This is a genomic window from Cupriavidus yeoncheonensis (assembly GCF_905397275.1).
Taxonomy (GTDB): domain Bacteria; phylum Pseudomonadota; class Gammaproteobacteria; order Burkholderiales; family Burkholderiaceae; genus Cupriavidus; species Cupriavidus yeoncheonensis.
In genome coordinates, this window is sequence record NZ_CAJPUY010000002.1 from 284,010 (window position 1) to 339,972 (window position 55,963).

Sequence of the window (55,963 nt, forward strand, 5' to 3'; positions counted from 1 at the left end):
AGTTCTCCTGCAGCATCAGCGGCATCTGCGGCACGGCCCCGATCATCTGCTTGACCAGCGACGGCAGCAGGTAGGGCCCGATGGTGTAGATCACGCCCACGCGCAGCGGGCCGGCCAGCGGGTCCTTGCCCTGCTTGGCGATCTCGCGGATGGCCATGGTCTGTTCGAGCACGCGCTGGGCCTGGGCCACGATCTGCTCGCCTACGGAAGTCACGGAGACCTCCGAGGTGCCGCGCTCGAAGATCTGCACGTTGAGTTCGTCTTCCAGCTTCTTGATCGCCACCGACAGGGTGGGCTGCGACACGAAGCAAGCCTCGGCAGCACGGCCGAAATGGCGCTCCCGCGCTACGGCGACGATGTACTTCAGTTCGGTGAGCGTCATGACTAATCAATTTTCGATAGGCGATAGATTTTACCTTCGATTGCGGAATCTGTCAGAACACTGCACGAATGCGGCGCATAGGACACCGAAACGCGAAGATCAGCCGCCGATCAGGCTTTCAGGTAGTGTTCGCGGCCGCCCAGCCAGCGCGACAGATGGGCCTCCACGGCTTCCGGAAACTGCGTCAGCATGAGCTGCGCGGCTTCCTGCGCGTACTCGACCAGCCAGGCATCGGTGTTCAGGTCGGCAAAGCGCAGCATGGCTTCGCCGGACTGGCGCGCACCGAGGAATTCGCCTGGCCCGCGGATATCGAGGTCGCGCCGCGCGATCTCGAAGCCGTCGGTGGTCTCGCGCATGGTCGCCAGCCGCTCGCGCGCGGTGGGCGACAGCGGCGCCTGGTACATGAGCAGGCAGACCGACTCGGCGGTGCCGCGCCCCACGCGGCCGCGCAACTGGTGGAGCTGCGCCAGGCCGAAGCGCTCGGCATGCTCGATCACCATCAGCGAGGCGTTGGGCACGTCCACGCCCACTTCGATCACCGTGGTGGCCACCAGCACCTGCAGGCGGTTGGCGCTGAAGTCGTCCATCACGGACGCCTTCTCGGCCGGCGGCAGGCGGCCGTGGACCAGCCCGACGCGCAGGTCCGGCAAGGCGGCAACCAGCGTTTCGTAGGTTTCCACGGCGGTCTGCAGCTGCAGCGCCTCGCTTTCCTCGATCAGCGGGCAGACCCAGTAGACCTGCCGGCCCTCGGCCGCCGCATGGTGGATGCGCTCGATGACTTCGTCGCGGCGCTCGTCGTTGACCAGGCGCGTGACGATCGGCGTGCGGCCCGGCGGCAGTTCGTCGATCACCGACACATCCAGGTCCGCGTAGTAGGTCATGGCCAGCGTGCGCGGGATCGGCGTGGCCGACATCATGAGCTGGTGCGGTACGGTTTCCGGCGCGACCGCAGCCGTAGCCGGCGCCGGCTCGGTGCCGGCGGCCTTGCCCCGCAGCGCCAGCCGCTGCGCCACGCCGAAGCGGTGCTGCTCGTCCACCACCGACAGGCCGAGCCGGGCAAAGCGCACGGTGTCCTGGATCAGCGCGTGCGTGCCGATCGCCAGCCGGGCCTCGCCCGATTCCACGCGCGCCACGGCCGCGCGCTTTTCGCGCGCCTTGAGGCTGCCGGCCAGCCACACCACCGGCACGCCAAGCGGCTCCAGCCACGCCGACAGCTTGCGGTAGTGCTGCTCGGCCAGGATTTCGGTCGGCGCCATGATCGCGGCCTGGTAGCCGGCGTCGATGGCCTGGCACGCCGCCAGCGCCGCCACGATGGTCTTGCCGCTGCCCACGTCGCCCTGCAGCAGCCGGTGCATCGGGTGCTGCGCGGTCATGTCGGCCGCGATCTCCCCGACCACCCGCTGTTGCGCGCCGGTCAGGCGAAATGGCAGGGCTGCCAGGAACCGCGTCAGCAGGCCGCCTTCGTGCCGGGGCATGGAGGGCGCGTTCTTCTCGCGCCGCGCCTCATGGGCGCGCCGCAGCGAGATCTGCTGCGCCAGCAGTTCGTCGAACTTGATGCGCAGCCAGGCCGGATGCGAACGGTCGGCCAGCGCCGCCTCGCTCTCCTGCGGCGGCGGCGTGTGCAGCAGGCGCAGGCATTCGCCGAGCGGGCGCAGCTTCAGCTTCGCGAGCGGGCCCTGCAACACGGCCGCGGGCAGTGTTTCGGGCATGGGCGTGCGCGACAGCGCGCCGGAGATCGCCTTGCGCAGATAGGCCTGCGAAATGCCTGCGGTGGCCGGGTAGACCGGCGTGAGCCGGTCCGGCAGGGGCTCGTCCGGCACCACCGGGCGCACCGTGGGGTGCACCATCTCGGCGCCGAAGAAGCCGCCGCGGACTTCGCCGCGCACGCGCAGGCGCACACCTTCCTCCATCTGCTTGGTCTGGCTGCCGTAGAAATTCAGGAACCGCAGCGTCAGCTCGCCGCTGTCATCGGCGATCTTCACCACGAGCTGGCGGCGCGGGCGAAAGGTGACCTCGTTCGAGATGACCTCGCCCTCGACCTGCGCGGGCTGGCCGAGCCCGGCGCGGCGGATCGCTTCGGAGATGGGCATCAGCGTGGTCTCGTCCTCGTAGCGCATCGGCAGGTGCAGCACCAGGTCGACGCTGCGCCGCAGGCCCATCTTGGCCAGCCGCGCGACCGCGGACGATGGCTTGCCGTCCTTGCCTGCGGCCTTGCCCTTCGCAGACGGCGCTGAAGACGGTGCTGACGACGGCGCCGAGTCTGGGGCTTCGGCTTTGTCCTGGGTCGGTTCGGTGGCGGTTCCGGGCATCGGCAGTCGGGCAGGCGGAGAAATAAGGGGTATCACACCGGGCCGGGCGGCGCCTGGCGCCCAAGCCTTACAATATCGGATTCGCCGATTGTACCTATCCCGGTTGCCGCTCCGTACCGCTCCATACGGCGCCTGACCGGGCCTTGCCGTTTCCTCATGCTGACGCTGTCCGATTTCGATTTCCCGCTGCCGCCCGAACTGATTGCACAGAGCGCCCTGCCCGACCGCAGCGCCAGCCGGCTGCTGGTGGTCGAGCGCCTGGCGCCCGGCGAGCAGCCCGACGCAATCCGGCTGGCCGACCGTGCCTTCAGCGACATCACCGAATACCTCCGGCCCGACGACCTGCTGGTCTTCAATGACACGCGCGTGATCAAGGCGCGCTTCTTCGGCCACAAGGCCAGCGGCGGCAAGGTCGAGGTGCTGGTCGAACGCGTGCTGGATACCCACACCGTGCTGGCCCAGGTGCGTGCGTCCAAGACCCCCGCCGAGGGCAGCCAGCTGCACCTGGCGGAGGATGCCTTTGCCGTTACCGTCGGCCCGCGTGTCGACCAGTTCTTCACGCTGCGCTTCCCGGAACCCGCGCTGGACCTGATCGAGCAGTACGGCCGCCTGCCGCTGCCGCCCTACATCACGCACGACCCTGACGCCTACGACGAAACGCGCTACCAGACCGTCTACGCGCGCAACCCCGGCGCCGTGGCCGCGCCGACCGCCGGGCTGCATTTCGACGATGCGCTGTTTGCCCGGCTCGACGCCGCCGGCGTGCGCCGCGCTTTCCTGACGCTGCACGTCGGTGCCGGCACCTTCCAGCCCGTGCGCACCGAGAATATCGCCGAACACAAGATGCACTCGGAGTGGTACGCGATCTCGCCGGAACTGGCATCGGCCGTGCGCGAAACGCGTGCGCGCGGCGGGCGCGTCATCGCCGTGGGCACGACCTCGCTGCGCGCGCTGGAATCGGCCGCGAAGGCCGACGGCACGCTGGACGCCGGCAGCGGCGACACCGACATCTTCATCACGCCGGGCTACCAGTTCCGCCTGGTCGATGCCCTGATCACCAACTTCCACCTGCCCAAGTCGACGCTGCTGATGCTGGTGTCGGCGCTGGCCGGCGTGCAAGCCATCCGCGCCGCCTACCGACACGCGGTCGAGGCGCGCTACCGTTTCTTCAGCTACGGCGACGCGATGTTCCTGACCCGCCAGTGAAATCTGCAGACAAGCGCCAGCCCTGAAGCCAGAACCGAATCCCGCCATGCTCAACTTCGAACTCCTCACCACCAACGGCAACGCGCGCCGCGGCCGCGTCACCCTGAACCACGGCGTGGTCGAAACGCCCATTTTCATGCCGGTCGGCACCTATGGCTCGGTCAAGGCCATGTCTCCGCTCGAATTGAACGAGATCGGCGCGGAGATCATCCTGGGCAACACCTTCCACCTGTGGCTGCGCCCGGGGCTGGACGTCGTGAATGCACATGAAGGCCTGCACCGCTTCATCGGCTGGGACAAGCCGATCCTGACCGACTCCGGCGGCTTCCAGGTATTCTCGCTCGGTGATCTGCGCAAGATCACCGAAGATGGCGTCACGTTTGCATCGCCCGTGAATGGCGACAAGCTGTTCCTGTCGCCCGAAATCTCGATGCAGATCCAGCGCACGCTGAACTCGGACATCGTCATGCAGTTCGACGAATGCACGCCATACGAGATCGAAGGCCGTCCCGCCACGCACGAAGAGGCCGCCAAGTCGATGCGCATGAGCCTGCGCTGGGCCAAGCGCTCGCGCGACGAATTCGAGCGCCTGGCCAACCCGAATGCGCTGTTCGGCATCGTCCAGGGCGGCATGTTCGAAGACCTGCGCGACGAATCGCTGGCCGGCCTGTCGGAACTGGATTTCCACGGCTTCGCCATCGGCGGCCTGTCGGTGGGCGAGCCCAAGGAAGACATGATGCGCGTGCTGGAGCACGTGGCGCCGCGCCTGCCGGCCGACAAGCCGCATTACCTGATGGGCGTGGGCACGCCCGAAGACCTGGTGGCCGGCGTGGCCGCCGGCGTCGACATGTTCGACTGCGTGATGCCGACCCGCAACGCGCGCAACGGCTGGCTCTTCACGCGCTTCGGCGACGTCAAGATCAAGAACGCCGCGCACCGCAACGACCCGCGCCCGCTCGACGAAAGCTGCGCCTGCTACACCTGCCGCAATTTCTCGCGTGCCTACCTGCACCACCTGCACCGCGTCGGCGAGATCCTCGGCGCGCGCCTGAACACCATCCACAACCTGCACTACTACCTGCAGCTGATGCGCGAAGTGCGCGAGTCGATCGAACAACACCGCTTCGGCGACTTCCGCCGCCAGTTTGCCAGCGACCGCGCGCGCGGCACGCGCTGAGCCGCGAACTTTCCGTCCCGGCGCGGTCGAATACCGGGGTTGTGGCGGGCCTTGCCGGCATTGGCGGCAAGTCGCCCGCAACGCACCCCGAACAAACCCGAATTCCGCCCTAGAATGCCGGGGCGGGCCCGACACGGGTGATAGAATGATCGATTACTTGAATACTTTTGTGACGGAGAATCAACGTGCTGATTTCTAATGCATTCGCCCAGACCGCCGGTGCCGGCGGCGCAGCGGGTGGCCTGATGAGCTTCCTGCCCATCATTCTGATGTTCGGCGTGCTGTGGTTCATCATGATCCGCCCGCAGATGAAGCGCCAGAAGGAAAGCAAGGCCATGCTGGAAGCCCTCGCCAAGAACGACGAAGTCGTCACGGCCGGCGGCATCCTGGGCAGGGTGACCAAGGTAACCGACCAGTACGTCAGCCTGGAAATCGCCCCGGGCACCGAAATCACCGTGCAGAAGAACGCCGTGACCACAGTGTTGCCGAAGGGCTCGCTGAAGTCGCTCTGATTCCCGTTCGCGACACTGCCCTTTATCTTTTCCGGCGTGCCCGCGTGCGCATGCCCTGGCAGCCGCCTGATCAGCCCGTGGGCCCGTGAAGGGTCTTCCCGTGGCGGCCAGGCGGCTGTTTGCCAACCGGTCCGGCGCTGCCGGCGTGCCCCTCGGGCCCCCGGCGAATCCGCCAACCGCAGAATGACTGGCCAGAGATGAATCGTTATCCGCTTTGGAAATATGTCGTGATCCTGGTGGCCCTGGCCATCGGCATCATCTATACCCTGCCGAATTTCTTCGGCGAGGCGCCTGCCGTGCAGGTCTCCTCGGGCAAGGCCACGGTCAAGGTGGACCTTTCCATGCAGAAGCATGTGGAAGAGATCCTGGCCCAGAACCAGCTCCAGCCTGACGGCGTGTTCTTCGATGTTTCCGGCCAGTCCGGCTCGGTCAAGGCGCGCTTCCGCACCACCGACGACCAGCTCAAGGCCAAGGACGTCCTGACGCGCACGCTCAACCCCGACGCGGCCGATCCGACCTACGTGATCGCGCTGAACCTGCTGTCGGGCTCGCCGCGCTGGCTGACCGCGATGCACGCGCTGCCGATGTACCTGGGCCTGGACCTGCGCGGTGGCGTGCACTTCCTGCTGCAGGTCGACATGAAGGGCGCCGTCGACAAGAAACTCGACAGCCTCTCGGGCGACGCCCGTACCCTGCTGCGCGACAAGAACGTGCGCCACGGCGGCATCGACCGCGAAGGCGACAAGCTGACCGTGCGCTTCAGCAATGCCGACGACGGCAGCCGCGCCCGCGCCATCCTGGCCGACAACCTGCGCGAGCTGGCCTTCGCCATGGACGGCAACAACGTGGTCGGCACCTTTACGGAAGCCGCCCGCAAGGCCGTGCAGGACGCCGCCGTCAAGCAGAACATCACCACCCTGCACAACCGCGTGAACGAGCTCGGCGTGGCCGAGCCCGTGATCCAGCAGCAAGGCTCCGACCGTATCGTGGTGCAGCTGCCAGGCGTGCAGGACACCGCCAAGGCCAAGGACATCATCGGCCGTACCGCCACGCTGGAAGCCCGCCTGGCCGACCCCGACGCACCGCGCAACCCGCGCGCGGGCGACCCGGTCCCGTTTGGCAGCGAGCTGTTCACGCAGGGCAACGGCGCCCCGGTGGTGCTGAAGAAGCAGGTCATCTTCACCGGCGACCGCATCGAAAGCGCCTCGGCCGGCTTCGACCAGAACCAGCGCCCGTCGGTCAACATCAAGCTCGACGCCCAGGGCGGCCGCGTGCTGCGCGACGTCTCGCGCGAGAACATCGGCAAGCCGATGGGCATCGTGCTGTTCGAAAAGGGCAAGGGCGAGGTCCTGACCGTGGCGACGATCCAGTCCGAACTCGGTTCGAGCTTCCAGATCACCGGCTCCTACTCGACCGAAGCCGCCAACGACCTGGCCCTGCTGCTGCGCGCCGGCTCGCTGGCCGCGCCGATGGAGATCATCGAGGAACGCACGATCGGCCCGTCGCTGGGCGCGGACAACATCCAGAAGGGTTTTGATTCGGTCGCCTATGGCTTCGGCGCCATTGCCGTGTTCATGGTCCTGTACTACATGCTGTTCGGCGTGTTCTCGGTGGCGGCGCTGGGCATCAACCTGCTGCTGCTGATCGCGGTGCTGTCGATGCTGCAGGCCACGCTGACGCTGCCGGGCATCGCCGCTATCGCGCTGGTGCTCGGTATGGCCATCGACGCCAACGTGCTGATCAACGAGCGTATCCGCGAGGAACTGCGCGCCGGCGCCTCGCCGCAGATGGCGATCGCCGTCGGCTTCGACCGCGCGTGGGCCACCATCCTGGACTCCAACGTCACCACGCTGATCGCGGGCCTGGCACTGCTGGCCTTTGGCTCCGGCCCGGTGCGCGGCTTTGCCGTGGTGCACTGCCTGGGCATCCTGACCTCGATGTTCTCGGCGGTGTTCTTCAACCGCGGCCTGGTCAACCTCTGGTACGGCCGCAAGAAGAAGCTGCAGAGCGTGGCCATCGGCCAGATCTGGAAACCGGGTGCGGACACCCCGGTCGCCAAGTAAGCACGGATTCATCAGGACAACATCATGGAATTCTTCCGCATCCGGCGCGACATTCCGTTCATGAAGCACGCGTTGGTCTTCAACGTGGTCTCCTTCCTGACGTTTGCCGCGGCCGTATTCTTCCTGTGGCACAAGGGCCTGCACCTGTCGATCGAGTTCACCGGCGGCACGGTCATGGAGGTCAACTACCAGCAGGCGGCCGACCTCGAAAAGATCCGAGGCCAGGTCGGCCAGTTGGGCTACCACGACATCCAGGTGCAGAACTTCGGCACCTCGCGCGACGTCATGATCCGCCTGCCGCTGCAGAAGGGCCCCGACGGCAAGCCCGTCACCTCGGCCCAGCAGAGCGAGCAGGTCATCGGCGCGCTGCAGGCCGCCACGCCTGACGTCAAGCTGCAACGCGTGGAGTTCGTCGGGCCGCAGGTCGGCAAGGAACTGGCGACCGACGGCCTGCTGGCATTGCTGTGCGTGGTGATCGGTATCGTGCTCTACCTGTCGTTCCGCTTCGAGTGGAAGTTCGCGGTGGCGGGCATCATCGCCAACCTGCACGACGTGGTGATCATCCTGGGCTTCTTCGCGTTCTTCCAGTGGGAATTCTCGCTGTCGGTGCTGGCGGCCATCCTGGCGGTGCTCGGCTACTCGGTGAACGAGTCGGTCGTGATCTTCGACCGGATCCGCGAGGCCTTCCGCAAGTACCGCAAGATGACCACGCACGAAGTCATCGACCACGCGATCACCAGCACGATGTCGCGGACCATCATCACCCACGGCTCGACCGAAATGATGGTGCTGTCGATGTTCTTCTTCGGCGGCCCCACCCTGCACTACTTCGCACTGGCGCTGACGGTCGGCATCCTGTTCGGCATCTACTCGTCGGTATTCGTTGCCGCGGCGCTGGCCATGTGGTTTGGCGTCAAGCGCGAAGACCTGGTCAAGGGCGAGAAGAAGGCCGGCGGCCCGGATCGCGACGACCCGAACTACGGCGCGCAGGCCTGAGCCTGACGCTGGACAAAGAAAAGCGCACCTTTGGGTGCGCTTTTTTGTTGCCCGGGGTTACCCGGCCAGGGCGGCCGCTCAGGCCGATTCCGAGAACCGCTCGATCCAGATTGCCAGGCGGTCCGTCGAAAAGCTGGCCGCGCGTGCGCCGGCGCGGCAGGCAATGGTGCCGCCTTCGCGCGTGAACTGCAGCGCGCCGCCGGCTTCTTCGAGCCACAGCAGGCTGGCCAGCCACGCCGCATGCTGCGCGGAAACCGCCTCGCCCACCGGCTTGGCCAGGAATTCGCCGAGCGCGGACGGCGAGGTCCATACTACCGTCTCGCCTTCGCGGCGCACGGTGCTGTCGCCCAGCGCCTCGGCGACGACCTGCAGCGCATCGGCGGCGCCGCGCCCGGCATGGCGCGTGCGCAAGGCCGCCAGCTGCGTACCCACGGCATGGCCGAAGGTGCCGCTGCGCTCGCTCTCGGCGCCCACCAGGTCGGCATAGTCCATGCGCCGCCAGTCGGGTTCGATATTGCGCGCGCCCGCCAGCTCGGTCCCGGCGAGGTACGTTTCAACGGGCTGGAAGCGGCCCGGGCCGATCAGGCTCGCGCACAGCGCGTGGATCATGCCGATGCGCGTGGCCACGGTCTGGGTCTGCAGCACGCTCAGCTTCTCGCGCAAGAGCTGGTCGCGCTCCTTGCGCAGGCCAGCCATCTCCAGCGCCTGCTTCAGTTCCATGCGCAGCGCGGTGATGTCCCACGGTTTCTTGATGTAGCGGTGGATCTGCCCCTGGTTGACGGCCTCGACAGTCTGGTCCAGTTCCGAATAGGCCGTGGTCAGGATCCGCACGATATGGGGATAGCGTTCGCGCGCATGGCGCAGCAGCTCATTGCCGTATTCGCCCGGCATGCGCTGGTCGGACACCAGCACCGCGAGGCTGCCGGCGTGCGCTTCGAGCAGCGCCTTGCCCTCTTCCACCGAGCCGGCGGTCACCACAGGGGCCAGCGCGCCGATCGCGCGCTGGAAGTATTTGACGGCCGTCGCTTCGTCGTCGACGAACAGAATCGCCGGGGGTGGTGCCTGGTTGGCATTCGGTTCGCTCATCGGTCACTCCTGTGCATTCGATTCTTGAAATTTGGGAAGTCCAGCGTCACTGTCGTGCCGGCTCCGGACGCTGAGGCGATCCGGATGCCGCCGCCAAACGACTGCATGACGCGGTTGCAGAAAATCATGCCAAGGCCGCTGCCGCCGGCCCCGGCGTGGGTGGTGACAGGGTCCACGAGCAGGCGGTCCATCACTTCGGGCGGAATCCCCGGCCCGTTGTCGCAGATGCGGATCTCCTGCCGCGGCTTCGCCACCACGACAAAGCGCAGCAACGGTGCGCCCACGTCGCCGAGCGCGCGCAGCGCGTTGCTCATGACCGAGGAGAGCACCAGCGCCACGCAGTTGGGCAGCGTCTGCACGGGGAAATCGCCGTGCATCTCCACCTGGACCCAGTTGCGCTGATCGCCATTGAAGGGATAGCTGTCGAGCAGCGACGCGACCAGCGCGCCCGCGCTCACTTCGGTGCCCGGCTCCTGCCGCGCCGGCGTGCCGCCCGCGCTGCTGCGCACGGACTGCAGGAACGACGACAGTACCGCCAGGCAATACTGGGCGTTGTCGTGCATGGCGCTCGCGGCCTGGCCGATTTCGCCCTGGCGCTGCGCGGTGTATTCGGCCGTGACGCGGCCTTCGATGCCGCGCGCAAAATTGGCGATGGCCGCCAGCGGCGTATTCAGCTCGTGGGCCAGGAAGGCCAGCGTTTCGTCGATCGCCATCAGCCGCTGCTGCCGCAGGGCCCGCTCGCGCGAGCGCTCCACCGCCAGGCGCAGGACGTTGCGCACATCGCCGACGCTCAGCGGCTTTTCCAGGATGCGGAACACTTCGCCACTGTTGACCGTCTGCAGCAGCACGTCCTTGTCGGCATAGGCCGTGACGAGAATGCGGACGACCTGCGGGAATTCCTCAGCCACCTGGCGCAACAGGTCGCCGCCATCCCGCCCCGGCATGCGGAAGTCGGTCACCAGGATGGCCGTGCGCGCGCCCGCGCCGCGCAGGATGCCGATCGCCTCGTCGGCGCCGGCGGCGGTCAGCACTTCATACTCGTTGCCCACGGCGCGCGCAAAGTACTTGAGCGCCATGTCTTCATCGTCGACGTAGAGCACGGTTGGCCGTGCCTGCTGGACTTCGCTCATGGCCAGATCACTCCGCGCGCGGCAGGTCGAAACTGAAGGCGGCCCACTTGCCGAATTCGCTCTCGGCGAACAGCTGGCCGCCGTGCCGCTCGATCACCGCATAGCTGATCGACAGGCCCAGCCCCAGCCCCTGCCCCACGTCGCGCGTCGTAAAGAACGGCTCGAAAACGCGCGCCAGGTTCTCCGATGCAATGCCCGGACCGTTGTCCTGGACACGCACATGCAGGCGGCTTTCCACCCACCGGATCGTGGTATGGATGGCCGGCGCCTGCGTGCCTGCCTTGCGCATGGCCAGCGCGGCGTTGGAGAACAGGTTGATCAGCACGCCGATGACGGCGGCTTCGTCGCCGAGCACCAGCGTGTCATCAGGCAGGTCGCGCGTCACCTTGACGCCGCGCAGTTCGTGGGCCGTGAGGCGGATGGAGGAGTCGAGCGCCTTCTCGAACAGGAACGGCGTGCCCTCGACCTCCGCGCCAGGCTTGCGGTAGGCAAAGGTCTTCAGGTCCGACACGATATGCTGGATGCGCTGCATCCCCTGCTTGGCATCGACCAGGCACTCTTCCAGCGAAGGGTTCTCCTTGGCCTGCGGTTCTTCCAGGGCCACCTCGATCGCCATCAGGCAGAAGTTGACCGGATTGTTGACCTCGTGCAGCAGGCCAGCGGCCAGTGTGCCGATTGCCGCCATTTTCTCCTGCTGCAGCATCTGGCCCTTGATGTCCGCAAGCCGACGGTTGATGTCGGCCAGTTCCTCGTTCTTCCTCGCCACTTCCTCCTTGAGCCGGATCAGGTGGAAGTGCCCGCGTTCATTCATGAACGTGTAAACAGCGCTGGCCGCAATCGAGAACACGATGAACAACGAATTGACGATGAAATGGTCGTGCTGGGCCAGGCCTTCGGGGTGGGCCAGGCAGGCAATGACGTACAGCAGGTAGGTGACTGCGCCGAAGCCGACCGTCTGCCACAGGCCCATGGGCATCGCGATGCCGACCGCGAAGATGACAAGGTTCAGACCCGCGTAGTAAATGGATGAGGCGCCGTCGGTGATGGCAATCATCCAGGCGATCATTATCTGCGGCAGCAACAGCCAGGCTAGCGTAAGCGGCAGGACAAAGCGCCGGCCGGCCTGATTCACAAGCAGCAGGAATATCAGCCCGATCAACACCGAGACCAGCAGGCGTGCCACGAAGAACTGCAACTGGTGGCCGGGATAGATTCCGTAATCGAGCCCGACGCCGGCCATCACAAGCACAATGGCTGTCAGTGCGCCTGCCCTGCTCGAAAGCAAGCGGAACTCGCCCAGCTCGGCCTCATACCGGGAATAGTGGCTTGCGGTCCGCTTCAGCATGGTCAAGCCTTGGCCGGGTCGGTCACGACTGCTTCCAGGAACACGTTGACGCCGGTCGAATCGAAATAGGTGCGGCCTTCACGCGTATTGGTCGGCAGCAGCGCCTGCATGCCGGCCTCGTCGCGATAGATCAGGTACCACTCCAGCATATGTTCCATGCTGTACCGTTCCGGATTGTTGACGTGGACGTTGGTGGCCAGGATGCGGCCCTCGGGATGGGTGCGCGACGAGAAATAACTCAGCAGGCGAGCGCAGACGCGATCCGACAGGTAGTCGAACAGTCCGGCGCAATAGACTCCGTCAAACTCGCGCAGCGACGGGTCCACCTCAATGCGTCGCTTGAGCAGTTCGTGCACCGAGTGATGGACATACTCCACCTGGACCTTCGCACCTGCCTGCCGGCAGCTTTCCTCGATGCGCGCTCGGGTGTAGTCCAGCGTTTCCTGGCTGAAGTCGAGCAATTGGAACGACAACCACTGCGGTTCCGGGTATTCGGCAATGAAGCGATTGATCTCGACCGCGGGCCCGCAGCCCACATTGAGCAACCGGAACGGTCTGCCTGCGGCCCGGGCCTGCTCAGCCGCACGCACCAGGAAATCAACCAGCAGGTCAATGCGGTTGCGGTGGGCTGCGGCTACCGCCGATTGCAGGAAAGTCGCGTTGACGATCTGGAAATAGGTGCTCGGGCCCTCGCGCGGATCCGAGAGGATCTGGTTCACCATTTCATAGTCGCCTGCATAGCCAAGCGGCTTGGTGTAGGTACGGTACACGAACGGCGAGCGCAGCAGCAAGGGATGCAGCGCTGCCTGCGTAAAGGTGCGGTGCATCACGGTATGCTCTGCCGGCACATTCGCGGCTTCGCCGTCGAGCAACGCGGAATAGTGACGTATCTTCAGAGCGATCGGCGTGGCCAGCTCTTCGAATATGTCCATGCGCAGCGTGTCGCCATCCTTGGGCAACGCGCTGGTCATGTCAACCTGCTCCACCCAGCGCGAAACCTCCGACAGAAACGCGCGCATTTCATTGACGACGATCTGGTAGTCGCGCCGGATATTGAAGCGCTCATCCCAGTCATGCACGAACTGCCGTGACTCGCGCGAGACCGAATTCGGCTCATTGTCCAGGTTGCTCAGTTCCAGCCATTCGTCGATCAGCGTCAACGACACCACCGCGGTCAGGCCGGTATTCACCAGGCTCATGACCACGGCCTTGCCAAGGTAGGCGTTCTTTGCCCCCATGCGGACACTGAGCTCGCTGAGCACCTCGCTGACCTGCACGATCGAATACGGATTGTAGATCTCCATCACCAGCGACTTTCTCTGGAGATTGATGATGGTGCCCCGCACCTGCTCGCCCTGCGAGTTGCGGAAGCTCACTACCGGATCGATTTGCGTTTTGGAATACACGGTTTGCGCCAGGGAAATCCGAGAAAAGCTGGAGGCCATACGGCCGGACGGACCGGATGGCCAGGTACAGCACAGGAGGGGCAACAGGGTCGCGGAGACGGCTACCGGTATGGGAATGTACAGCGAATGCTCATGTCGGGTGCGCGAATGCCTGTTGGAGGCTTGGGCCCCGGGGGCAGGCGCCCCGGTTTCCTGCCTGGATCTGGGAGAGAATCTGATTCAAGACAATTTGCTGCGGGTCATTGTACTGTGGCAACAGCGGCCCATACAACCGAGTGCATGAAACGTCCCCCAAGGCATAACGGGCACCACGCGGAAAACAAAAAAGGCCGGCAAGGCCGGCCTTCTCGCAACAGGGCTGCAGCCCTCGGTATCACTCCGCGCGGATGCCTTCGACCTGGATCGCCAGCTTGACTTGGGGGTTGAAGCCCATCTTCACGCCGTAATCGAGGCCGAAGTCGGCGCGGTTGAACTGGCCGATCGCGTCGGCGCCGCAGGCTTCGCGCTTGAGCATCGGATGCTGGATGCACTTGAAGTCGCGGATTTCCAGCTTCACCGGCTTGGACACGCCGTGCAGGGTCAGCACGCCCTCCACTTCGGTCGGGATGTCGCCCTTGAACTTGCTGAACTTGCCCTTGTAGCTGGCTTCCGGGAAGGCTTCGACATCGAACATGTCGGGGCTCTTGGCATGCTGGTTCAGCTTGGAATTGCCGAAGTCGATCGACGCCGGATCGATCTTCACGTCCACCGTGCCGTTCTTGGCGACGCGGTCCAGCGTGACAACGCCGCTGGACTTCTCGAACTTGCCGCGCCAGGTCGACAGGCCGCCGAGGTGGTCGGCCTCGAAGCTCGGGTAGGTATGGGTCGGATCGAGGTTATAGGTGACGGTGTTGGCCGAAGCCACGCCAAAGGCGGCGGTTGCAGCAACGGCCGCCACGGCGGTCATGAGGGTACGCAGTTTCATGGGATCTCCCGACAAAAGGTTGGAGAGGAACATCAACGGAAATGGCAGCAGCTTTTCAGTACGTGAAGCCCGGCGCCGCCGGGTTTCACTTCTTTGCCGCCGTCACGATACGGAACTTGATCTGCACGTCGTCGGCGACCACGGAAGTATCCTTCCATTCGCCGTCGCCGATATTGAAGGCCGTGCGCTTGATCGGCAGTACGCCTTCGAACACCTGGGCAGCGCCGTCCTGGCGATACGTGGCCGGGATGACGATGTCCTGGGTCTTGCCCTTGATGGTCAGCTTGCCGGACACCTCGTACTTGCCCGGCGTGCCGTTCTTGATGCTGGTGGACTGGAACACGGCCTTCGGATACTTCGCCGCATCGAACCAGTCCTTGCCCTTCACTTCCTTGGTGGTTTCGGCGTCGGCGATCTCGAAGCTCGACACGTCGATCTCGACCTTGGCCGACGACGTCGCGAGCTTGGCCGGATCGAAGTCGACGTTCGCGTCAAACTTCTTGAACTTGCCCTCCATGGGCACGCCGATCTGGCGCGCCACGGCGGTCACCGAGCTCTTGGCGGTGTCGATCTGCGCCCAGGCAAGGTTGGCGGCAACGCCGGTGGTGGCCAGCACGGCAGCCAGCAGCAGCGAACCGGGGCGGGGAATGCGTTTCATCAATGACTCCTGTCAGTGGGCGGCGCCCTGCGCCGCGCATCGGAACCGAAAAGGGACTTCCCGAAAAAGCTACCGGAGCGACCAGCCTCCGGACGCGTGGCCTAGCGCAGGAACGGCAGCATGCGGCCAAGCGTGCCGTCGCGGTCGACGACCTGGTGCTTGATGGCAGCGGCCGCATGCACCGCCACCACGCCCGCCATCAGGTAGTTCAGCGCGACATGTGCGACCTTGAAGACCGCCTTGAGTTCTTCATTGGCCTCGATCAGCACCGGCATCTTCCACAGGCCCAGGTAGACCACGGGCACGCCCGCGGCCAGGCTGTACAGGTAACCCGTGACCGGAACCACGATGATCAGCACATAGAGCAGGTGGTGCGCGCCCGCGGCGGCCCTGGCCTGCCATGCCGGCGTGCCTGGCGCGACCGGCGGCGCGGCATGCGTGGCGCGCCAGAGCACGCGCAGCACGGCGATCATGAACACGGTCACACCAAGCCATTTGTGCCACGAGAACAGCTTGAGCTTGGTCGGCGTCAGCCCCGGGATGCCGGTCATGTACAGGCCGAGCCCGAAGGCGGCGAAGATCAGCAGGGCAATGATCCAGTGCAGGGAGATGGCCGTGGCACCGTAGCCGGTAGCAGTGGCGTTCGAACGCATCAATTTCCTCAGCCCGTGTCGCGGGCGTTTCACAATCTTTGGGCAAGTCTGCAACGGGGAATCTGGCCCCGCGCTTCAGATTCTCGCATTATTGCGGCGGAATGTGCGTGGGTGCAGGACAGTCCTTAATTAAGTTATTCAAATGATTTGAAGTGGCATTCTGTCGCACGGTTCGCACCGCCCCTTCATACCGAATCAAGCAAAAAAGCCACCCGATCGGGTGGCTTTTTTGCGTTGCGCGAAGGCAGGAGCGCGTCAGATCCGCTCGGCCAGTACGACGGCCTTGCCGATGTAGCTGGCCGGCGTCATGGCCAGCAGCAGGTCCTTGGCGTCCTGCGGAATGGCCAGGCCGGTGATGAACGTCTGCAGCGCCTCGCGCGAGATGCCCTTACCGCGGGTCAGCTCCTTGAGCTGCTCGTACGGGTTGGGCACGCCGAAGCGGCGCATGACGGTCTGCACCGGCTCGGCCAGCACTTCCCAGCAGTTGTCGAGGTCTTCGTTCAGGCGTTCGGGGTTGGTTTCCAGCTTGCCCAGGCCGCGCAGGCAGGCCTCGTAGGCCAGCAGGCTGTAGCCGAAGGCGACGCCGATATTGCGCAGCACGGTCGAATCGGTCAGGTCACGCTGCCAGCGCGACACCGGCAGCTTCTCCGACAGGTGGCGCAGCACCGCGTTGGCCAGGCCCAGGTTGCCTTCCGAGTTCTCGAAGTCGATCGGGTTGACCTTGTGCGGCATGGTCGACGAGCCGATCTCGCCGGCCTTGGTCTTCTGCTTGAAGTAGCCCACCGAGATATAGCCCCAGATGTCGCGGTTCAGGTCCAGCAGGATGGTGTTGGCGCGCGCCACGGCGTCGAACAGCTCGGCCATGTAGTCGTGCGGTTCGATCTGGATGGTGTACGGATTGAAGGCCAGGCCCAGGCGGGTTTCGATGACCTGCTTCGAGAACGCTTCCCAGTCGAACGTCGGATACGCCGACAGGTGCGCGTTGTAGTTGCCCACGGCGCCGTTCATCTTGCCGAGCAGCTCCACGCGCTCGATGCGCTCGATGGCGCGCGCCAGGCGCGCAGCCACATTGGCCATTTCCTTGCCGAGCGTGGTCGGGCTGGCCGGCTGGCCGTGGGTGCGCGACAGCATCGGCTGGGTCGCGTTGGCCTTGGCCAGTTCCACCAGGCGTGCCTGCAGGCGCTTGAGCGCCGGCACCACCACGCCTTCACGGGCGCCCTTGAGCATCATGCCGTGCGAGGTGTTGTTGATGTCTTCCGACGTGCAGGCGAAGTGGATGAATTCGCTGGCCGCTTCCAGCTCGGCGTTGCCCTTGACCTGCTCCTTGAGCCAGTACTCGACCGCCTTGACGTCGTGATTGGTGACGGCCTCGATCTCCTTGATGCGGGCCGCGTCGGCTTCGGAGAACTTGTCGACCAGCGCCAGCAGCGCGGCTTCGGAGGCCGCCGAGAACTTCGGCATGTCGGGCAGTCCGGCCTGGGCCAGCGCGATCAGCCAGTGCACTTCGACCTTGACGCGGTTGCGCATGAAGGCCGCTTCGGACAGCCATTCGCGCAGCGCATCGGCCTTGGAGGCATAGCGGCCATCGATGGGGGACAGGGCGGTGAGCGGCGAAAGCGAAGAGGTGGACATGCTGGCAACCGGGGAAAATGAGGGGGAGTACGGGATGGAATCGCAGGCGCGCGCCATGCGTGGGGGGCGCCCCGCGGGCAACTGGCAAGCGGCAAGCGGCCGATGCGCCGCACCGCGTGCGTCCTGCGGTTGACGGCGCTGACAGGCCGGCGCCGCGCAACGGGCGATTTTACCACCCATGCCGCAGTCGCGGGGCAACGCTCCAGCGCGGCCATCGGACATCCGTGGGGGAGGCCTCATTCGTCATGCGGCGCGGGTATACTCGCGCTCGCCGTTCCACTAGCCTGTTATGAAGTGCATCGGGCAAGCGTTGAAGCCAAAGGGCTCCTGCGCCGCTTGCCGCCGAGCGTCGATGCACTTCATAACAAGCTCGAGGGGAGAAAATGAAGCTGTTCGCATCCCATACCAGTCCCTACGCGCGCAAGGTGCGCGTGGTGATGGCGGAAAAAAAGATCGACTACCAGTTGATCGAAGAGAACGTCTGGTCGCCCGATACGGTGATCGGCCAATACAATCCGCTCGGCAAGGTGCCTTGCCTGGTCATGGAGGATGGCAGCTCGATCTACGACTCGCGCGTGATTGTCGAATACGTCGACACGCTCACGCCGGTCAGCCGCCTGATTCCGCAAGGCGGCCGCGAACGCCTGGAAGTGCGTTGCTGGGAAGCGCTGGCCGATGGCCTGCTCGATGCCGCGCTGCTGGCGCGCCTGGAAAACACCCAGCGCGAACCGCACGAGCGCAGCGAGCGCTGGGTGCAGCGCCAGCTCGGCAAGATCAACGCCGCCCTGGCCGCCATGTCGAACGGCCTGGCGGATCGCCCGTGGTGCAGCGGCAACCACTATTCGCTGGCCGACGTGGCCGTGGGCTGTGCGCTGTCCTACCTGGACTTCCGCTTCCCTGACATCAACTGGCGCGAGCGCCATCCGAACCTGGCGGCGTACCACGAGAAGCTCGCCAAGCGCCAGTCGTTCATCGACACGGAACCACCGGCGGCCTGAACCCGGCCTCTGAAAAAAACGCCCGCGTGGGCGTTTTTTTCCGGCCGCGCTTACTGCGCCCGCTTACTGCGCCCGCTTACTGCGCCGACTGGATGATGCCGCCGCCAAGGCAGACATCGCCCTCGTACAGCACCGCCGACTGGCCCGGCGTGACAGCCCACTGCGCTTCGGCAAACGCCAGCCTGAGCGTGTCGCCATCGGCCGCACTGACCACGCACGGCGCATCGCTCTGGCGATAGCGTGTCTTCGCCGCCATGGCGGCCCCGGCCGCGGGCGGCTCGCCCGCCACCCAGGACAGGTCGGCGGCGACCAGCGTGGGCGTGAGCAGCCACGGATGATCGTGGCCCTGCACGACGTACAGCGTATTGCCCGCCATGTCCTTGCGCGCCACGTACCACGCGTCGCCGTTGCCGTCGCGGCTGCCGCCCAGGCCGATGCCCTTGCGCTGCCCGAGCGTGTAGAAGGCCAGCCCGATATGCTCGCCGACCACCCTGCCGTCGGGCGTCTTCATCGGACCCGGCCTGGTTGGCAGGTAGCGGTTCAGGAAATCGCGGAATGGCCGCTCGCCGATAAAGCAGATGCCGGTCGAGTCCTTCTTCTTCGCGTTCGGCAGGCCGATCTCGGCGGCGATCTCGCGCACGCGGGTCTTCGGCATCTCGCCCAGCGGGAACAGCGTGCGCGAGAGCTGCGCCTGGTTCAGGCGATGCAGGAAGTAGCTCTGGTCCTTGGTGTGGTCCACCGCCTTGAGCAACTCGAAACGGCCGGCCGCATTCTGCCGCACGCGCGCATAGTGGCCGGTGGCGATGGTCTCGGCGCCCAGCGACATGGCGTGGTCGAGAAAGGCCTTGAACTTGATCTCCGCATTGCACAGCACATCGGGGTTCGGCGTGCGGCCAGCGGAATACTCGCGCAGGAAATCGGCGAACACGCGGTCTTTGTACTCGGCGGCGAAGTTCACCGCCTCGACATCCACGCCGATCAGGTCGGCCACGGACACCACGTCAAGCCAGTCCTGCCGCGTGGAGCAGTATTCGCTGTCGTCATCGTCCTCCCAGTTCTTCATGAACAGGCCGATGACCTCATAGCCCTGCTGCTTGAGCAGCCACGCGGTGACCGACGAATCGACCCCGCCCGACATGCCGACCACGACCCGCTTGCCGCTCACGATGCGTCTCCGGTGGCCAGCACGGACGGGTGCGTGTAGAGCGCGTCAAGCGCAAAGCGCTTGCCGGCCAGATAGTCGTCGACGCAGGCCAGCACCAGCGGCGTGCGGTGGCGCTCGGGGCAGGCGCGAATCTCGTCGGCGCTCATCCACACCGTGCGCACGATGCCGGTATCGAGCTGACGGCCCGTGTCGAGCGAGCCGAGGTCGCCGGTAAAGGCAAAGCGCACATAGGTCACGTCCGTGCCGGTGCGCGACGACAGCGCCCGGCCCATGTAGCAGCCCAGCAACGCGCGCGGCTCGAAGGTGTGCGCGGTCTCTTCCAGCGTTTCGCGGATGACGGCGCGGATCAGGCTTTCGCCCGGATCCAGGTGGCCCGCCGGCTGGTTCAGCCGCAGGCCGTCACGGGTTTCTTCTTCCACCAGCAGGAACCGTCCGCCGCGCTCGATGACCGCGGCAACCGTCACGCTGGCATTCCAGTCACGTGGCATGATGCACATTTTTTAGGCAATTCGGCATTTTACCGGTTGCGCCGGCATTGTGCAGCGCGGCGGGAGCGCTCCGGCCATCACGTGGCGCCCTGCCAAAACCCGACCGATCAGTCACCAACAATCGTCAGATTCCTGTAAGCTGCGTGAAAATTTGTGCGCTGCGGGTGTCAACAACCCTGGCGCGCAACGGGCCAGACGTCGGCTCGCCCATCAGATATGACGCCAGCAAAAGGAGAAATTGACGATGTACATCGGCATCCCGCAGGAGACGCGGGCCGGCGAGACTCGTGTCGCCGCCACCCCTGAAACCGTCAAGAAGTATGTCGCACAAGGCCACAAGGTCGTGGTGCAGGCGGGTGCCGGGGTACGGGCCAGCCAGCCCGACAGCGCCTACGAGGCCGTCGGCGCCACCATCGGCAGCGCCGCCGAGGCGCTCGGCGCCGACCTGGTGCTGAAGGTGCGCGCGCCGGAAGCCGCAGAGCTGGCCCAGATGAAGCCGGGCTCGGTGCTGGTGGGCATGCTCAATCCGTTCGATGTCGAGAACAATGCGCGCATGGCAGCGGCGTCGATCACGGCCTTCGCGCTCGAAGCCGCGCCGCGTACCACGCGCGCGCAGAGCATGGACGTGCTCTCCTCGCAGGCCAATATCGCCGGCTACAAGGCCGTGCTGGTCGCGGCCCACCACTACCAGCGCTTCATGCCGATGCTGATGACCGCCGCGGGCACCGTCAAGGCGGCACGCGTGCTGATCCTCGGCGCCGGCGTGGCGGGCCTGCAGGCCATCGCCACGGCCAAGCGCCTGGGCGCGGTGATCGAGGCCTCGGACGTGCGCCCGGCCGTGAAGGAGCAGATCGAATCGCTCGGCGCCAAGTTCCTGGACGTCCCGTTCATCACCGACGAAGAGCGCGAAATCGCACAGGGCGTGGGCGGCTATGCCCGGCCGATGCCGCCGGACTGGATGCGCCGCCAGGCCGAACTGGTGCACGAGCGCGCCAGGCAGGCCGACATCATCATCACCACCGCGCTGATCCCGGGCCGCAAGGCACCCGTGCTGCTGCAGGAAGCGACCGTGCAGCAGATGAAGCCGGGCTCGGTGGTGGTCGACCTGGCCGCCGCGCAAGGCGGCAACTGCCCGCTGACCGTGGCCGACGAAGTGGTCGAACGCCATGGCGTCACCCTGATTGGACACACCAATCTCGCCAGCATGGTCGCGGCCGACGCCTCGGCGCTCTATGCCCGCAACGTGCTGGACTTCCTCAAGCTGGTCATCGACAAGGAAGGCCAGTTCACGCTGAACCTCGAAGACGACATCGTCGCGGCCTGCTTGATGTGCAACGGCGGCGAAGTCGTGCGCAAGGCGGCGTGAGTCTTCCCGGCGCCCGCGGGCGCCGGCTGCATTCCGCATCAATATAAGGACGTATCACCCATGCAACGCATCATGCTCCGCGCCAAGCTCCACCGCGTCACCGTGACGCAGGCGGACCTCAACTATGAGGGTTCGTGCGGCATCGACGAGGACCTGCTCGAAGCTGCCGACATGAAGGAGTTCGAGAAGATCGACCTGTACAACGTGCAGAACGGCGAGCGCTTCTCCACCTACATCATCAAGGGCCAGCGTGGCAGCGGCGAGATCTCGCTCAACGGCGCCGCCGCGCGCCGCGCGCACATCGGCGACCATCTGATCATCTGCACCTACGCGCCGATGAGCGAAGAGCAGATCGCCACGTACAAGCCGAAGATCATCCTGGTCGACGAGAAGAACGGCATCAAGGAAATCAAGAAGGTGTAAGCGCATGACGGCCAGCCTGTGTCGGAATTCCGTAGCGAAGGCGGCACCGTGGCGTGCCCGCCTTGGCATGCGGTTCGCGCAGGCGGCCGGCATCGGCCTGCTGGCATTATGCGCGGCGTGCGGTACATCGGGCGGCGGCAGTTCGTCCAGTGCTGCAAGCGCTGCCGCCACCAGCGGCCCCAGGCTGCTCGACCCGTTGCCCGCGTGGCGCGACGGGGCGGCCAAGCAGTCCATCCTGAATTTCGTCAGCAAGACCACCACGCCGGGCAGCCCTGAATTCGTCGCGCCCGAAGACCGCATCGCCGTATTCGACAACGACGGCACGCTGTGGCGCGAAGACCCGGTGGTGGAGCTGCTGTTCGTGGTCAACCGTGCGCAGGAGCGCGCGCGGGCCGAACCGGCACTCGCCAGTCGTTCGCCCTACAAGGAATTCCTGGCCGACCCCGCGGCCTATTTCAAATCGACCGGGGAGGCAGGCGCCGTGCGCCTGCTCAACGAGATTTACGGCAACACTTCTCTCGACACGTTCCAGGAAGACGCGCGGCGCTATGTCGCCAACGCGCGCCATCCGAAATCCAGGGCTTCGCTGCGCGAAAGCACCTACCAGCCGATGCTGGAGCTGCTGGCACTGCTGCGCACCCATGGCTACCAGACCTGGATCTGCTCGGGCGGCACGACGGACTTCATGCGCGTCGTGTCCCAGTCCTTCTACGGCATTCCCCCGCAACAGGTGATCGGCTCCCGGCTTGCCGCACAGTTCCGCGAGCACGGCCGCGACAACGAAATCTGGCGCGAGCCGAAGATCGAAAGCTTCAACGACAAGCAGATGAAGCCGGTCAACATTGCACTGCAGATCGGCAAGCGGCCGGTGTTCGCGGCGGGCAATGTCGGCGGCAAGGGCGATATCGCCATGCTGTCGTATTCGCAGGGGCGCAAGGGACCGTCGTTCCAGCTGCTGGTCAACCATGACGACGCAGAGCGCGAATCGGCATATTCGGAAAACGACGGCGGGTCGCTGCACGCGGCCTCGGAGCGCGGCTGGACCGTGGTGAGCATGAAGCGCGACTGGGCCCGTGTGTTCCCGGCCCCGGGCGCGGCGGCGGCAACGCTGGCACCGGTGCGGGCGCAGGCGCCTTAACGGGCCCGCGGCATCCCGGTCGTTCGCATTCCAATACAGACAACGCAAGCGGCATCCAGGATTCAATACAAGGGAGGAGAAGTCGATGGAGATGGTGAACCACACGGTGATCAACCTGATCATCTTTGTGCTGGCGATCTACGTGGGATACCACGTGGTGTGGACGGTAACGCCCGCGCTGCACACCCCGCTGATGGCCGTGACCAATGCAATCTCGGCCATCATCATCGTCGGCGCCATGCTGGCGGCCGGCCTCACCGAGGGCGCCACGGGCCGCATCATGGGCACGCTGGCCGTGGCCCTGGCTGCCGTCAACGTGTTCGGCGGCTTCCTGGTGACCCAGCGCATGCTGGAGATGTTCAAGAAGAAAGAGCCCAAGGCCAAGGCCGGCGCCAAGGGGGGTGCGTGATGATCGAACTCGTCAGCATGAACCTTGTCACCCTGCTCTACCTGGTCGCCTCGGTCTGCTTCATCCAGGCGCTCAAGGGGCTCTCCCACCCGGCTTCGGCCCGCAAGGGCAATGCCTTCGGCATGATCGGCATGGCCATTGCGGTGGTCACCACGCTGGTGCTGATCGTCAAGCTCAAGAACGAGTTCCTCGCGGCCGGTACGGCGCAGTCCTCGGTTGGTTCGGGCCTGGCGCTGATCTTCGGCGCGCTGGTGGTGGGCGGCGGCATCGGCGCCTACGTGGCGAAGAAGGTCGAGATGACCAAGATGCCGGAGCTGGTGGCGGCGATGCACTCGCTGATCGGTCTGGCCGCGGTGTTCATCGCCGTGGCCGCCGTGGCGGAACCCTCGGCCTTCGGCATCGCGGCGGCGGGTTCGCATGACATCCCCACGGGCAACCGGGTCGAGTTGTTCATCGGCTGCTTCGTCGGCGCCATCACCTTCTCCGGTTCGGTGATTGCCTTCGGCAAGCTGGCCGGGCGCTTCAAGTTCCGGCTGTTCCAGGGTGCGCCGGTGGTGTTCCCCGGCCAGCACATGCTGAACCTGGCGCTGGCAGTCGCCATGCTCGGCTTCGGCATCGCGTTCTTCATGACGCAGGACTGGCTGCCGTTCCTGGTGATGCTGGCCATCGCCTTCGTGCTCGGCGTGCTGATCATCATCCCGATCGGCGGTGCCGACATGCCGGTGGTGGTGTCGATGCTGAACTCGTACTCGGGCTGGGCGGCAGCGGGCATCGGCTTCTCGCTGAACAACCCGATGCTGATCATCGCCGGCTCGCTGGTGGGTTCGTCCGGTGCCATCCTCTCGTACATCATGTGCAAGGCGATGAACCGCTCGTTCTTCAACGTGATCCTGGGTGGCTTCGGCGGTGCGACGGGCGCGGCGGCGGCGGGCGACCAGCAGCAGCGCCCGGTCAAGTCGGGCTCTGCCGACGATGCGGCCTTCCTGATGGGCAATGCCGAGACCGTCATCATCGTGCCGGGCTATGGCCTGGCGGTGGCGCGCGCCCAGCATGCCCTGAAGGAACTGACCGAACTGCTGGCCGAAAAGGGTGTGACCGTGAAGTACGCGATCCACCCGGTGGCGGGCCGCATGCCGGGCCACATGAACGTGCTGCTGGCCGAGGCCGAGGTGCCCTACGACCAGGTCTTCGAGATGGAGGACATCAACAGCGAGTTCGGCCAGGCCGACGTGGTGCTGGTGCTGGGCGCCAACGACGTGGTGAACCCGGCGGCCAAGACCGATCCGAACTCGCCCATCGCCGGCATGCCGATCCTGGAGGCGTACAAGGCCAAGTCCATCATCGTCAACAAGCGCTCGATGGCGTCCGGCTATGCCGGCCTGGACAACGAGCTGTTCTACATGGACAAGACCATGATGGTGTTTGGCGACGCCAAGAAGGTGGTCGAGGACATGCTGAAGGCCGTGCACTAGTGCATGGTCAGCCACGCTGCCGCCCGCCAGGGCGGCAGCGCGTTATACTGGCCTGCGCTGAATTCCCAGCGTTGCTGCATGGCCCGAACGCACCATGACCTTCAACCCGCACGACAGGAACCTGTCGGTTTTCCATCACCCGATCCTGACCGTCCTGGTCGATGACAGCAAGTCGTTCATCGACAGCCTGGCATTCCAGATGGACGCCTCGCGCGCGGTGGTCACGTTCACCGACCCGCGCGAAGCGCTGCAGTGGATCCGCGACGCCTACGCCACCCGCTTTCCCGCCTTCCTGCCCGTGCGGGTCACACACGACGACCTGACCTTCCTTACCGAGCGGCGTACGGTGCAGCTCGACATCGACCGCATCCACCGCCAGATCCACGACGTCAACCGCTTCCTGCAGCCGGGCGTGATCGTGGTGGATTATTCGATGCCCCAGATGGATGGGCTGGAATTCTGCCAGGCGCTGCAGGACCTGCCATGCAAGACCATCCTGCTGACCGGCACCGCTGACGAAAGCATTGCCGTGCAGGGCTTCAACCATGGCCTGATCGATCGCTACGTGAAAAAGCACGAAGCCAATATGGTCGAGCGCCTGGACCAGGAAATCACTGCCCTGCAGCAGCAGTACTTCGCCACGCTGTCGCGCACCTTGCGCGAGCTGCTGACGCGGCATTCGTACTCGTTCCTGTCGGATCCGGCCATGACCGAGCGCGTGCGGCAGATCACCGCGCGCTATGGCTTTGTCGAGTACTACCTGTACCCCAATCCGGTCGGCATCCTGATGCTGACGGCGCAGGGCCATGCCACGCTGATGGTGATCGAAACCCGCGCCGGGCTGATGAGCCAGGTCGAATCGGCCGAGGCCTATGACGCGCCGGCGGCGCTGATCGAAGGCCTGCGCGAAGGCCGCCTGGTGCCCTTCTTCTGGCCTGGCAACGGCATGTACACGCCGGCCTGCGTCGACTGGGAGCAATATTGCCTGCCGGCCGAACGCTGCGAGGGGCGCGAGGAATATGTCTACGCCCTGTTCGACCTGCCGCGTCACCTGCTGCAGGAGCCCGTGGTCAGCCAGCAAGCCTTCCTGGCCGACTTCGCGCGCAATCCCGACACGCTCACGGGCCGCAAGCGCCCCTGACGTTCAGGCGGCCGCCACGCCGCCCTTCAGGCCACTCAGGCCGGCTGCGGCCCGCGGTTGCCGCCCCGCACCATGTCGAAGCGGAACAGGCGGCACTCGATATTGCCGTTGTAGAGCGGCGTGCGCCGCGACTCCTTGAGCCGCAGGCGCTTCGGCAGCGACAGATCCCCGGTAAAGACCCAGGCCTGCCAGCCCGCGAAGTTCTGCTTGAGCGTGGTGGCGAAGGCGCTGGCGAACTGGTTGGCGGCGGCCTCCTCGGCCTCGTCGCGCGGCATTTCGTCCTGGGCCATGCGGCGCTCGCCGCGCACCACGATCCGCTCGCCGTACGGCGGGTTCATCAGCAGCAGGCCAGGCTCGGCGAACGGCGGCTGCGCGAAGCGCGCATCCACCTGCTTGGTACGGGCTTCGTCGTGCAGGCCGGCACGCGTCCAGTTGGCGTGCGCCATGGCCAGCATGTCGGTGGAGATGTCCGACCCGGCAATCTGCAGTCCATCGGTCGAAGCCAGCATGCGCGCGCGCTGGGCGTCCGCCTTGAGCTTCTGCCAGGCCTTGGTGTCCGCACCCTTGAGCCATTCGAAGGCAAAGCTGCGGCTGCCGCCCGGCGCGATATCGAGCGCCACTTGCGCGGCTTCGATCAGGAACGTGCCGCTGCCGCACATCGGGTCATAGAACGGCCGGCTGGTCTGGCCCCGCACCCAGCCCGCCAGGCGCAGGATGCCCGCCGCCAGGTTCTCCTTCAGCGGGGCCTCGCCTTTCTCCATGCGCCAGCCGCGCTTGAACAGCGGCTCGCCGGTGGTATCGAGATACAGCGTGCAGTCGTGCTCGGTCAGGTGGGCATAGATGCGCACATCCGGGCTGACGGTATCCACGCTGGGCCGCGCGCCCAGTCGCTCGCGCATGCCATCGCAAACGCCGTCCTTGATGCGCAGCGCCGTGAAATTCAGGCTGCGCAGCGGCGACTTGGTGGAGGTCAGGTCCACGCGGATCGACTCGTCGGGCGAGAACCACTGCTCCCAGCGCTGGCTGCGCACCAGTGCATAGATATCATCCTCGTGCCGGTAGCCGCGCGCGGCCACGCGCATCAGGACGCGGCTGGCTATGCGCGAATGCAGGTTGACGGCGTATGCGGCCGCCAATTCGCCCGAAAAGCTGACGCCGCCCGGCACCTCGCGATGCACCTCGAACGGAGCCAGCGACGCCATTCCGGGCCGCGCGGCGATCTCGCGCAGTTCTTCGGCCAGCGCGCCCTCGAGGCCGCGCGGGCAGGGAGCAAAGAAAGCTTGGGTCATGGATTCAGGTTTCCTGCAAACAAAAACGTCCGCCGTGGCGGACGGTAAGATCAGATTAGCCTAGGCGACGGTTCAACCAGCCGCCAGTGCGCGGTCGAGGAAGTCGAGCCGGTCCTGGCCCCAGTAGGGCTGGCCGTCATAGACGTACCACGGGGCGCCGAACACGCCTGCCGAGATCGCGTCCTGGGTGTTCTGCGCGTAGGCGGCCAGCACGGCCTGCGCCTCGCTGGCCTTGAGCAGGCTGGCGCCGTCGAGGCCCGCCTCGTCGGCCAGCTGCGCGAGCGTGGCGGCATCCGCGATATTGCGTTGCTGGGCCCAGAGCGCCGTGCCAATGGCGCCGAGGAGCTCCATGGCGCGCGCGGTGCCATGTGCCAGCTGGGTCGCGATGATCAGCTTGCTGGCCGGGTCGCCGGACACCGGGAAATACGTCGGCTGCACATTCAGCGGCTTGCCCAGGAACTCGCTCCAGCGGACCAGCTCGACCAGCCGGTACGCCTGGCGCTGCGGCGGGCGCTGCGCGAGCGGCAGGCCGCCGGACACCGAGAACACCTTGCCGAGATCGCACGGCTTCAGGTTGACCTGGGCGCCGTGGCTGGCCGCGATGGCGGCAAAGCGCTCATGCCCGAGGTAGACGTACGGAGACTGCGGCGAGAAATAGTAATCGACCTGCTTGCTCATCTTTCGCTCGATTGGGAGAGTCGCGACGGACCGGGTTTCAGAACGGCTTGACCACCACCAGGATCACCACCGCCAGCAATACCAGAACGGGCAGTTCGTTGAACCAGCGGTAGAAGGTATGCGAGCGGGTGTTGCCGCCCGCCTCGAACTTCTTCAGCAGCCTGCCACAGCCGTGGTGGTAGCCGATCAGCACCACCACCAGCGCCAGCTTGGCATGCATCCAGCCCTGCCCCGGACCGCGGCCGATGCCGTAACCGAGATACAGCCACAGCCCGAACACCACCGCCGGCACGGCCAGCATGGTCATGAAGCGGTACAGCTTGCGCGCCATCAGCAGCAGACGCTGCGTGCCGGCGGGCTCGGTCTCCATGGCCAGGTTGACGAAGATGCGCGGCAGGTAGAACAGGCCGGCAAACCAGGACACGACAAAGACGATATGAAGCGCTTTGACCCAGAGCATTCCGTGAAACGTTGCAGCAGCAGTTGTTGTTCTTGGCGGCGGGCATGGCATGCCGCGCCGGTTCTCAGGTGCGGATCTCGCCGTGGCCGAACACCACGTACTTCAGCGACGTCAGCCCTTCCAGCCCGACCGGGCCGCGCGCGTGCAGCTTGTCATTGGAGATACCGATCTCCGCCCCCAGGCCATATTCAAAGCCATCGGCAAAGCGCGTCGACGCATTGATCATCACGCTGGCCGAATCGACCTCGCGGATGAAACGCATGCCGGTCGAGTAGTTCTCGGTGATGATCGAATCGGTATGGTGCGAACCGTATTCGTTGATATGCGCGACGGCCTCGTCCAGCCCGGGCACGGTCTTGATGGCGAGGATCGGGGCCAGGTATTCCAGGCGCCAGTCGTCCTCGGTGGCATCGACCAGTCCACTGAAGCCCGCGGCCTCCAGCGTGGCACGGGTAGCCGGGCAGACGCGCAGCTCGACGCCCTTCTCCTGGTAGATGCGGCACAGCGGCGGCAGCGCGCGCGCGGCAATGTCCTGCGACACCAGCAGCGTTTCCATGGTGTTGCACGGGGCGTAGCGCTGGGTCTTGGCGTTGTCGCAGACACGCACGGCCTTGTCGAGGTCGGCGTCGGCGTCGATGAACACGTGGCAGATGCCGTCCAGGTGCTTGATCATCGGCACGCGCGCTTCTTCCATCAGCCGCGCGATCAGGCTCTTGCCGCCGCGCGGGACGATCACGTCGACATATTCGGTCATCGTGATCAGGCGCCCGACCGCGGCGCGGTCCGTCGTCTCGATGACCTGCACGGCCTCGGGCGGCAGGCCGGCGCTGGCCAGGCCTTCGGCCACCAGCGCGGCCAGCGCGGTGTTGGATTCGATCGCTTCCGAGCCGCCGCGCAGGATCGTGGCATTGCCCGACTTCAGGCACAGCGCCGCCGCGTCGATGGTCACGTTGGGGCGCGACTCGTAGATGATGCCGATCACGCCGAGCGGCACGCGCATCTGACCGACCTGGATGCCGGTCGGGCGGAACTTCATGTTCGAGATCTCGCCGATCGGGTCGGCGAGCGCGGCGATCTGCTCCAGGCCCTCGGCCATCGTCTTGATGGCCTTGTCCGACAGCGTCAGGCGGTCGATGAAGGCGGCGTCCTGGCCGTTGGCGCGGGCGCGCTCGAGATCGCGCGCATTGACGGCCTTGAGCTTGTCGGCGTCACGACGGATCGCCGCGGCGATGGTCAGCAGCGCGCGGTTCTTGTCGGCGGTGGAGGCACGCGCCATCGCGCGCGATGCCGCGCGTGCCTGGCGGCCGACGCGGTCCATGTATTGGTTGAGGTCGAGCTCGGTCATGTTCGTGGCCTTCAGACGACGGCCGTCTGAGAATGTTTCTTCCCTCCCGCGAGCGGGAGAGCGGGGCAAGGATCAGCGCGCGATCAGCAGCGCCAGCTGCTGCAGGCCATCCCATGGCTCTGCTGGCAAGGGGCCGCTGCCCAGTGGCGGCAGGTCGGACAAACCCTTCACCTGCCGGTCCAGCCGCGCGGCCATGGCCAGCGCCGCATCGAGCCGCGCCTGCGTCAGCCGCTGCGCGGCCTGTGGCACCAGGCGTTCGCGCGGGCCCCAGACCCGCAGCTCGCGCATCAGCACGGCGGCGGGCTTGCCGGCCGCAATGCCTTGCCGGACCTTGGATAATACGCGAATTTCCTCGGTCAGCGCCCACAGCACCAGCACCGTGGCCTCGCCCTCGCCACGCAGCCCTTCGAGCATGCGCACCAGGCGCGGCACGTCGCCGCCCAGCATGGCTTCGGACAGCTTGAAGACGTCGTAGCGAGCCACGTTGAGCACCGCATCGTGCACCTGATCGAAGGTCAGCTCTCCGGGCGGATACAGCAGGCCGAGCTTCTGGATTTCCTGGTGGGCAGCCAGCAGGTTGCCTTCGACCTTGTCGGCAATGAACTGCAGCGCGCGCCGGCCGGGCTCGCCGCCTTCCACGCGCTGCTGCTGCAGCGCCAGGCGCTCGCCCACCCAGGCCGGCAGCCGGGTGCGGTCCACGGAGTCGACCTTGATCGATACGCCCGCGCCTTCCAGCGCCTGGAACCACGCCGACTTGGACGCGGCAAAATCGAGTCGCGGCAGCGTGACCAGCATCACCACGTCGGGCGACGGCTGGGCCGCGACGGCACGCAGCGCCTCGCCGCCGTCCTTGCCTGGCTTGCCCGACGGAATGCGCAGTTCGACGATCTTGCGGTCGCCGAACAGCGACATCGACTGCTGCGCCTCGACCAGCTGGCTCCAGTGGAAATTGCGCTCGGCCACAAGCACGTCGCGCTCGGAGAAACCGGCCTCGCGCGCGGTCTGGCGCAGGCGGTCGACGGCCTCGAGCACCAGCAGGTGCTCGTCGCCATGGACCACATACAGCGGCGCCAGGCCCTTGGCCCTGGCCTGCCGCAGGTGCGCGTCGAGTCCGTCTAGCTTGAGTTGCATGCCCGTGCGGTGGCCCGTACTCAGATGACCTTGACCGCAGCCAGGCGACGCATCAGCTGCTGCACGATGTCGCGCTGCATGTCGCGGTAGAGCTGCTGCTCTTCGTAGTCCTTGGCCAGCGTATTGGCTTCGTTGTAGGTCAGGTCGCGCGTGAGCACGAGCTGCGACGGCGGGATCAGCTCCTTGCCGGCGGCATCGCGCAGGCGGAAGCTGAAGCGCTGCGTCAGGCGGTATTCACGCACCACGCCTTCGGTCGTGATCGACAGGATGGTCTTGGTGCGGGTGTCCTGCAGCACGTCCAGCAGCGCGTCGGCCTCTTTCTGGTCGCTCACGACCGCGGTGTCCGATCCGCCGCGAATGGCGCGGCGCAGGTCCGAGCCCATCAGCGTATTGGGCGGAATGCCGATATAGAGCCGCTTGAACGCGAAGTCGGCATTGCCGCGCATATGGAAGCCACAGCCCGCCAGCAGGCCGGTGGCCAGCATCGCGGCGAGCAGCTTGCGGCGGCCCTTGTCCAGTCGATCCATTCTCGGCGATTCCTTCATCCGCTTATCGGTTTCCGATCCCTGCGCTTACAGCACCACGTTGACCAGGCGGCCGGGCACGACCACGATCTTCTTCGGCGCCTTGCCCTCGGCAAACTTGGCTACGGTCTCGCTGGCGGCGGCCGCGGCCTCGATGGCGGCGCGGTCGGCGTCAGCCGGCACGGTCACGCTGCCGCGCACCTTGCCGTTGATCTGCAGCACCAGTTCGATCTCGCTGCGCACCAGCGCGCCTTCATCCACCTGCGGCCACGGGGCGTCGAGCAGGTCGCCGGCGGCGGCGGCGTAGCCCAGCGCTTCCCACAGGCCGTGCGTGATGTGCGGCACCACCGGGTACAGCACGCGCAGCAGGATGCCGAAGCACTCGCGGCGCGCGGCCGGCGAGGCATTCTTGGCGCCTTCGAGCGCGTTCAGCATCTTCATCGTGGCGGACACCACGGTGTTGTACTGGATGCGCTGGTAATCGTAGTTGGCCTGCTTGAGCACGCCATGGATCTCGCGGCGCAGGTCCGCATCATCCGCGGTCGGCGCGGCACCGGCGCCATCGCGCACGGCGGCGGCGTTGGCATAGCCATAGTTCCACACGCGGCGCAGGAAGCGCGAGGCACCCTCCACGCCCGAGCCGCTCCACTCGAGCTGCTGCTCCGGCGGCGCGGCGAACATCACGAACAGGCGCGCGGTATCGGCGCCGTACTGGTCGATCAGCGCCTGCGGATCGATGCCGTTGTTCTTGGACTTCGACATCTTCTCGACACCGCCAATCACCACCGGCTGGCCGTCGGCGATCAGCGTGGCGCCCACCGGACGGCCGCGCTCGTCGGTCCGCAGGTCGACCTCGGCCGGGTTGTACCAGTGCTTCTTGCCCGAGGCGTCCTCGCGGTAGTAGGTCTCGTTGAGCACCATGCCCTGCGTGAGCAGGTTGGTGAACGGCTCGTCGAACTTGACCAGGCCCAGGTCGCGCATGACCTTGGTCCAGAAGCGCGCGTACAGCAGGTGCAGGATCGCGTGCTCGATGCCGCCGATATACTGGTCCATCGGCATCCAGTAGTCGTTGCGGGCATCGACCATGCTGGTCGCGTCCGGGCACGTATAGCGCATGTAGTACCAGCACGAATCGATGAACGTATCCATCGTGTCGGTCTCGCGCCGCGCCGGCTTGCCGCAGGACGGGCAGGTGCACTGCAGGAAGCGCGGGTCCTTGTTCAGCGGATTGCCGGTGCCGTCCGGCACCAGGTCCTCGGGCAGCACCACCGGCAGGTCCTGCTCGGGCACGGGCACCACGCCGCAGCTGTCACAGTGGATCAGCGGGATCGGCGTGCCCCAGTAGCGCTGGCGCGAAATGCCCCAGTCGCGCAGGCGCCAGGTCACCTTCTTCTCGCCCAGGCCCATCGCGCCGAGGTCGGCGGCAATCGCCCCGACCGCGGCCTGGTAGCCGAGGCCGTTGTACTTGCCGCTCTCGACGCAGACGCCGTTTTCCTTGTCGCCGTACCACTCCTGCCAGGCTTCGGTCGAATACGGCTGGCCCTTGACGTCGATGACCTGCCTGATCGGCAGATGGTACTTGTTGGCGAAGGCGAAATCGCGCTCGTCGTGCGCGGGCACGCCCATGACGGCGCCGTCGCCGTAGCTCATCAGCACGTAGTTGCCGACCCACACGTCGACCTGCTCGCCGGTCAGCGGATGCGTGACCTGCAGGCCGGTCGGCATCCCCTTCTTCTCCATGGTCGCCATGTCGGCTTCCATGACCGAACCGTGCTTGCATTCGTCGATGAAGGCAGCCAGTACGGGATTGTTCGCGGCGGCATGCGTGGCCAGCGGGTGTTCGGCGGCCACGGCGCAGAAGGTCACGCCCATGATCGTGTCGGCGCGCGTGGTGAACACGTACAGCTTGCCGTCCTGGATCAACTTGCCGTCATCGCCCTGGATGTCATGCTTGAACGCAAAGCGCACGCCCACGCTCTTGCCGATCCAGTTCTGCTGCATGATCTTGACGCGCTCGGGCCAGCCGAGGTTGTCCAGGTCGCCCAGCAACTCCTCTGCGTAGTCGGTGATACGCAGGTAGTACATCGGGATCTCGCGCTTCTCGACGATGGCGCCCGAGCGCCAGCCGCGGCCGTCGATGACCTGCTCGTTGGCCAGCACGGTCTGGTCGACCGGGTCCCAGTTGACGGTGCCGGTCTTGCGGTAGGCGATGCCCTTCTCGAGCATCTTCAGGAACAGCCACTGGTTCCAGCGGTAGTAGTCCGGGCTGCAGGTGGCGACTTCGCGCGACCAGTCGATCGCCAGGCCCATCGACTCCATCTGCTTCTTCATGTAAGCGATGTTGTCGTAGGTCCAGGCGGCCGGCGCCACGCCGTTGTTGAGCGCCGCATTTTCCGCCGGCATGCCGAAGGCGTCCCAGCCCATCGGCATCAGCACGTTGTTGCCGTTCATGCGCAGGTAGCGCGCCATCACGTCGTTGATGGTGTAGTTGCGCACGTGTCCCATGTGCAGCTTGCCCGACGGATACGGCAGCATCGAGCAGGCGTAGAACTTGGGCTTCTCCTTGCCGTCGGGGCCGGTGGCATGCTCAGGCACGCGGTAGGCGTCGATCGCCTGCCAGTGCTGCTGGGCGGCTTGTTCAACGGCGGAAGGAAGATATTTGTCTTGCATGGTCGGGGACAACGTTCAGGACAACGGTCTGCGCGGCGTCTGGCATGCCCGCATCCGGGGGACAGGAAGGCAGACGGCGGGCGCCCGCTTGAGCGGCGCCCGCCAGTCGTGCAATGCGAAAGAAGGTGATTATAACCGTGCGGCAGCGCCATCACGGCCACGGCTGCCAGGCCCGGCCTTACTTCAGGCCGAGCACGTCCTGCATGTCGAACAGGCCGTTCGGCTTGTCGGCCAGGAAGCGGGCCGCGCGCACCGCACCATCGGCGTATGACTGGCGGCTCGACGACTTGTGGCTGATCTCGATGCGCTCGCCGATGCCGGCGAACATCACGGTGTGGTCGCCGACGATGTCCCCGCCGCGCACGGTGGCAAAACCGATGGAATCCGGATCGCGCTCGCCGGTGTGGCCTTCGCGGGCAAAGACTCCGCAGGTCTTCAGGTCGCGGCCCAGTGCCTTGGCCACCACCTCACCCATGGCCAGCGCCGTGCCCGACGGAGCATCGACCTTGAAGCGGTGATGGGCTTCGATGATCTCGATGTCGTAGCCGGTGGAAAGGAGCTTTGCCGCCACTTCGAGCAGCTTGAAGGTGGCATTGACGCCCACGCTCATATTGGCGGCGAAGACGATGCCGACGGACTTGGCGGCTTCGGCCAGCGCGGCCTTGCCGGCATCATCGAAGCCGGTCGTGCCGATCACCATCTTCACGCCCAGGCGCCTGGCAGCGGCCAGGTGGGCCAGCGTGCCCTCGGGGCGGGTGAAGTCGATCAGGCAGTCGGCTCCGGCCAGGCCGGCATCCAGGTCGTCCGTAATCGCCACGCCGGTCTGGCGGCCCAGCAGCAGGCCGGCGTCCTGGCCCAGCGCGGGCGAGCCGGGCACGTCGAGCGCGCCCGACAGCGAGACCCCTTCGGTGGCAAGAACGTGTTCGATCAGCATGCGGCCCATGCGGCCGGATGCGCCAGCAATGGCGATGTTCATGGTGTTTTACCTGGCGATATCGGAAAACGGCCGGTCGCAAAGCGCCGGCCGGAAGTCTGGATGCGGGCGGCCTGGCCGCTGCGGCGTGCTTCAGTTCGACTGCGTAGCGGCTTCCTGTTTGGCGGCTTCCTGTTGCGTGCCGGCCGCCGGCGTCGCCGTCGTGGCCGCCGGCGCTGCGCCTTGCTGCTCAACGGGTGCCGCAGGGGCCTCTTGCGGTGTGGCGGGTGCCGCCGTTGGCGCGGGCGCCGCGGCCTGGGCGCCAGAACTGCCGCCGATACCGGGCCTCTGGTCCTTCAGCGCCTTCTTCATGCCGTCAATTTCGGCAATCAGCTCGTATTCGGACGGCAGCTCGTCACCGCCAAACTTCACCAGCTTGTCGCCATCGAAGTAGACAGTGAAGCGGCGCTGCTGCACGACCGGGGTATTACCCCGGCGGAAGGAGAAGACGTAATCCCAGCGATCGCTATGGAAGACGTCGGTCAGCAGCGGCGTGCCCAGCAGGAATTTGACCTGGTCGCGGGTCATGCCCTCGTGCAGTTGCGAAGCCGCCTCACGCGAGACGAAGTTGCCCTGCACGATATTGATCCGGTACGGCGTGATGACGTTGGCGACCTTGCGCGAGGTGGAGTCGTAGGTCGAGCAGGCGCCGGCCAGCAGCGCGACGGCCAGCAGAGAAAACACCAGCGTCGGGCGCATGGCAGACGAACGGGATGAACGCATTTATCTCGCTTCCAGAGGGAAAGGAAAGTGCCGACAGGGGCATTTCCGCCGTGCGGCGGCTGCCTGGTCTGCCACGGCATCCGGCGGGCTGAAGCCGCCTTGGCTGGCCTTGGCACCGGGCGACTTTTGTCGCCAAAACCCTTATGATTCAACTATCCAGACATTGTACTCTAGGGAGTCACGCCCATGCCGAGTCCGGCAGACCTCAAGAATATCGGCCTGAAGGCGACCGTCCCCCGGCTGAAGATCCTTGAGATTTTTCAGACCAGTGAGCAGCGCCACCTGAGCGCTGAAGACGTCTACCGAATCCTGCTCAATGAGCATATGGATATCGGTCTGGCGACCGTTTACCGCGTGCTGACGCAGTTCGAGCAAGCTGGCCTGCTTTCGCGCAACAACTTCGAGTCCGGCAAGGCCATCTTCGAACTCAACGAAGGCAAGCACCACGACCACCTGGTGTGTCTCGATTGCGGCCGCGTGGAAGAGTTCTTCGACGGCGAGATCGAGCAACGCCAGCAAAGCATTGCGCGCGAGCGCGGCTTTGCACTGCAGGAACATGCATTGTCGCTGTATGGCAATTGCACCAAGACCGACTGTCCCCACAGACCAAAACGATAAGCCGGCCGCCGCCTGCGCGCGGCGGGACGCAAGCAAGAAAAAACCGGCGCCGAGGCGCCGGTTTTTCATGGATCCGCGTGCGGCCTCCGGTCAGGGCGCCTCGACGTCCTGCTCGGCCACCATGCGCAGCGGCCTGGCCGCGGGCACGCCGACGAATTCACCGACCACCTGGCGGAACAGGCCACGCGCCCATACCAGCATCGGGTGCGTGTTGCGGCTGCGGTGCCAGAACATATTCAGGCCTACCGTGGTGTTCAGTTCAGCTGGCAGCGGGAACGCCCTGAGGCCGTAGGTTTCGCAGGCCATGTCCTTGGTCAGGGCATTGACCGTGAAGATCATGTCGGTCTGCGCCGCGAGTTCGGCCTGCGCGCGCCACGAATGTACGGTCAGCGTGGCATTGCGCTTCAGTCCGCGCTGCTGCAGCGCGTAGTCCAGCGGAATCAGCGAGGGCGCCGGCCGGCCCGCGCTGCCCGAGTGCGCCATGAAGATGTGGCCGCAGTCGAGATACTGCTCCAGCGTGCACTGGCCCTTCAGCAAGGGATGGTTCTTGCGCGCGCACACCCACAGGCTCAGCGACGTGACCATTTCCTCGACGATTTCCGGGTGCCGCGTCGGGAACGGCGAAAACGCCAGGTCAAGCTCGTTGGCGCGCATCGAGGCCACGTCGCTTTCCCAGGAATGGGATTCGACCAGCTTGATATGCAGCTCGGGCGCGAGCTGCTTGATGCGCAGCACGAAGCGGTTGAACACCGTGTCGCCGAGTTCGGCGGCAAAGCCAATGCTCAGCGTGCCGGTCGCGATGGCCGGATCGAAATTGTCGGCATCGCCTTCATTGATCGACGACCACAGGTCCAGCATGTCGCGGATCTTGGGGCCCAGTTCAAGCGCGCGCGGCGTGGGCGTAAGCCCGTGCGGCACGCGGATAAAGAGCGGATCGTCGAAGATCTCGCGCAGCCGGCCCAGCGAATGCGACACGGCCGGGGCCGTCATGTGCATTTTCTCCGCGACATAGGTCGCGTTCCGCTTGCTCAGCAGTTCGGTGAAAATCACAAGAAGCTTGGTGTCCACGTTCACCATGATCAGGCCCTGTTCCGATTTATTCTCATTAACGATGGCCCCGCGACTTGCACTGGCTGCACATCAGATATCAACGGCTCGTTATCAGTGTAAGTGGAAAAAACGGCAGCGGAAAGCAGATTCGGCATTTCGCTCCCCGCAATGGTCAGCCTTTTCCCATCAATATGAGGAAATTCCTCACCTTTTCCGTGAAATTCCGGCGCTTGCCACAGGCCGGCAAACGCATCGCGGGCGGCGTATAGTCGGGATTCCCGATCTCGATCATGCGCCTATGTCGCCACACATTCATGCCGTTGACCTTGCAAAGGCGTACCGGCTGTTGAACCACGGCCCCACCGTGCTGGTCAGCGCCGCCGCCGGTGGGCACCGCAACATCATGGCCGCCGCATGGGCCATGCCGCTGGATTTCTCCCCGCCCAAGGTCGCGGTGGTGCTGGACAAGAGCACCTGGACGCGACGGCTGCTGGAACAGAGCGGCGAATTCGTACTGCAGGTGCCGACGGTGAGCCAGGTCGACCTGACGGAAGCGCTCGGCTCCAGTTCCGGACAAACACTCGCCGAACAGCAAGGCACGGACAAGTTCGAGGCGTTCGGCCTGGAAACCTTCGCGGGCACCGCCATCGGCGCCCCGCTGCTGGCCGGCTGCGCGGCCTGGCTGGAATGCCGGCTGCTGCCCGAGCCACCAATCCAGCAAACCTACGACCTGTTCCTCGGCGAAGTGGTCGCGGCGCACGCCGATGCACGCGTGTTCAGCAACGGAAGGTGGCATTTCGAGGGACATGACGCGCTGCGCACCATCCACCATGTGGCGGGCGGCCATTTCCTGGTCGACGGTGCCGCCGTGGACGCGCGGCCACTGGCGGCACGGCGCGCCGACTGACGCAAAAAGAAAAACGCGCCCGAAGGCGCGTTTTTCACGACAGGCGAACCCGATTTACTTGGCCACCACTCGGGCCATTTCCAGAACCTTGTTCGAGTAGCCCCACTCGTTGTCGTACCAGCTCACGACCTTGATGAAGGTGCCGTCCAGCGCGATGCCGGCTTCGGCGTCGAAGATCGAGGTGCGTGCATCGCCGCGGAAGTCCGTGGCAACGACCTTGTCTTCGGTGTAGCCCAGCACGCCCTTCAGCGCGCCCTGGCTCTGGGCCTTCATCTCGGCGCAGATTTCGTCGTAGCTCGCCGACTTTTCCAGTTCGACGGTCAGGTCGACCACGGACACGTCCGAGGTCGGCACGCGGAACGACATGCCGGTCAGCTTCTTGTTCAGCTGCGGGATCACCACGCCAACGGCCTTGGCGGCGCCGGTCGACGACGGGATGATGTTTTCCAGGATGCCGCGGCCGCCGCGCCAGTCCTTGTTGGACGGGCCGTCAACGGTCTTCTGCGTGGCGGTGGCAGCGTGAACGGTGGTCATCAGGCCGCGCTTGATGCCCCACTTGTCGTTCAGCACCTTGGCCACCGGGGCCAGGCAGTTCGTGGTGCAGCTGGCGTTCGAGATGATCGCTTCGCCCTTGTACGTGTCGTGGTTCACGCCGTACACGAACATCGGGGTGTCGTCCTTGGACGGGGCCGACATGATCACCTTCTTGGCGCCTGCGTCGAGGTGCTTCTGTGCGCCTTCCTTGGTCAGGAAGATGCCGGTCGACTCGACCACCACGTCGGCACCGACTTCGCCCCACTTCAGCTCGGACGGGTCCTTGACGGCGGTCAGGCGGATCTTCTTGCCGTTGACGACCAGCGTGTTGCCGTCAACCGACACTTCACCGTCGAAACGGCCGTGCACCGAGTCGTACTTCAGCATGTACGCAAGGTAGTCGGGCTCGAGCAGGTCGTTGATGGCAACGACTTCGAGGTCCTTGAAGTTGGCGACGGCGGCGCGGAACACCATGCGCCCGATGCGGCCGAAGCCGTTGATGCCGATCTTGATGGTCATGTTTATCTCCTGAGATGCCTGATGCTAGAAAACTGGGGCGTCGGGTTGTCCGCCGGAAATTTATTGCAGCGCGTCCTTGACGGTCCGGACCACGTTGTCGACGGTGAAGCTGAAGTGCTTGAACAGCACGCCCGCCGGAGCCGATTCGCCGAAGGTGTCGATGCCCACAACAGCCTGGACCTGGTATTTCCACCAGAAATCCGTCACACCGGCTTCCACGGCCACGCGCGGCACGCCCGCGGGCAGCACGCTGGCCTTGTAGGCGGCTTCCTGCTTGTCGAACACGCTCGTCGACGGGACCGACACCACGCGCACGTGCACGCCTTCGGCGGCCAGCTGGACGGCGGCGCCGACAGCCAGGCCGACTTCGGAGCCGGTCGCCAGGATCGCGGCGTCAGGACGTCCGGTCTTCGGGTTGGTACCGTCGCGCAGCACATAGCCGCCACGCGCGATATTGGCGCGGGTAGCGTCGTCGCGCTGCTGGAACGGCAGGTTCTGGCGGCTGAAGATCAGGCAGCTCGGGCCGTTCTCGCGGCGCACGGCCTGGGCCCAGGCCACCGCGGTTTCGGTGGTGTCGGCGGTACGCCAGACGTCCATGTTCGGGATCAGGCGCAGGCTGGCGACGTGCTCGATCGACTGGTGCGTCGGGCCGTCCTCGCCCAGGCCGATGGAATCGTGCGTGAACACGAACAGCGAGCGGATCTTCATCAGCGCCGCCATGCGCAGCGCATTGCGGCTGTAGTCCGAGAACGTCAGGAACGTTGCGCCGTAGGGGATGTAGCCACCATGCAGCGCGATGCCGTTCATGATGGCGCTCATGCCGAACTCGCGCACGCCATAGTTGATGTGGTTGCCCCAGGCATCGACGCGCACCGGCTGGCTGCCCGACCAGTTGGTCAGGTTCGAGCCGGTCAGGTCGGCCGAGCCGCCGAGGAACTCGGGCAGCACCGGGCCGAAGGCCTCGATGGTGTTCTGGCTGGCCTTGCGGGTGGCGATGGTCTCGGCCTTTTCCTCGCACTTGGCGATGAAGGCGTCGACAGCAGCGTCGAAGGAGCCCGGCAGCTCGCCGCGCATGCGGCGCTGGAATTCACCGGCTTCGTACGGATGGCGATCGGCGTAGCCTTCGAACAGCGCGTTCCAGGCCTTTTCCAGGGCCAAGCCGTTGGCCTTGGCGTCCCAGGCCGAGTAGACCTCGGCCGGCACTTCGAACGGGGCATGGGCCCAGCCCAGCGCCTCGCGCGTGGCCAGCACTTCGGCGCCGCCCAGCGGCGCGCCGTGCACATCGTGGCCGCCTTCCTTGTTCGGCGCACCCTTGCCGATCTTGGTGCGGCAGCAGATCAGGGTCGGCTTGTCGCTGGCCTTGGCGCGCGCGATGGCGAGGTCGACGGCGGTCACATCATGGCCGTCGATGCCGCGGATCACGTTCCAGCCATAGGCTTCGAAGCGCTTCGGCGTATCGTCGTTGAACCAGTGCACCACGTCGCCGTCGATCGAGATGCCGTTGTCGTCCCACATCGCAATGAGCTTATTAAGCTTCAGCGTGCCGGCCAGCGAGCAGGCCTCGTGGCTGATGCCTTCCATCAGGCAGCCATCGCCGAGGAACACATAGGTGTGGTGGTTGACGATGTCGAAGCCCGGACGGTTGAACTCCTCGCCCAGCAGGCGTTCGGCCAGCGCCATGCCGACTGCGTTGGTGATGCCCTGGCCCAGCGGGCCGGTGGTGGTTTCCACGCCGGGGGTAATGCCGTACTCGGGGTGGCCCGCGGTCTTGCTGTGGAGCTGGCGGAAGTTCTTCAGCTCTTCGATCGGCAGGTCATAGCCGCTCAGGTGCAGCAGCGCGTAGATCAGCATCGAGCCGTGGCCGTTGGACAGCACGAAGCGGTCGCGGTCGGCCCAGTGCGGGTTGGCCGGGTTGTGCTTCAGGTGCCGGCCCCACAGTGCCACTGCGATATCGGCCATGCCCATCGGCGCACCCGGGTGGCCGGAATTGGCCTGCTGGACGGCGTCCATGGCAAGCACGCGAATGGCGTCGGCCATCAGCTTGGCGGGCTGGGAAGCGAAAGGACTTGTGGCGGGATGAGCGAGGGCGGACATGCGGGCGTAATGGCGCTGGGCCTGGCGGCAGGAAAACCGGAATTTTAGCAGATACCGGGGGCAAAACCGGTCGTGGCGGCGCGGGCGGACAGGACGGGCGCGGGGCGGTAATCGCACAAGCCCGGAAGCGCCCGCATATTGCCGTTGCCGCACTTTCCATGCCGGGTGGCGCACTTCGACAGCGTCGTGCTGCACGCGTAAGATGCACACTCGCACCGCGTTCCTTTCGGCAGCGCGAGGTTTCCCCCACAGGAGACGATCATGACGAGACCGGCCAATACCCCGAGGCTCACCCCTTACCTGACCGTCAGCAACGCACGCGCCGCCCTGGACTTCTACCGGAATGCCTTCGGCTTCGCGGCTGGCAACGTGGTCGACGAAAACGGCGTGCCGACCCACGTCGAGATGCACTACCAGGGCGAACTCATCGTGATGTTCGCGCCCGAGGGCGCCTGGGGCAGCACGGCACGCACTCCGCGCTCGCTCGGCGTGGAGTGCCCGCAGACCTTCTACGTCTATTGCGACGATGTCGACGCCATGCACGCGCAAGCCGTGGCAGCCGGCGCCGTCAGCCTGATGGAGCCCGCCGACCAGTTCTGGGGCGACCGCTACTGCATGGTGGAAGACCAGGACGGCTACCGCTGGGGCTTCGGCAAGCCCGTGGCCGCCAACCAGGAAGGCAAGGCAAGCTGATGCCACCACGTTTCTTTGTCGGCAGCGCCGAGGCCGCGCTTGCCGCCGGTACCGATTTCGCACTGCCCGAAGCCGTGGTCCGCCACGTGCAGGTGCTGCGCCTGGCGGCCGGCGATGCCATCACCCTCTTCGACGGGCGTGGCGGCAGCCATGCCGCCACACTGACCGAACTGGGCAAGCGCCATGCGCTCGCGAGCGTGGGCGCCCACGACACGACTGAAACCGAGCCGCCGTTCCGGGTCAGGCTGGCGCAAGGGCTGGCCGGCGGCGACAAGATGGACTGGCTGATCGAGAAAGCCGTCGAGCTCGGCGTCGCGGCGATCCAGCCGTTGCAGGCCGCCCGCTCGGTCGTGCGGCTGAACGGCGAGCGCGCGCAGAAGCGGCAAGCGCACTGGCAGGCCCTGGTCGAAGCCGCCTGCGAGCAATGCGGACGCAATCGCTTGCCGGCGGTCGCGCCGGTAGCTAACTTGGATACGTGGCTGCGTGCGTCGGGCGCAGGCGCGCGGCTGCTGGTGTCGCCGCGCGCGGTTCAATCGCTGCCCGCCTACGCCGTGGCAAACCGGGAAACGTTGCTGGCCACCGGTGTCACGCTGTTGATCGGACCGGAAGGTGGCTTGGCGCCGGAAGAGGAAGAGGCGGCGTTGCAAGCCGGCTTCACCGCAGTGTCACTCGGCCCGCGCATCCTGCGGACCGAAACCGCCGGGCTGGCTTGCCTGGCAACCCTGAACGCCTTGCTCGGCGGATTCTGATGGCGGTGCACGCCATCGTTCATGAAAAGGAGTAGACCATGGGATTACTCGATAGCGTGCTGGGCGGAGTGCTCGGGCAACTCGGCGGGGCACGCCAGGGCGAGGGCGAAGGCGAAAGCGCCGGTGGTCTCAACCCGAAGCTGATGATGGCGCTCGGGCTGCTGGCCATGATGGCGATGCGCCACAAGGGCGAAGCGACGGAAGGCGGCGCGCAGCCGGGCCACGATGACGGGCTTGGCGGGCTGGGCAGCCTGGGCGGCTTGCTGGGCGGACTGGCCGGCGGGGCTGGCGGCGGCACCAGCGGCGGCCTGGATCTGGGTTCGCTGCTCGGCGGCCTGCTTGGCGGCCAGGGCGGCGCCCCCGCAAACAGCCAGGCGCTTGGTGCCGCAAGCGGCGGCATCGGTGCGTTGCGCGATGTACTCGCGCACGCTGGCCTGGGTGAACAGGTCGATTCGTGGATCGGCTCGGGCAGCAATCAGCCGGTGACGCCGTCAGCCCTGAGCAATGCGCTCGGCGACACAGGCGCCCTCGCCTCGCTGGCCAACTCCACGGGCATGTCGCAGGACGACGTTGCGGCACAGTTGAGCGAAGGCCTGCCCGAACTGATCGACCGCCTGACGCCGCACGGGCACTTGCCGTCGCAATCCTGAACGGATCGCGGTCGGGTCCGTACTAAAGCCAAAGCCCGCGATCGTCACCGATGATCGCGGGCTTTGTTTTCTTCACGGCCGGAGCACTTAGCCCCGGGGCAGCGAACAGCGATCAGGCGAACGAATAGAACACGCGGAACTGGACCTTGCGTTCGCCCCAGAACTCGGCCGCGTCGCGGAATACGTCCAGCAGAACCTCGCGCCCTTCCTTGTCGAACTTCTGCGCGATCGGCAGGCCTTCCAGCACGATCACGAAGCCCGGTTGCTGGCCGGCCTTGTGGATCATGTCGGTCAGGCAATCCGCCAGCGCGTCGAAGTTCTTGCCGAAATGCTTGGGGAACGTGAACGAAGTCGCGATCGTTTCCAGGATCTCCGCCTTGCTCGCGCAATGGGCGCAGTTCGCATACAGGAAATGCTGGCCAAGCTCGGCGGCGGCCTGGGCAAGCTCAGGCACGCGGAACGCGCGGATCGACTGGACGATGTTCGGGCGCACCGACTTGAACAGGTTCATGGCTCCCTCGGCCCCGTCGGCCCAGCTCGCAATGGCCGGCACGGCGACCGGAGCGGCGGGCGGAAGTTTGTGCGTGAGCTCTTGGCGCGGCATCATCAGCACGTTGTCGTAAAGGTTCTGGGCCTGATGCTGTGCCCGCTGCCAGCCATCTCCGGCGCCGCGCTCCTCGCGGGCGGCAAGGGCGTCGCCCAATCCGAAAATGTCAGTCATCATTTGGTTATCCGTTTGAAGCTGTTGTAATGGTCTTCTGTGTAGTAGCAGTCGTTCGCCGCGCGCTGGTCGCCGCCGCAAACGATTCGCTTTGCTCCCCGGTTCCGGCTGCTTTGGCTTTTGACCGTATATTCACGGTAATAGCCGCGTTGTTGTTGAGGGAGGATACGTTCGTAATTGCCGAACCGCGAACCGTCCTTCTCATAGGGATACGGGCCACCGGCTTCGATGCGCTCCAGCGTCTGCCGTGCTTCATTGGGCAATTGCTGCACGGCAATGGTTCCCGGCAGTCCCTCGGCCTGCTGCCTTGCCAGTGACGGCTGGATGAGTGCCAGCGCCAGGACTATGCCCGACAGGGCTCGCGCCAGTACGCGCGGACCGCGCAAGGGTTGCGCTTGCCGCTGCTGAATCAGGGGAATCTGGGAACCCACGTTGGTCTGTCTTGGTTGAACCGGAAATCGAGCCTGCCGCCTGCTGGGTAGACAAGTTGTCCGGGCCACCCTGGCCGGCTTGCAAGCCGCCGACCTCACCGGAGCGCCCGTGGCGAGCGCCTGCATCAAAGGCGTAAGGGTACGCGCATGCAGGCAATTAATCAATCCCGGGCCACGGCCAGCGCAAAATCCCCCATTGTTTCAATATGTTAATGGGATGTGTGCGCATACTAACAGGCCATTTCCAGGCACAAAAAAAGCCGGGCAAGCCCGGCTTTTTCGCCACACTGAGGCGCAGCCTGCTTAACGCTTGGCTGCAGCATCCACCACGACCAGCGAGGTCATGTTGACAATGCGGCGCACCGTCGCCGACGGCGTCAGGATGTGCACCGGCGCCTTCACGCCGAGCAGGATCGGCCCGATGGCGACGTTGTTGCCCGCCGCAACCTTCAGCAGGTTGTACGAGATATTGGCCGCGTCGATATTCGGGCAGACCAGCAGATTGGCTTCGCCCTTGAGCGAGCCGTCCGGCACGAGGCTGTCGCGCAGCTTCTCATCGAGCGCGCTGTCGCCGTGCATCTCGCCGTCGATTTCGAGTTCCGGGGCGCGTTCGCGCAGGATGGCGAGCGTATCGCGCATCTTGCGCGCCGAAGGCGCATCGGACGAGCCGAAATTCGAGTGCGACAGCAGCGCCACCTTGGGTTCGATACCAAAGCGCTTGAGCTCTTCGGCGGCCATCAGCGTGATCTCGGCCAGTTCGTCGGCGGTCGGGTCGACGTTCACGTGCGTATCCACCAGGAAGATCTGGCGACCCGGCAGCACGAGGCCGTTCATGGCCGCGTAGACCTTGTTGGTGCCGCCGAGCACCTGATCGATGTAGCGCAAGTGCGCCGCAGTGTTGCTGACGGTGCCGCAGATCATGCCGTCGGCTTCGCCCTTCTTGACCAGCATCGAGCCGATCAGCGTGGTGCGGCGACGCAGTTCGAGCTTGGCGTACTGCGGGGTGACGCCTTCGCGCGCCATGGTCCGATAGTAGGTATCGGAGTAGTCGCGGAAGCGGTCGTCGTGCTCGGGGTTGACCACGGTGAAGTCCACCCCCGGGCGCAGGCGCAGGCCGAAGCGCTCGATGCGGTGCTGCAGCACCGCCGGGCGGCCGATCAGGATCGGGTTGGCCAGCTTTTCATCGACGATCACCTGCACGGCGCGCAGCACGCGCTCTTCCTCGCCCTCGGCGAAGACGATGCGCTTCTTCGCCATCTCGACCTTGCGGGCGGCGGCGTAGATCGGCTTCATCAGCGTGCCCGAGTGATACACGAACTGCTGCAGCTGCAGGCGGTAGGCGTCCATGTCCTCGATCGGACGCGAGGCCACGCCGGACTTCATGGCGGCTTCCGCCACGGCCGGGGCCACCCACACGATCAGGCGCGGGTCGAAAGGCTTCGGGATCAGGTAATCCGGGCCGAACGAGAGATCCTGGATGCCGTAGGCCGAGGCCACGATATCGCTCTGTTCCTGGCGCGCCAGCTCGGCAATCGCATTGGCGGCGGCGATTTCCATCTCGCGCGTGATGGTGGTCGCGCCGCAGTCCAGCGCACCGCGGAAGATGAACGGGAAGCACAGGACGTTGTTGACCTGGTTCGGGTAGTCGGTACGGCCGGTGGCCATGATGGCGTCCGGACGGACTTCCTTGACCAGTTCAGGCGCGATTTCCGGGTTCGGGTTCGCCAGGGCCAGCACCAGGGGCTTGTCGGCCATGCGCTGAACCATGTCCTGCTTGAGCACGCCGGCGGCGGACAGGCCAAGGAAGATGTCGGCGCCATCGATCACCTCGCCAAGCTTGCGCTTGTCGGTCTTCTGGCAGAAGCGGGCCTTTTCCGGGTCCATCAGCTCGGTACGGCCTTCATAGACCACGCCGGCCAGGTCGGTCACCCAGATATTCTCGATGGGCAGGCCCAGGTCCACCAGCAGGTCCAGGCAGGCCAGAGCCGCCGCACCGGCGCCCGAAGCCACCAGCTTGACCTTCTTGATGTCCTTGCCAACGACCGTCAGGCCGTTGATGACGGCGGCGGCGACCACGATGGCGGTGCCGTGCTGGTCATCATGGAAAACCGGGATCTTCATCTTCTCGCGCAGCTTGCGCTCGACGTAGAAGCACTCCGGTGCCTTGATGTCTTCCAGGTTGATGCCGCCGAAGGTCGGTTCCAGCGCAGCAATGATCTGCACCAGCTTTTCTGGGTCCTTTTCGTCGACTTCGATGTCGAAGACGTCGATACCGGCAAACTTCTTGAACAGCCCGGCCTTGCCTTCCATGACCGGCTTGGAAGCCGCGGCGCCAATATCGCCAAGGCCCAGCACGGCGGTGCCGTTGGTGATCACGGCCACCAGGTTGCCGCGCGCGGTGTAGCGGAACGAATTGGCCGGGTCGGCGACGATCTCCTCGCACGCGGCCGCCACGCCCGGCGAATAGGCCAGGGCCAGGTCGCGCTGGTTGGACAGCGGCTTGGTCGGCGTGACGGAGATCTTCCCGGGGGTCGGAAACTCGTGGTATTCGAGCGCCGCTTTGCGCAGCGCCTCACGCTGCTGTTGTTTCAGATCGTCTTGGGACGGGGACTGCTGAGGGCTGGTCATCGGCGCATTTTCCAATCGGTGGAGCCGTCATTGACGTGGCTTCGGATAATGGCGGACCGGCTCCACGTGCCCGCCCATCTCTTCCTCCGGACCCGGCATTTTACATTGTGAAATATTATTTCACAATAAGCGTTTTGCGGGGACCGGCATTGTGTTTCGGTACAATATGCCCCAAGCCGCAGGCCTTGAACAGCAAGCAACAGTCAATGCTGCCGCCCGCTGCGGTATCTTGCCGAGCCTCTGGCATGGCAGCATAGTCGTCCCGATCCGCCTTTTTTGCGCCGGCGCCGCCCTGCCCGCTTAGTCCCATGTCAACGATCCGCCGCGCGCAACTCTCCGAGTTCGACCTGATTCGCCGCTTCTTTACCCGGCCGGTGCGCAAGGCCGTGCTCGGCGTGGGCGACGACTGCGCGCTGATCGACCCACGGCCCGGCCATCACCTCGCCATCAGCACCGACATGCTGGTCAGCGGCCGGCATTTCTTTGCCGATGTCCCGCCCCGCGCGCTCGGCCACAAGGCGCTGGCGGTCAACCTGTCCGACCTGGCGGCCATGGGCGCCGAGCCGCGCGCGTTCACGCTGGCGCTGGCACTGCCCGAGGCCGATCCCGCCTGGCTGGAAGAACTGGCCGCCGGCATGCTGGCACTGGCCGACGCCCACGGCTGCGAACTGATCGGCGGCGACACCACGCGCGGGCCGCTCACGCTCAGTCTGACCGTATTCGGCGATGTACCGCCGCGCGCCGCGTTGCGACGCGACGCCGCACGTCCGGGCGACGATATCTGGGTGTCGGGCACGCTCGGCGACGCCCGCCTGGCCCTTGGCGACTGCCGCGGGGAATGGCTGCTGCCCGAACCCGAATTCAGCCGCGTGCGCCCGCGCATGGAAACGCCGTCCCCGCGCATCGCGCTGGGCCTCGCCCTGCGTGGCGTGGCGCATGCCGCACTGGATATCTCCGATGGCCTGATCGGCGACCTCGGCCACATCCTGGCGCGTTCGCAAGTGGGCGCGCTGCTCGATGTCGATGCGCTGCCGCGCTCCGAAGTGCTGGCCAGCCAGCCCGACGCCCTGCAGCGCGAATGCGTGCTGGCCGGCGGCGACGACTACGAACTCTGCTTCACCGCGCCCATCGGCCACCGCGAGGCCATCGCCGCGATCGCGGATCGCCTGGAACTGCCACTGACCCGGGTCGGCGCGATCACGCCCGAGCCGGGACTGCGACTGGTCGACGGCCATGGCAGCCCGGTGACCTATGCCGGCGCCAGCTTCGACCACTTCGCCTCGCCCTGACAGCCGGCACGCGCGCGTGTCATGATGCCGGCACAGGCTGCGCCGGCATGCCCGGGAGGGAACCCGGGAAACTGGCACGCAAGGCGCCGCAGACATAAAACATAAGCACACGAGCCACACTCTGATGTCGACCTCACCTCCCGCGGCCGCGCCGCGCGACCCCGCCATAACCCTCGAAGCCGGGCAAACCGTCAAGGTCACCCGGCCCACGGCCCGCTTCATGCTGGCGCACCCGGCGCACCTGATCGCCCTCGGCTTCGGCTCCGGCCTGTCGCCGGTCAGCCCCGGTACCGTGGGCACGCTCTACGGGTGGCTGTCCTTTGTCGTCCTCTCGCTGTGGATCGAGCCGACCACCTGGCTGTGGATCATCGGCGCCGGCTTCCTGATCGGGCTGTGGGCCTGCGCGCGCACGGCGCGCGACATGGGTGTGCACGACCATGGCAGCATGGTCTGGGACGAGATCATCGCGTTCTGGCTGGTGCTGACGTTCGTCACGCCGACGGGCCTCTGGGGCCAGTTCGCCGCCTTCCTGTGGTTCCGGCTGTTCGATATCGCCAAGCCGGCGCCCATCGCCTATTACGACCGCACGCTCAAGGGCCCGGGGCTGCGCGGCGCGTTCGGCGTGATGTTCGACGACATCTTCGCGGCGTTCTACACCCTTCTGGTGTTTGCGCTGTGGCGGTCGTTCTGACGTCTTCGCCCCGCCCGCACCATCGTTTGTCCGCCAAGTCCACCCAATCGCCAGGCAACTTTTACCCATGTCCATCAGCCGCTTGCTTGACCAGCTGGCCATCCAGGCCGGCGTAGCCCTCGCCGAAAAATCGCTGATGCTGGCCACGGCCGAATCCTGCACCGGCGGGCTGGTGGCCGCGGCCATCACCGACGTCTCCGGCTCGTCCGGATGGTTCGAGCGCGGCTTTGTCACCTATTCGAACGAGGCCAAAAGCACGATGATCGGCGTGCCCGCCAAGCTGATCCGCGACCACGGCGCCGTCAGCGAAGAAGTGGCACGCGCGATGGCCGATGGCGCGCTGCTCAACAGCCGCGCGCAAGTGTCGCTGTCGATCACGGGCGTGGCGGGGCCCACTGGCGGCACCCCCGACAAGCCGGTCGGCATGGTCTGTTTCGGCTGGAGCAACCGCATTACCACGCGCACCGATACCCAGCGCTTCAAGGGCGACCGCGCCCAGATCCGCCGCCAGGCGGCGGAGCACGCCATGCGCGGGCTGCTCGAACTGGTGCGCAACGAGGCCTGAATGGTGCGCAACGAACCCTGAAACGACGAAGGCCGCGCCCGGTAAGGCGCGGCCTTTCAGTTGTCGTGACGCTTGCCGCCTGTGCGCCGCGGTTCAGCCGTGGCGATAGCGGTTGATGACATCCCGCGTCTGCAACGCCACATTGCGCGCCGCGGTCGCGAAGTCCTTCTCGCGGCTGGCATAGAGGATGGCGCGCGACGAGTTGATCATCATGCCGGTGCCGTCCGCCGTGCGGCCAGCCTTGACGGTGGCCTCGATATCGCCGCCCTGAGCGCCGATGCCCGGGATCAGCAACGGCATATCGCCGACGATCTGGCGCACGCGCGCGATCTCGTTCGGGAAGGTGGCGCCGACCACCAGGCCCATCTGGCCCGTGGTGTTCCAGCGCTCCCTGGCCGCCTCGGCCACCAGCTGGTAAAGCGGCTTGCCATCCACTTGCAGGAACTGCACGTCCGATCCGCCCGGGTTGGACGTCCGGCACAGCACGATCACGCCGCGGTCCGGATAGGCCAGGTACGGCTGCATCGAATCGAAGCCCATATAGGGGCTGACGGTCACCGCATCGGCCCTGTAGCGCTCGAATGCTTCGCTGGCGTAGTGCTCGGCGGTGGAGCCGATGTCGCCGCGCTTGGCATCCAGGATCACCGGGATACCCGGGTGGGCGTCATGGATATAGTGGATCAGCTGCTCGAGCTGGTCTTCGGCACGCTGCGAATGGAAGTAGGCGATCTGCGGCTTGAATGCGCAGACCAGGTCGGCGGTGGCGTCGACGATCTCGCGGCAGAAGGAAAAGATCGCGCCGCCCGCCCCGGTCAGGGATAGCGGCAGCTTCTGCGGATCCGGATCGAGTCCGACGCAGAGGAGGGAATCGTTGCGCTGCCAGGCGGCAGACAGCTGCTCGATGAAGGTCATGGGCTACTCGATATCCTGTTTGCTCCGGCGTCGCCTGCGCGTGGCGGGCGACCCGGTCGCTGCGGGCTGGGGCGCTGGGACGATTAGGCCCCTCCTGTATCGCAGCATATGTCGTTTCCGGCAATTTTACCCGCTGCATGCTATCGTTTTGCGCTCAAAGTCAAAACAAAGAGCGGCGTGACACGCTGCCGCCATCGTTGCCATGTCTCTCGATCGCCGCGGCCTCATCCTGCTGGTCATCCTGACCATCGCCTGGGGCGTCAACTGGCCCATCATGAAAATCGGCGTGGCGCATTTCCCCGCCATGGGCTTCCGGTTGCTCTGCATGGCCGGCGGCGTGGTGGCGCTGGGCCTGGCGCTGCGCGTACGCGGCGAATCCCTGCGCGTGCCGCGCGCGCAATGGGCCACCATCGTCAAGCTGGCCATCCCGAACATGGTGCTCTGGCATCTGCTGGCGATCTGCGCGGTCAAGATGCTGTCGTCCGGGCGCGCCGCGATCCTCGGCTACACCATGCCGATCTGGGCCGTGGTGTGGGGCCTGGTGCTGTACCGCGACCGCATTGGCGCGTCGGCCTGGGTCGGTATCGGCTGCGCGCTGGCCGGCACCATCCTGCTGCTGTCGGGCGAGATCCGCGCGCTGACCGGCAGCCCGGCCGGGACGTTGCTGATGCTCGCGGCGGCGGCCGGTTGGGGCTTCGGCACGCAACTCATGAAGCGCACGCAGATCGACATCCCGATCGGCACGCTCACGTTCTGGATGCTGACCGTCACGCTGCCCTTCCTGGCCGCGGGCACGCTGCTGCTCGAGACCGGCTGGCGCATGCCCGACGCGGCCGAGTGGGGCGCCATCGCCTACAACGCCGTGGTGGTGTTCGCCTACTGCCACCTGGTCTGGTTCGCGCTCGCCCGCAACCTGCCGCCGGTGGTATCGAGCCTGTCGGTCATGTTCATTCCCGTGGTCGGCGTGTTTTCGGGCATGTGGATGCTCGGCGAGCAGCCGCACTGGCAGGACTACACGGCCATTGCGCTGATGTTCGCGGCGCTGTCGTCGGTGATGCTGGTGCCACTGTTGCGGCGACGCCTGCAGGCCGGCGCGGCGCGTGGAGATTTCACTTAACAAGCCCCCCTGCGTTGGGCTACACTCGCGGCCATCACAATCCCGGAGAAACTACGTGGGCAGTAGCATCGGGTGTTCGAGATGCCGCGGTAACGCAGCTTCGTCGGATGCCATGTCACTGCGGGCTGCGTAGACGAACCGCCGGAGCCGCCACGCGCTCCCGCCTCGTCGCATCGCCCGCAGAATCCATGCGGGCGAGTGTTTTTCCGTATCGCCGACGGCCGCCGAAGCGCGCGCCGTGCCATTGCGGATCTTCCCTCTCCCGGCTTGCCAGCCACCCCAGGCAAACGCCATCGCCTTGCGCCCGCCGGCCTTTTCGCCGTCCACGCAGCGCGATCACGCTTGCCCGTGATTCCGCACTGAACCGGTCCGGACCACCTGGGATGCGGCGAGCCTGCCTGCGCTTGTCTTCGCGCTTGTCTTTGTTTTTCGTCGCAATCAGCATTAGTAATAAGGAATCCCGGGGATGATCAACCTGTTCGTCCTGCAAAAAGGCCGGCTTGCCCAGGAGCAGGTCGACGAGCGCAACGAGCTGCTGCAGCACAAGCCGATCTGGATCGACGTCGTCAGCCCCGACGACGAGGAACTGGCCTGGATCAAGGAAGCCTACGGCGTCGCCCTGCCCGAACTGGAAGACCTGGGCGACCTGGAAGCGTCCGCGCGTTATTTCGAAGGCGAGGACGAGAACATCCACATCCGCACGGACTTCCTGCTCGATGAGGAAGAAGCGTCGCGCAACGTGCGCGTGGCGTTCGTGCTCACGCGCGACGTGCTGTTCTCCATCCACGACGAAGACCTGCCGGTGTTCCGCCTGGTGCGGCTGCGCGCGCGCATGCGCCCGGGCTCGGTGCGCAACGCCAAGGACGTGCTGATGGACCTGTACGCGACCGACGCCGAATACTCGGCCGACTCGATCGAGGAAGTCTACGAACGCCTGGAAGAAGCGAGCCGTCGCGTGCTGGCCGAGAACGTGACCGACGCCGCCGCCGCCGACGTGCTGGAAACCATCGCGCGCGAGGAAGACCTGAACGGCCGCATCCGCCGCAACGTCATGGACACGCGCCGCGCGGTGTCCTTCCTGATGCGCAGCCAGCTGCTGTCAGCCGAGCAACAGGACGAGGCCCGCCAGATCCTGCGCGATATCGACTCGATCGAGAACCATACCGCATTCCTGTTCGACAAGATCAACTTCCTGATGGATGCGACCGTCGGTTTCATCAACATCAACCAGAACAAGATCATCAAGCTGTTCTCGGTGGTGTCGGTGGCGCTGATGCCGCCCACGCTGATCGCCAGCATCTACGGCATGAACTTCAAGATCATGCCGGAACTGGACTGGGCCGCGGGGTATCCGTGGGCGATCGCGCTGATGGCGGTGTCCGCGGCGATTCCGCTGGTATATTTCCGGCGCAAAGGCTGGTTGAGCTAAGGGACCGAGGGCTGAGGCCGGGCGGCGGTTGGCGTCCGGCGGTTGAGGTCAATTAATCCGGCAGCGCAGCCGCCCCCATCCGCCTCGCGATGATCCCCGCCTTGACCTTGAAGTTGATGCGCACATTGGCGCAATACTCCTTCTTGTCGAAGCACTTCGGCGCCGGCAGCGCCGCCGCCAGGCGCGCGGCCTGGCCCACGCCGAGCTTGCCCGCGCTGGTGCGGAAGTAGTGCTGGGCCGCGGCCTCGGCGCCGAATACGCCCTCGCCCCACTCCACGGAATTCAGGTAGATCTCGAAGATGCGCTGCTTGTCCAGCCAGAACTCCAGCATCCACGTGATGGCCAGTTCCTGGCCCTTGCGCAGGTAATGCTGCTCGGGCGACAGGAACAGGTTCTTGGCGAGCTGCTGCGTGATGGTGGAGCCGCCGCGCACGACGCGGCCGCGCTTCTTGTTGCGCTCCCAGGCATCGAGCATGGCGTCGATCTCGTAGCCGGGATGGTTGACGAAGTCCGCGTCCTCGCTCGCGATGACCGCGCGCTTGAGGTTGCGCGAGATCTGGTCGTACGGCATCCAGCGGCGGTCAATATCGCAGCTCCAGACCTTGAAGCCGCACAGGCGCCAGCGCTCGGCGCGCATGAATGACGTGGACGAAGGCGCCACGTACTGCCAGGCCGCGATCTGCAGGAAGAAGTAGGCCTGCATCGCGAGGATGCCGGCCGCGATGCAGGCGATCAGATAGCCGGCCCAGCGCATCGGGGCGAACGCCGTGCCGGCGGCGCGCAGGGTGCGCTGTCGGGTGGCCACTGGCGCAGGCAGTGGTTCAGCCCTTGCGCTCGGCCTGCAGCGCGGCGCGCAGGTCGGCCAGCACGGGCGCGGTACGCGGACGTACGCCGCGCCAGATGTAGAAGGCCTCGGCGGCCTGCTCGACCAGCATGCCCAGCCCGTCGGCCGTGCGCGCGCCACATTGCGCGGCATGGCGCAGGAACACGGTCGGCTCGACGCCGTACATCATGTCGTAGGCCAGCACGCCCTCGCCGAGCAGGAACTCCGGCACCGGCGGCAGTTCGCCGTGCAGGCTGCTGGACGAGGCATTGATGACCACGTCGCAGGCCTCGTCCTCGGACAAGTGCTCCAACGCATCGAGGCCGCCGCCCCACAATTCCACGCCAAAGGAATCGGCGGCTTCCACGAACTCTTCCAGCATGTCGCTCGCACGCGAAGCCGTGCGGTTGGCCACCACGATGCGCGCAGGCCGGCATTCGAGCAGCGGCAGCATCGCGCCCATGGCCGCGCCGCCCGCACCGAGCAACAGCACGCGCTTGTCTTCCAGCAGCGTGTCCAGGTTGTCCTGGATGTCGCGCACCAGGCCAACGCCATCGGTGTTGTCGCCGTGGATCAGCCCGTCCTCGATCCACATCGTGTTGACCGCGCCGGCGGCTTCCGCTCGCGGCGTGAGGCGATCGGCCAGGTCATAGGCCTGCAGCTTGAACGGCACCGTCACGTTGAAGCCGTGGCCGCCGCCTTGCAGGAACGCGCGCACGGTCTCGGCGAACGCGTCGAGCGGCGCTTCCAGGCGGCTGTACTCGACGGCCTCGCCGGTCTGCTGCGCAAACGCGGCGTGGATGTATGGGGAGCGGCTGTGCGCAACCGGGTTGCCGACCACGACGTAGCGGTCAGCCAGCTGGGAGGATTCAGTGGAGGTCATCAGCGGGCCTGCAAGCGGGTTTCCAGCCCGCTGCGCGAGAACTTGAATGTGGAAATGACTTCGAGGATGTCCTGGCGCGCCGCCATCTCGGCCGTGAACGGCCCGAATGGCGCGGCAGCGCGGACGATGGCGACGGCCTGACGGTCCAGCGCCGGATCGCCCGAACTCTTGACCACGTCGATGGCATCGACGTTGTAGCCGTCGCGGTTGTAGCCAAGCTTGCCCAGACGGTTCACGTTGATCACCAGGATCAGCTGGCCGTACAGCGGCTTGCCATTGTGCTGCGGGAAATCGCTGGTGCCGCGCGCCTCGATCCTGTGGCGCAGGCGGTCATAGTACTGGGCGTAGTCGACCTCGCGCGCGCTGGTGGCGGTGAGCTGGTAGCGCTTGGGCCGCTTGGCATATTGCTCCAGGTTGCGGCCGATCTCCGCCTCCAGCTTGGCCATCTCGTCCGTCGAGGTACGCTCGTCCTGGCCACGCAGCGGATTGTCCTGGCGCTGCTCGCCAGGCTTGAGCGGCTGGCTGCGCACGGACGGCGCGGCTTCGCGCGTTTGCGTCATCAGGCGCTGCTGTTCCAGCTCGAGTTGCTCGACGCGGCGCTGCACCTGGCGCACGAGGTCGCCGTCCTGCGACACGGTCTGGGCCGGCAGCGGCGTGGTGGCGCGCTGCTGGTCGTGGTCGCCGCCGCCGTCGAGATTGGCCTGTGCCAGCACGGTCGCGTTGCGCGGCTTCTGCGCCGACTTGGAAT

General features: G+C 65.9%; 53 protein-coding genes (2 of these 53 only partly in view). 22 read left to right on the plus strand and 31 right to left on the minus strand.

Features of this window, described 5'->3' with window-relative positions; translation table 11 throughout:
• Positions 1–382, minus strand: the start of a protein-coding gene (locus KHO22_RS03560) for a LysR substrate-binding domain-containing protein (RefSeq protein WP_211945719.1). It extends 569 nt beyond the left edge of the window; only the first 382 of its 951 coding nucleotides appear in the window; it begins with the start codon at positions 380–382; its stop codon lies off the left edge, out of view.
• A gap of 110 nt (positions 383–492) precedes the next feature.
• Positions 493–2,691 carry an ATP-dependent DNA helicase RecG gene (gene recG / locus KHO22_RS03565; RefSeq protein WP_211945720.1) on the minus strand — a complete coding sequence of 733 codons (2,199 nt, stop codon included), beginning with the start codon at positions 2,689–2,691 and terminating at the stop codon, positions 493–495.
• Between the two features lie 156 nt (positions 2,692–2,847).
• Between recG and queA the strand changes: the two genes are divergently transcribed.
• From queA to secF, 5 genes are all read left to right on the plus strand, one after another.
• A complete protein-coding gene (gene queA, locus KHO22_RS03570) occupies positions 2,848–3,897 on the plus strand; it encodes a tRNA preQ1(34) S-adenosylmethionine ribosyltransferase-isomerase QueA (RefSeq protein ID WP_211945721.1) in 1,050 nt (349 codons plus the stop codon).
• 46 nt (positions 3,898–3,943) lie between these two features.
• Positions 3,944–5,074, plus strand: coding sequence for a tRNA guanosine(34) transglycosylase Tgt (tgt, locus tag KHO22_RS03575; RefSeq protein WP_211945722.1), 1,131 nt, complete (start codon positions 3,944–3,946; stop codon positions 5,072–5,074).
• A 185-nt stretch (positions 5,075–5,259) separates the two neighbouring features.
• A complete protein-coding gene (yajC, locus tag KHO22_RS03580; RefSeq protein ID WP_211945723.1) occupies positions 5,260–5,586 on the plus strand; it encodes a preprotein translocase subunit YajC in 327 nt (108 codons plus the stop codon).
• A 197-nt stretch (positions 5,587–5,783) separates the two neighbouring features.
• Positions 5,784–7,649, plus strand: coding sequence for a protein translocase subunit SecD (gene secD, locus KHO22_RS03585; RefSeq protein ID WP_211945724.1), 1,866 nt, complete (start codon positions 5,784–5,786; stop codon positions 7,647–7,649).
• 24 nt (positions 7,650–7,673) lie between these two features.
• A complete protein-coding gene (secF, locus tag KHO22_RS03590) occupies positions 7,674–8,645 on the plus strand; it encodes a protein translocase subunit SecF (RefSeq protein ID WP_211945725.1) in 972 nt (323 codons plus the stop codon).
• Between the two features lie 78 nt (positions 8,646–8,723).
• Here the strand turns inward: secF and KHO22_RS03595 are convergent, their stop codons facing one another.
• The 8 genes from KHO22_RS03595 to purB form a co-directional block, all read right to left on the minus strand.
• A complete protein-coding gene (locus tag KHO22_RS03595; protein WP_211945726.1) occupies positions 8,724–9,731 on the minus strand; it encodes a response regulator in 1,008 nt (335 codons plus the stop codon).
• Complete coding sequence (locus KHO22_RS03600; protein ID WP_211945727.1) at positions 9,728–10,861, minus strand: hybrid sensor histidine kinase/response regulator; 1,134 nt, start codon at positions 10,859–10,861, stop codon at positions 9,728–9,730. Before KHO22_RS03600 ends, KHO22_RS03595 begins: the two co-directional genes overlap by 4 nt.
• Before the next feature lie 7 nt (positions 10,862–10,868).
• A complete protein-coding gene (locus KHO22_RS03605; RefSeq protein WP_211945728.1) occupies positions 10,869–12,206 on the minus strand; it encodes a sensor histidine kinase in 1,338 nt (445 codons plus the stop codon).
• A 2-nt stretch (positions 12,207–12,208) separates the two neighbouring features.
• Complete coding sequence (locus tag KHO22_RS03610; RefSeq protein ID WP_211945729.1) at positions 12,209–13,612, minus strand: class I SAM-dependent methyltransferase; 1,404 nt, start codon at positions 13,610–13,612, stop codon at positions 12,209–12,211.
• A gap of 373 nt (positions 13,613–13,985) precedes the next feature.
• Positions 13,986–14,576 carry a YceI family protein gene (locus KHO22_RS03615; RefSeq protein WP_211945730.1) on the minus strand — a complete coding sequence of 197 codons (591 nt, stop codon included), beginning with the start codon at positions 14,574–14,576 and terminating at the stop codon, positions 13,986–13,988.
• Positions 14,577–14,661: 85 nt separating this feature from the next.
• Positions 14,662–15,234 (minus strand): YceI family protein, encoded by a 573-nt coding sequence (locus tag KHO22_RS03620; protein ID WP_211945731.1) that lies wholly within the window; start codon positions 15,232–15,234, stop codon positions 14,662–14,664.
• A gap of 101 nt (positions 15,235–15,335) precedes the next feature.
• Positions 15,336–15,887, minus strand: coding sequence for a cytochrome b (locus tag KHO22_RS03625; protein ID WP_211945732.1), 552 nt, complete (start codon positions 15,885–15,887; stop codon positions 15,336–15,338).
• A gap of 255 nt (positions 15,888–16,142) precedes the next feature.
• The gene (gene purB / locus KHO22_RS03630; protein WP_211945733.1) at positions 16,143–17,519 is read right to left on the minus strand and encodes an adenylosuccinate lyase; all 1,377 of its coding nucleotides are present in this window, start codon (positions 17,517–17,519) and stop codon (positions 16,143–16,145) included.
• Positions 17,520–17,902: 383 nt separating this feature from the next.
• Between purB and KHO22_RS03635 the strand changes: the two genes are divergently transcribed.
• Positions 17,903–18,517 (plus strand): glutathione S-transferase family protein, encoded by a 615-nt coding sequence (locus tag KHO22_RS03635; protein ID WP_211945734.1) that lies wholly within the window; start codon positions 17,903–17,905, stop codon positions 18,515–18,517.
• A 76-nt stretch (positions 18,518–18,593) separates the two neighbouring features.
• Here the strand turns inward: KHO22_RS03635 and mnmA are convergent, their stop codons facing one another.
• Together mnmA and KHO22_RS03645 are read right to left on the minus strand one after the other, a co-directional pair.
• On the minus strand, positions 18,594–19,682 hold the full coding sequence (gene mnmA / locus KHO22_RS03640) for a tRNA 2-thiouridine(34) synthase MnmA (RefSeq protein WP_211945735.1): 1,089 nt from the start codon (positions 19,680–19,682) through the stop codon (positions 18,594–18,596).
• Positions 19,679–20,170 (minus strand): NUDIX hydrolase, encoded by a 492-nt coding sequence (locus KHO22_RS03645; RefSeq protein ID WP_211945736.1) that lies wholly within the window; start codon positions 20,168–20,170, stop codon positions 19,679–19,681. The genes mnmA and KHO22_RS03645 overlap by 4 nt, the downstream gene beginning before the upstream one ends.
• Positions 20,171–20,414: 244 nt before the next feature.
• Between KHO22_RS03645 and KHO22_RS03650 the strand changes: the two genes are divergently transcribed.
• The 6 genes from KHO22_RS03650 to KHO22_RS03675 all read left to right on the plus strand — a co-directional run bounded on the left by KHO22_RS03650 (position 20,415) and on the right by KHO22_RS03675 (position 26,119).
• A complete protein-coding gene (locus tag KHO22_RS03650; RefSeq protein WP_211945737.1) occupies positions 20,415–21,536 on the plus strand; it encodes a Re/Si-specific NAD(P)(+) transhydrogenase subunit alpha in 1,122 nt (373 codons plus the stop codon).
• Between the two features lie 60 nt (positions 21,537–21,596).
• Positions 21,597–21,959: an aspartate 1-decarboxylase gene (panD, locus tag KHO22_RS03655; RefSeq protein WP_211945738.1), complete on the plus strand. Its 363-nt coding sequence runs from the start codon at positions 21,597–21,599 to the stop codon at positions 21,957–21,959.
• Between the two features lie 4 nt (positions 21,960–21,963).
• On the plus strand, positions 21,964–23,097 hold the full coding sequence (locus tag KHO22_RS03660; RefSeq protein WP_211945739.1) for an HAD family hydrolase: 1,134 nt from the start codon (positions 21,964–21,966) through the stop codon (positions 23,095–23,097).
• A gap of 85 nt (positions 23,098–23,182) precedes the next feature.
• A complete protein-coding gene (locus KHO22_RS03665) occupies positions 23,183–23,506 on the plus strand; it encodes an NAD(P) transhydrogenase subunit alpha part 2 (RefSeq protein WP_211945740.1) in 324 nt (107 codons plus the stop codon).
• Positions 23,506–24,978: an NAD(P)(+) transhydrogenase (Re/Si-specific) subunit beta gene (locus KHO22_RS03670; RefSeq protein WP_211945741.1), complete on the plus strand. Its 1,473-nt coding sequence runs from the start codon at positions 23,506–23,508 to the stop codon at positions 24,976–24,978. The genes KHO22_RS03665 and KHO22_RS03670 overlap by 1 nt, the downstream gene beginning before the upstream one ends.
• A 94-nt stretch (positions 24,979–25,072) precedes the next feature.
• Positions 25,073–26,119 (plus strand): response regulator, encoded by a 1,047-nt coding sequence (locus KHO22_RS03675; RefSeq protein ID WP_211945742.1) that lies wholly within the window; start codon positions 25,073–25,075, stop codon positions 26,117–26,119.
• 35 nt (positions 26,120–26,154) lie between these two features.
• Here KHO22_RS03675 and KHO22_RS03680 read toward each other — a convergent pair whose 3' ends face one another.
• The 9 genes from KHO22_RS03680 to KHO22_RS03720 form a co-directional block, all read right to left on the minus strand.
• Complete coding sequence (locus KHO22_RS03680) at positions 26,155–27,408, minus strand: THUMP domain-containing class I SAM-dependent RNA methyltransferase (RefSeq protein WP_211945743.1); 1,254 nt, start codon at positions 27,406–27,408, stop codon at positions 26,155–26,157.
• 72 nt (positions 27,409–27,480) lie between these two features.
• Positions 27,481–28,086, minus strand: a complete 606-nt coding sequence (locus KHO22_RS03685) for a 2-hydroxychromene-2-carboxylate isomerase (RefSeq protein WP_211945744.1) — start codon at positions 28,084–28,086, stop codon at positions 27,481–27,483.
• Between the two features lie 37 nt (positions 28,087–28,123).
• Positions 28,124–28,546 (minus strand): CopD family protein, encoded by a 423-nt coding sequence (locus KHO22_RS03690; RefSeq protein ID WP_211945745.1) that lies wholly within the window; start codon positions 28,544–28,546, stop codon positions 28,124–28,126.
• A gap of 64 nt (positions 28,547–28,610) precedes the next feature.
• Positions 28,611–29,891: a glutamate-5-semialdehyde dehydrogenase gene (locus tag KHO22_RS03695; RefSeq protein ID WP_211945746.1), complete on the minus strand. Its 1,281-nt coding sequence runs from the start codon at positions 29,889–29,891 to the stop codon at positions 28,611–28,613.
• Positions 29,892–29,963: 72 nt separating this feature from the next.
• Positions 29,964–31,022, minus strand: coding sequence for a DNA polymerase III subunit delta (gene holA, locus KHO22_RS03700; RefSeq protein WP_211945747.1), 1,059 nt, complete (start codon positions 31,020–31,022; stop codon positions 29,964–29,966).
• A gap of 20 nt (positions 31,023–31,042) precedes the next feature.
• A complete protein-coding gene (locus KHO22_RS03705) occupies positions 31,043–31,549 on the minus strand; it encodes an LPS-assembly lipoprotein LptE (protein ID WP_211945748.1) in 507 nt (168 codons plus the stop codon).
• Between the two features lie 45 nt (positions 31,550–31,594).
• The gene (leuS, locus tag KHO22_RS03710; RefSeq protein ID WP_211945749.1) at positions 31,595–34,216 is read right to left on the minus strand and encodes a leucine--tRNA ligase; all 2,622 of its coding nucleotides are present in this window, start codon (positions 34,214–34,216) and stop codon (positions 31,595–31,597) included.
• 178 nt (positions 34,217–34,394) lie between these two features.
• Positions 34,395–35,192: a 4-hydroxy-tetrahydrodipicolinate reductase gene (dapB, locus tag KHO22_RS03715; RefSeq protein ID WP_211945750.1), complete on the minus strand. Its 798-nt coding sequence runs from the start codon at positions 35,190–35,192 to the stop codon at positions 34,395–34,397.
• Between the two features lie 90 nt (positions 35,193–35,282).
• Positions 35,283–35,912, minus strand: coding sequence for an outer membrane protein assembly factor BamE (locus KHO22_RS03720; RefSeq protein WP_211945751.1), 630 nt, complete (start codon positions 35,910–35,912; stop codon positions 35,283–35,285).
• 186 nt (positions 35,913–36,098) lie between these two features.
• Here KHO22_RS03720 and fur point away from each other — a divergent pair, with 186 nt between their 5' ends.
• Positions 36,099–36,530, plus strand: coding sequence for a ferric iron uptake transcriptional regulator (fur, locus tag KHO22_RS03725; RefSeq protein WP_211945752.1), 432 nt, complete (start codon positions 36,099–36,101; stop codon positions 36,528–36,530).
• 90 nt (positions 36,531–36,620) lie between these two features.
• On the opposite strand, the gene KHO22_RS03730 is transcribed toward fur, so the two are convergent.
• The gene (locus KHO22_RS03730; protein ID WP_211945753.1) at positions 36,621–37,607 is read right to left on the minus strand and encodes a LysR family transcriptional regulator; all 987 of its coding nucleotides are present in this window, start codon (positions 37,605–37,607) and stop codon (positions 36,621–36,623) included.
• 271 nt (positions 37,608–37,878) lie between these two features.
• On the opposite strand from KHO22_RS03730, the gene KHO22_RS03735 reads away from it, so the two are divergent.
• The gene (locus KHO22_RS03735) at positions 37,879–38,487 is read left to right on the plus strand and encodes a flavin reductase family protein (RefSeq protein WP_211945894.1); all 609 of its coding nucleotides are present in this window, start codon (positions 37,879–37,881) and stop codon (positions 38,485–38,487) included.
• A 54-nt stretch (positions 38,488–38,541) separates the two neighbouring features.
• Here the strand turns inward: KHO22_RS03735 and gap are convergent, their stop codons facing one another.
• The gene (gene gap, locus KHO22_RS03740) at positions 38,542–39,540 is read right to left on the minus strand and encodes a type I glyceraldehyde-3-phosphate dehydrogenase (protein ID WP_211945754.1); all 999 of its coding nucleotides are present in this window, start codon (positions 39,538–39,540) and stop codon (positions 38,542–38,544) included.
• 60 nt (positions 39,541–39,600) lie between these two features.
• Positions 39,601–41,634, minus strand: coding sequence for a transketolase (gene tkt, locus KHO22_RS03745; RefSeq protein ID WP_211945755.1), 2,034 nt, complete (start codon positions 41,632–41,634; stop codon positions 39,601–39,603).
• Positions 41,635–41,895: 261 nt separating this feature from the next.
• Here tkt and KHO22_RS03750 point away from each other — a divergent pair, with 261 nt between their 5' ends.
• From KHO22_RS03750 to KHO22_RS03760, 3 genes are read left to right on the plus strand one after another with little or no spacing between them, the layout of a single operon-like run.
• Positions 41,896–42,327, plus strand: coding sequence for a VOC family protein (locus KHO22_RS03750; protein WP_211945756.1), 432 nt, complete (start codon positions 41,896–41,898; stop codon positions 42,325–42,327).
• A complete protein-coding gene (locus KHO22_RS03755) occupies positions 42,327–43,076 on the plus strand; it encodes a 16S rRNA (uracil(1498)-N(3))-methyltransferase (RefSeq protein WP_211945757.1) in 750 nt (249 codons plus the stop codon). The genes KHO22_RS03750 and KHO22_RS03755 overlap by 1 nt, the downstream gene beginning before the upstream one ends.
• A 38-nt stretch (positions 43,077–43,114) precedes the next feature.
• Entirely contained in the window at positions 43,115–43,726 is a 612-nt protein-coding gene (locus KHO22_RS03760; RefSeq protein ID WP_211945758.1) for a YidB family protein, read from the plus strand.
• Positions 43,727–43,838: 112 nt separating this feature from the next.
• Here KHO22_RS03760 and KHO22_RS03765 read toward each other — a convergent pair whose 3' ends face one another.
• From KHO22_RS03765 to KHO22_RS03775, 3 genes are all read right to left on the minus strand, one after another.
• Complete coding sequence (locus KHO22_RS03765) at positions 43,839–44,450, minus strand: barstar family protein (protein WP_211945759.1); 612 nt, start codon at positions 44,448–44,450, stop codon at positions 43,839–43,841.
• The gene (locus KHO22_RS03770; protein WP_420839574.1) at positions 44,447–44,833 is read right to left on the minus strand and encodes a guanyl-specific ribonuclease; all 387 of its coding nucleotides are present in this window, start codon (positions 44,831–44,833) and stop codon (positions 44,447–44,449) included. Before KHO22_RS03770 ends, KHO22_RS03765 begins: the two co-directional genes overlap by 4 nt.
• A 348-nt stretch (positions 44,834–45,181) precedes the next feature.
• Positions 45,182–47,506 (minus strand): NADP-dependent malic enzyme, encoded by a 2,325-nt coding sequence (locus tag KHO22_RS03775; protein ID WP_211945760.1) that lies wholly within the window; start codon positions 47,504–47,506, stop codon positions 45,182–45,184.
• Positions 47,507–47,814: 308 nt separating this feature from the next.
• Here KHO22_RS03775 and thiL point away from each other — a divergent pair, with 308 nt between their 5' ends.
• The 3 genes from thiL (at position 47,815) to KHO22_RS03790 (ending at position 50,051) form a co-directional block, all read left to right on the plus strand.
• Complete coding sequence (thiL, locus tag KHO22_RS03780; protein WP_211945761.1) at positions 47,815–48,795, plus strand: thiamine-phosphate kinase; 981 nt, start codon at positions 47,815–47,817, stop codon at positions 48,793–48,795.
• 124 nt (positions 48,796–48,919) lie between these two features.
• The gene (locus KHO22_RS03785; RefSeq protein WP_211945762.1) at positions 48,920–49,486 is read left to right on the plus strand and encodes a phosphatidylglycerophosphatase A family protein; all 567 of its coding nucleotides are present in this window, start codon (positions 48,920–48,922) and stop codon (positions 49,484–49,486) included.
• Positions 49,487–49,553: 67 nt separating this feature from the next.
• On the plus strand, positions 49,554–50,051 hold the full coding sequence (locus KHO22_RS03790; protein ID WP_211945763.1) for a CinA family protein: 498 nt from the start codon (positions 49,554–49,556) through the stop codon (positions 50,049–50,051).
• 93 nt (positions 50,052–50,144) lie between these two features.
• Here the strand turns inward: KHO22_RS03790 and pyrF are convergent, their stop codons facing one another.
• A complete protein-coding gene (gene pyrF / locus KHO22_RS03795) occupies positions 50,145–50,963 on the minus strand; it encodes an orotidine-5'-phosphate decarboxylase (protein ID WP_211945764.1) in 819 nt (272 codons plus the stop codon).
• A 202-nt stretch (positions 50,964–51,165) separates the two neighbouring features.
• Between pyrF and KHO22_RS03800 the strand changes: the two genes are divergently transcribed.
• Both KHO22_RS03800 and corA read left to right on the plus strand, forming a co-directional pair.
• Positions 51,166–52,080, plus strand: a complete 915-nt coding sequence (locus tag KHO22_RS03800) for a DMT family transporter (protein ID WP_211945765.1) — start codon at positions 51,166–51,168, stop codon at positions 52,078–52,080.
• 466 nt (positions 52,081–52,546) lie between these two features.
• Positions 52,547–53,509 carry a magnesium/cobalt transporter CorA gene (gene corA, locus KHO22_RS03805; RefSeq protein ID WP_211945766.1) on the plus strand — a complete coding sequence of 321 codons (963 nt, stop codon included), beginning with the start codon at positions 52,547–52,549 and terminating at the stop codon, positions 53,507–53,509.
• A gap of 52 nt (positions 53,510–53,561) precedes the next feature.
• Here corA and mtgA read toward each other — a convergent pair whose 3' ends face one another.
• The 3 genes from mtgA to KHO22_RS03820 all read right to left on the minus strand — a co-directional run.
• Complete coding sequence (gene mtgA / locus KHO22_RS03810) at positions 53,562–54,263, minus strand: monofunctional biosynthetic peptidoglycan transglycosylase (protein WP_211945896.1); 702 nt, start codon at positions 54,261–54,263, stop codon at positions 53,562–53,564.
• Between the two features lie 67 nt (positions 54,264–54,330).
• Positions 54,331–55,215: a shikimate dehydrogenase gene (gene aroE, locus KHO22_RS03815; RefSeq protein ID WP_211945767.1), complete on the minus strand. Its 885-nt coding sequence runs from the start codon at positions 55,213–55,215 to the stop codon at positions 54,331–54,333.
• On the minus strand, positions 55,215–55,963 hold the 3' portion of the coding sequence (locus tag KHO22_RS03820) for an energy transducer TonB family protein (protein ID WP_420839575.1). Its footprint extends 121 nt past the window's final position; only the last 749 of its 870 coding nucleotides appear in the window; its start codon lies beyond the right edge, outside the window; its stop codon occupies positions 55,215–55,217. The genes aroE and KHO22_RS03820 overlap by 1 nt, the downstream gene beginning before the upstream one ends.

What these genes read in the sequence shown, in the direction of transcription:
- recG (WP_211945720.1), bottom strand. Translation starts at nt 2,691, where the DNA reads ATGCCCGGAACCGCCACCGAACCGACCCAGGACAAAGCCGAAGCCCCA.
- queA (WP_211945721.1), top strand. Translation starts at nt 2,848, where the DNA reads ATGCTGACGCTGTCCGATTTCGATTTCCCGCTGCCGCCCGAACTGATT.
- tgt (WP_211945722.1), top strand. Translation starts at nt 3,944, where the DNA reads ATGCTCAACTTCGAACTCCTCACCACCAACGGCAACGCGCGCCGCGGC.
- secD (WP_211945724.1), top strand. Translation starts at nt 5,784, where the DNA reads ATGAATCGTTATCCGCTTTGGAAATATGTCGTGATCCTGGTGGCCCTG.
- secF (WP_211945725.1), top strand. Translation starts at nt 7,674, where the DNA reads ATGGAATTCTTCCGCATCCGGCGCGACATTCCGTTCATGAAGCACGCG.
- KHO22_RS03595 (WP_211945726.1), bottom strand. Translation starts at nt 9,731, where the DNA reads ATGAGCGAACCGAATGCCAACCAGGCACCACCCCCGGCGATTCTGTTC.
- KHO22_RS03600 (WP_211945727.1), bottom strand. Translation starts at nt 10,861, where the DNA reads ATGAGCGAAGTCCAGCAGGCACGGCCAACCGTGCTCTACGTCGACGAT.
- KHO22_RS03605 (WP_211945728.1), bottom strand. Translation starts at nt 12,206, where the DNA reads ATGCTGAAGCGGACCGCAAGCCACTATTCCCGGTATGAGGCCGAGCTG.
- KHO22_RS03615 (WP_211945730.1), bottom strand. Translation starts at nt 14,576, where the DNA reads ATGAAACTGCGTACCCTCATGACCGCCGTGGCGGCCGTTGCTGCAACC.
- KHO22_RS03620 (WP_211945731.1), bottom strand. Translation starts at nt 15,234, where the DNA reads ATGAAACGCATTCCCCGCCCCGGTTCGCTGCTGCTGGCTGCCGTGCTG.
- KHO22_RS03625 (WP_211945732.1), bottom strand. Translation starts at nt 15,887, where the DNA reads ATGCGTTCGAACGCCACTGCTACCGGCTACGGTGCCACGGCCATCTCC.
- purB (WP_211945733.1), bottom strand. Translation starts at nt 17,519, where the DNA reads ATGTCCACCTCTTCGCTTTCGCCGCTCACCGCCCTGTCCCCCATCGAT.
- KHO22_RS03635 (WP_211945734.1), top strand. Translation starts at nt 17,903, where the DNA reads ATGAAGCTGTTCGCATCCCATACCAGTCCCTACGCGCGCAAGGTGCGC.
- KHO22_RS03645 (WP_211945736.1), bottom strand. Translation starts at nt 20,170, where the DNA reads ATGCCACGTGACTGGAATGCCAGCGTGACGGTTGCCGCGGTCATCGAG.
- KHO22_RS03650 (WP_211945737.1), top strand. Translation starts at nt 20,415, where the DNA reads ATGTACATCGGCATCCCGCAGGAGACGCGGGCCGGCGAGACTCGTGTC.
- panD (WP_211945738.1), top strand. Translation starts at nt 21,597, where the DNA reads ATGCAACGCATCATGCTCCGCGCCAAGCTCCACCGCGTCACCGTGACG.
- KHO22_RS03660 (WP_211945739.1), top strand. Translation starts at nt 21,964, where the DNA reads ATGACGGCCAGCCTGTGTCGGAATTCCGTAGCGAAGGCGGCACCGTGG.
- KHO22_RS03665 (WP_211945740.1), top strand. Translation starts at nt 23,183, where the DNA reads ATGGAGATGGTGAACCACACGGTGATCAACCTGATCATCTTTGTGCTG.
- KHO22_RS03670 (WP_211945741.1), top strand. Translation starts at nt 23,506, where the DNA reads ATGATCGAACTCGTCAGCATGAACCTTGTCACCCTGCTCTACCTGGTC.
- KHO22_RS03675 (WP_211945742.1), top strand. Translation starts at nt 25,073, where the DNA reads ATGACCTTCAACCCGCACGACAGGAACCTGTCGGTTTTCCATCACCCG.
- KHO22_RS03680 (WP_211945743.1), bottom strand. Translation starts at nt 27,408, where the DNA reads ATGACCCAAGCTTTCTTTGCTCCCTGCCCGCGCGGCCTCGAGGGCGCG.
- KHO22_RS03685 (WP_211945744.1), bottom strand. Translation starts at nt 28,086, where the DNA reads ATGAGCAAGCAGGTCGATTACTATTTCTCGCCGCAGTCTCCGTACGTC.
- KHO22_RS03690 (WP_211945745.1), bottom strand. Translation starts at nt 28,546, where the DNA reads ATGCTCTGGGTCAAAGCGCTTCATATCGTCTTTGTCGTGTCCTGGTTT.
- KHO22_RS03695 (WP_211945746.1), bottom strand. Translation starts at nt 29,891, where the DNA reads ATGACCGAGCTCGACCTCAACCAATACATGGACCGCGTCGGCCGCCAG.
- holA (WP_211945747.1), bottom strand. Translation starts at nt 31,022, where the DNA reads ATGCAACTCAAGCTAGACGGACTCGACGCGCACCTGCGGCAGGCCAGG.
- KHO22_RS03705 (WP_211945748.1), bottom strand. Translation starts at nt 31,549, where the DNA reads ATGGATCGACTGGACAAGGGCCGCCGCAAGCTGCTCGCCGCGATGCTG.
- leuS (WP_211945749.1), bottom strand. Translation starts at nt 34,216, where the DNA reads ATGCAAGACAAATATCTTCCTTCCGCCGTTGAACAAGCCGCCCAGCAG.
- dapB (WP_211945750.1), bottom strand. Translation starts at nt 35,192, where the DNA reads ATGAACATCGCCATTGCTGGCGCATCCGGCCGCATGGGCCGCATGCTG.
- KHO22_RS03720 (WP_211945751.1), bottom strand. Translation starts at nt 35,912, where the DNA reads ATGCGTTCATCCCGTTCGTCTGCCATGCGCCCGACGCTGGTGTTTTCT.
- fur (WP_211945752.1), top strand. Translation starts at nt 36,099, where the DNA reads ATGCCGAGTCCGGCAGACCTCAAGAATATCGGCCTGAAGGCGACCGTC.
- KHO22_RS03730 (WP_211945753.1), bottom strand. Translation starts at nt 37,607, where the DNA reads ATGGTGAACGTGGACACCAAGCTTCTTGTGATTTTCACCGAACTGCTG.
- KHO22_RS03735 (WP_211945894.1), top strand. Translation starts at nt 37,879, where the DNA reads ATGTCGCCACACATTCATGCCGTTGACCTTGCAAAGGCGTACCGGCTG.
- gap (WP_211945754.1), bottom strand. Translation starts at nt 39,540, where the DNA reads ATGACCATCAAGATCGGCATCAACGGCTTCGGCCGCATCGGGCGCATG.
- tkt (WP_211945755.1), bottom strand. Translation starts at nt 41,634, where the DNA reads ATGTCCGCCCTCGCTCATCCCGCCACAAGTCCTTTCGCTTCCCAGCCC.
- KHO22_RS03750 (WP_211945756.1), top strand. Translation starts at nt 41,896, where the DNA reads ATGACGAGACCGGCCAATACCCCGAGGCTCACCCCTTACCTGACCGTC.
- KHO22_RS03755 (WP_211945757.1), top strand. Translation starts at nt 42,327, where the DNA reads ATGCCACCACGTTTCTTTGTCGGCAGCGCCGAGGCCGCGCTTGCCGCC.
- KHO22_RS03760 (WP_211945758.1), top strand. Translation starts at nt 43,115, where the DNA reads ATGGGATTACTCGATAGCGTGCTGGGCGGAGTGCTCGGGCAACTCGGC.
- KHO22_RS03765 (WP_211945759.1), bottom strand. Translation starts at nt 44,450, where the DNA reads ATGATGACTGACATTTTCGGATTGGGCGACGCCCTTGCCGCCCGCGAG.
- KHO22_RS03775 (WP_211945760.1), bottom strand. Translation starts at nt 47,506, where the DNA reads ATGACCAGCCCTCAGCAGTCCCCGTCCCAAGACGATCTGAAACAACAG.
- thiL (WP_211945761.1), top strand. Translation starts at nt 47,815, where the DNA reads ATGTCAACGATCCGCCGCGCGCAACTCTCCGAGTTCGACCTGATTCGC.
- KHO22_RS03785 (WP_211945762.1), top strand. Translation starts at nt 48,920, where the DNA reads ATGTCGACCTCACCTCCCGCGGCCGCGCCGCGCGACCCCGCCATAACC.
- KHO22_RS03790 (WP_211945763.1), top strand. Translation starts at nt 49,554, where the DNA reads ATGTCCATCAGCCGCTTGCTTGACCAGCTGGCCATCCAGGCCGGCGTA.
- pyrF (WP_211945764.1), bottom strand. Translation starts at nt 50,963, where the DNA reads ATGACCTTCATCGAGCAGCTGTCTGCCGCCTGGCAGCGCAACGATTCC.
- KHO22_RS03800 (WP_211945765.1), top strand. Translation starts at nt 51,166, where the DNA reads ATGTCTCTCGATCGCCGCGGCCTCATCCTGCTGGTCATCCTGACCATC.
- corA (WP_211945766.1), top strand. Translation starts at nt 52,547, where the DNA reads ATGATCAACCTGTTCGTCCTGCAAAAAGGCCGGCTTGCCCAGGAGCAG.
- mtgA (WP_211945896.1), bottom strand. Translation starts at nt 54,263, where the DNA reads ATGCGCTGGGCCGGCTATCTGATCGCCTGCATCGCGGCCGGCATCCTC.
- aroE (WP_211945767.1), bottom strand. Translation starts at nt 55,215, where the DNA reads ATGACCTCCACTGAATCCTCCCAGCTGGCTGACCGCTACGTCGTGGTC.